The organism is Amycolatopsis sp. NPDC031561 (assembly GCF_055580625.1).
In genome coordinates this window covers 263381-319545 of record NZ_JBVILA010000001.1, presented here as the reverse complement: position 1 = coordinate 319545, position 56165 = coordinate 263381, and the positions used below count along the sequence as shown (strand labels likewise).

Sequence of the window (56165 nt, the reverse complement as noted above, 5' to 3'; positions counted from 1 at the left end):
GAACGATGGGTTAACGTCTTCGGACGGAAGCCTCCGAAAGGGCACGTATGCCGACCGATCCACCTCTCCCGCACCCGCCCGCCACCCGCTACGGCCCGGGGTTCGCCACGCACGGGACCCGGCACCGAAAGCCCAAGAACGGCCTGGTCATCGCCGGTTTCCTGGTCGGACTCGCGGCGCTCGTGGTCGCCTTCGTCCCGGTCGCCGGGGTCGCCACCTGGCCGCTCGCCGTAGTCGGAATGATTCTTTCCGTAATCGGTTTGACCAAAATCAAGAAGGGCGAAGCGGACAAGAAGGGAATGGGCGTCGCGGGGCTCGCGCTTTCCCTCGCCGGTTTGCTGGCCGCGACCGGGTTACTGGTCTACACCAACTTCTTTGCTACTGGTCAGTCGGGACTGCACATCCCGGCGGTCTCCGGGGACAAGAACACCGTGGAGTTCGTCGTCAGCGCGTCCGGCGGCGCGACCGTCCGGTTCGGCGCGCTCAACGACCAGCGGACCGAAACGACCCCGGCGAGTACCGACGAATGGCGCGGCACGGCGTCCTTCAACTCGGGCGACTACATGCTCACGGTCACCGCGGACACCCGGAACTCGACGGTCAGCAACCAGATCGCCTGCACGATCCTCGTGAACGGCAAGAAGGTGGCGGAGAACAAGGGCCAGACCATCGCCCTGTGCACCGCGAGCACCGCCTGATCTCCGCGTTCAGTCCTCTGGATGCGGTACTTGCACGCGCAACTACCGCATCCAGAGGACTGAATGCGGGAAGGCCGCCTGGCGGCCGGCCGGTATCGCCCCCACCTCCACCGGCCGGACCGCCACGAGCCGCTCCTGGCGGCTCTTCAAACGGATCCCGAAGGGTCCGCCCGAGCGCCGATCCCTACCGAATGCCCCTCCCCTAGGGCTCGATCGACGCTGAACCGGACCCTACGCGCGCAAGACGCGAGGCCACTAAGAATCCGCTAAGGATCACTCACGGACCTTCGCCGAGGTCCGTGAGTTCCGCGCGGACCAGTGCGGCGAGCTTCGGATTGGCGTCGGAGAGGATCTTCAGCGCGATCGCGAACTGCTCGCGGGCACCGTCCACATCCGACCCGGCCCGCAGCACCCTGCCCAGGGTCAGCCGCAGCACGCCCTCCTGGAGGACGAACCGCCTGCTGATCGTCAGGTCGACGGCTTCCCAGACGTACCGCTCGGCGGCGGCGAGTTCGCCGATCCTCATGCTCAGTTCGGCCAGGTTGTTCAGCGAGACGACGACGTAGCTTTCGTCGCCGAGGGTCCGGTCGATCTCCAGCGAGGCGATCTGGTGCCCGATCGCCTCGATGAACCGCCCCGCCCGCTTTTCCGCCTCCGCGCAGTTGTTGAGCGCCTGCCCGCGCAGTTCGAGGTCTCCGGTCCGGTCGGTCTCCTCGACCGCCTGCCGCAGCGTCGCGATGGCCTCGTCGTACCGGGCGAGGAGAGTCAGCGCGCAGCCGAGATGGATGTTCGCCGAGACCATCAGCCGGTTGTCGCCGATCGCGCTCGCGAGTTCCAGCGCGCGTTCGGCGTCGGCGAGGCAGCCCTGCGGCAGTTCGAAGGTGAGCGCGATGGCGCAGCGGGAGATCAGCATCCAGCACCGGCCGAGGACGTCACCGGACCGCTCGGCGGCCTCCAGCCCGATCTCGACCAGCCGCTTCCAGTCGTCCAGCAACGGGTACACCGCGCGATAGGTGTGCGCGACCCTGGCCAGCCGCCAGACGTCGTCGTGACGCCCGCCGGCACGGGCGGCTTCGAGGACCTCCAGCAGGTTCGCCCATTCCGCGGTGAACCAGTCCTGCGCTTCGGCGAAGGAATTCAGCGGCGGCATCTGCGCGTCGCTCAGCACATCGGTGAAGTCGAGGGGGTCGACGATCCGCAGCATCTTCCGCCGCGCCCGGTCGGCGACGGCCTGGTAGAACCGCACCGATCGCGACAGCACGTCTTCGCGGTCTTCCTCGTCGAGTTCGTTCTCCGCCAGCTCGCGCAGGAACAGGCGGACGAGGTCGTGCGGGACGAAGGAATCGCGGCCCGTTTCGGCGAGCAGGTTGTGCGCGGCGAGCACCCGCAGATGCCGCCGCGCCTCGCCGACGGTGACGTCCCCGATCGCGGCCGTCAGATGGGAACCGGCCGAGACGACCTGGACCACGCCGAGCCGTAGGAACGTGTTCGCGACGTCGGTGGGAAGCCCGCGGAACGAGACGTCGAACGCCGCGCGGACCCCGTCGTCGGGGCCCTCGACGTCGAGCGCGGCCAGCCGCGTCCGTTCGTTGCCGAGCTCGTCGACCAGGTCCTGCGCGGACCACTGCGCGCTGGCGGCGAGCCGCGCGCCCGCGATCCGCAGCGCGAGCGGGAGATAACCGCAGAGCCGGGCGAGCGCGTGGTTGAGGTCGAATCCGGCGGGCCCGGCGAGTTCCTCGATCAGCCGGACGGCGTCACCGGGCGCGAGCGTGCCGAGGACACGCAGTTTGGCGGCGTTGGACACGGCGAGCCCGTCGAGCCTGGAGCGGCTGGTCACCAGCGTCATCGACCGCGAGCCGGGCGGCAGCAGCGGCCGCACCTGATCGGCCGAACGCGCGTTGTCGAGGATCACCAGCATCCGGCGCCCGGCGATCATCGAGCGGTAGAGGGCGATGCGTTCGTGGACCTGCTCGGGGATGCCGTCGGCGGGGACGCCGAGCCCGAACAGGAACTGCGTGAGCAGATCGGCGGGCTCCAGCGGCGGGTGCTGCGGGTCGAAACCCCGCAGGGAGGCGAAAAGGATGCCGTCGGGGAAGCGGCGGGCGGCGCGATGCGCCCACCACACCACCAGGCTGCTCTTGCCGATCCCCGCGGTCCCGGAGACCACGCCGACGGCGGTCTCGCCCGCTTCGGCCCGCTCGGCGAGATCGTCGAGCCAGGCGAGATCGGCCTCGCGCCCGGCAAGGCTCGGCACCGCGGGCGGCAACTGCTGGACGGGATGCGCTTCGGCTTTCGCGTCCTCGACGACCTTGACCGGCAGGTCGTCGTTCAGGACGCGTTCGTGCAGCCAGCGAAGATCCGCGCCGGGTTCGACGCCGAGCGTGCGCAGCGTCGCCCGGGACACCGTGCGATAGAGCTCGAGCGCGTCACCGCGGCGCCCGGCGTGATAGAGCGCGCGCATCAGCTGACCGGCCGTGCGTTCGGCGAGCGGCTTGGCCCGGACCAGCGGGCTGAGCTCGACGATCAGTTCCGCGTGCCTGCCGAGTTCGAGATCCGCATCGACCCTGGCGCCGTGGACGGCGAGCCGCAGGTCCTCCAGTTCGGGGGCGCGGACGGACCCCGGCACCCCGGCCAGCGCCGGTCCCTGCCAGAGCGCGAGGGCCTCGGCGAGCAGCTCGGACGCCTTGTCCGGGTCTTCGGTGGACGCCCGCTCCAGCAGCGACCGGGCACGGTGGACGTCGATCCGGCCGGGTTCGACGGTGAGTTGGTACCCGGGCGGCGCGGTGAGGATCTGGGCGCCGCGCGGATGGTCGCCCTGGATGTCCCGGAGCACGCGCCGCAGGTGGGAGACGTTGCCGTGGACGATCGTGCGGGCGGTGGCGGGCGGGTCGTGCCCCCAGAGCGCGTCGATGATCTCGTCGAGCCCGACGACTTTGTTGACTTTCAGGGCCAGCAGCGCGAGCAGTCCGCGGACGCCGGGACCGCCGACGGGGACCGGCCGTTCGCCGTCGAGGAGCCGCACGGGACCGAGGAGTTGGAAGCGGGCAGGGGAACCGCTTTCGCCCATGACGAACCCCCTCCCCCGATCTCTCCCCTTACCGGAGTAGCCAACCTACCGCGCGAAGACGCCGCCAACCAGAAAACGCGAGGGAAGCGAGACATAGCGGGCACTATCCCCCGCCCCAATGCCACATTGGGCCACCAAGCGTCTCCAATGGCGCAAAGGACATCGGGGTGGAATCCCGGACGCTCTCGTGAGCTCAGGTGAGGTGACCGGCGGACTCGTCTCCCCGGGAGCGCGCCAGCGCGACGGGGAGACTTCACCCCGCGCGCCCTCTTTCGGGCCGAAGGCCCACGAAGACGTTTTGCAGGGCGCCCTGACCACAAAACCGCAGCTTGACCACAGTCTGGCGCCCTGCGGAACGTCTTCGTCAGCGCGCGGCAACAAGCACAGAAATAAAAGAAAGCTCCGTGCCATCAGTCCCGATCTGATGGCACGGAGCCGGGGGATGTCCGATTTGGGCCGCCTGGGGGCGCGACCCACACCGGACATCGGCGTCCACGTCCGTCCGGGTGGGCTCACCCCGAGCGAAGAACCCGTTCGTCCGTCGACAACACCTACGTGAGCGAGCCCACTGGCCCGCTCACGTAGGCGACAACGTAACAGGGCGCACACCGTCGGCTACAGGCGCCCCGTCATGGCCTTCGCTACCTGCGGTTTCGTCAGCGCGACAGGGGTGTCGAGTCGCGGCCGGCGATGAACGCCGGGCGCGGTTCGATCGCGGCGAACGGCTCCCGCAGCGCGTTCTCGACGCTGTTGAACACGATGAAGATGTTCGACCTCGGGTACGGGGTGATGTTGTTCGACGAACCGTGCATCACATTCGAATCGAACCAGAGCGCCGAACCGGCTTGTCCGGTGAATTGGTCGATTCCGTATTCGGCGGCGAGCTTGGTGATGTCTTCCTCACTGGGGACACCGACTCGCTGCTCTTTCAGCGAACTCTTGTAGTTGTCCTCGGGGGTTTCCCCGGCGCATTGGACGAAGGTCCGCTGTGAACCCGGCATCACCATCAGGCCGCCGTTGAACGGGTAGTTGTCGGTGAGCGCGATGGAGCAGCTGACCGCACGCGGCGCCGGCATGCCGTCCTCGGCGTGCCAGGTCTCGAAGTCCGAGTGCCAGTAGAACCCGGTGCCCTTGAAGCCGGGCATGTAGTTCACGCGGCTCTGGTGGATGTAGACCTCGGAGCCGAGGATCTGCCGGGCCCGGTCGAGCACGCGGGGATCGCGGACGAGCTCCGCGATCAGCTCGCTGGTCTCGTGGACGTCGAAGATGGAGCGGACCTCACCGGTCTTGGCCTCGGTGATGACGCGCTCGTCGTCGCGGTGGTCCCCCGACGACATGCGGACGAGTTCCTGCCAGTAGGTCTGGATCTCGCCAGGCGACAACAGCTGGTCGACGACGGTGTAACCACGGGTTTCGTGGTTGGCGAGCGTGGCCGCGTCGATGGGACCGTCGGCCTCGCTGCCCCAGACGGTGGGGTGCGTCCTGGGCAGGTGTTCGGGCTTACCCGTGACACGGGTCGGGTAGCTGTCGTCGACTCGGGTGTCGGTCAGCGTCAATGCAGTCGCCTCCTCGAGCGATTTTTAGGGTTCGGTTACGAGCGGGTACACGCCGTTTTCGTCGTGGACCTCGCGGCCGGTGATCGGGGGGTTGAACACGCAGACGCACTTGATCTCGGTCTTGGGCCGGACCTGGTGCTTGTCGTGGTCGTTCAGCAGGTACAACGTGCCCGGCTTCAGCTGGAAGACCTCGCCGGTCGCGGTGTTCTCGAGCTCGCCTTCACCGGAGGTGATGAAGACCGCTTCGATGTGGTTCGCGTACCAGAAATCGTTGACCGTCCCGGCGTAAAGCGTGGTCTCGTGCACCGAGAAACCGACGCCCTCCTTGGCGAGCACGATGCGTTTGCTGCGCCAGTTCGGGGTCTTGATGTCGGCGTCGGTGTCGGTGACCTCGTCGAGTGTTCGGACAAGCAACGGAAAACTCCTTCTCGTTCTCGGTTGAGGGCGGTCAGTTCAGGACGGTGGCGATGGACTCGTCGATGATCGACAGGCCCTTCGTGAGTTCTTCGTCGGTGAGCGTCAGCGGCGGCAGCAGCTTCATGACCTCGCCGTCGGGGCCGGAGGTCTCCATCAGCAGCCCGCGCTCGAACGCGGCGGCGCAGACCTTGCCCGCGAGGTCGCCGTTGGCGAACTCGAGGCCCCTGGCGAGGCCGCGGCCCTTCGCGAACAGGTTCGCGTCCGGGTACGCCTCGACGATGCCTTGGAACGCGGCGGCGATGCGCTCGCCCTTGGCCTTGGTCGACTTCTCCAGCTCGTCGTCGCTCCAGTAGACGCGCAGCGCCTCCGTCGCGGTGACGAACGCCGGGCTGATGCCGCGGAAGGTGCCGTTGTGCTCGCCCGGCTCCCAGACGTCGAGGTCCGGGCGGATCAGCGTCAGCGCCATCGGGATGCCGTAGCCGCTGATGGACTTCGAGAGGCAGACGATGTCGGGCTTGATGCCCGCGTCCTCGAAGCTGAAGAACGGGCCGGTGCGGCCGCAGCCCATCTGGACGTCGTCGAGGATCAGCAGGATACCGTGTTTCTTGCACAGATCATCCAGCGCCTTGAGCCACTCGATGCGCGCGGCGTTGATGCCGCCCTCGCCCTGCACACCTTCGACGATAACGGCCGCGGGCTCGTTCAGGCCGCTTCCGGAGTCTTCGAGAAGTTTCTCGAAATAGAGGAAGTCCGGGATCGAGCCGTCGAAGTAGTTGTCGTACGGCATCGGGGTGGCGTGCACCAGCGGGACACCGGCGCCGCCGCGCTTCATCGAGTTGCCGGTCACCGAGAGGGCGCCCAGCGTCATCCCGTGGAAGGCGTTGGTGAAGTTGATCACGGATTCCTTGCCCGTCACCTTGCGCGCGAGCTTCAGCGCGGCCTCGACCGCGTTCGCGCCACCGGGGCCGGGGAAGACGACCTTGTAGTCGAGCTCGCGCGGCGCGAGGATCTTTTCCTTGAAGGTCTCGAGGAAGTCCCGCTTGGCCACGGTGAACATGTCGAGCGCGTGCGTGACGCCGTCACGGGCGATGTAGTCGATCAGGGCCCGCTTGAGCGCCGGGTTGTTGTGCCCGTAGTTGAGCGCGCCGGCACCGGCGAAGAAGTCGAGGTACGCCTTGCCGTCCTCGTCGTACAGGTAGCTCCCCTGGGCCCGGTCGAACACCACGGGCCAGCCACGGCTGTAACTGCGTACTTCGGATTCGAGTTCCTCGAAAATGCTCATCACGTTTTCTTTCTCCCTGGGATCCCCGGATTTATGTTCTATTGACTGCTGAGCGGACCGATTCGGTACAGGTCCTCCTGCTCATGCGTTCCGTCCTCGGCCGGGAAATCCTTGGCGGTGAACAGATCCCGGCGTTCCAAAGTGGCGTTCCACCGCTTGGCGAACGAGGCGAACAACCGGATCGAAGCCTCGTTGTCCGGCGTGATCGTGGTTTCGAGGTACCGCACACCCTGGGCGGTGAGCTGACTGAACAGCTCGTCGAGCAGTGCCCCGGCCAGGCCTTTTCCGCGCTGGGACGCGTCGACCGCGACCTGCCAGACGAAGCCGGTGTCCTGCTTCCGATACCCGATCACGAAGCCGACCGGGGTGCCGTCGACTTTCGCGACGACCGAGGTGTCGGCGAAATCGTGACACCACAGTAAATAGGCGTAAGGCGTGTTGAGATCGAGCTTCTTCGAATCGCGGGCGATTCTCCAGAGCGCGGCACCGTCTGCCTTGGTCGGGTTTTCGATCAAGTGCTTTCCGGACATGTCCAAGAAACGTACCGGAGGATTCGGGCGCGGTCAGATCAGCGCGGCAGCGACAACGCGGCTACCTGCAACAACCCTGAAACACACGTGACAAAGGTAACGGTAACGTTTGAAGCGCAGCACTGGTGGGTAAGGCCGCTTCGTCGCGGTCTCACTGGATGTGACGATACCAACGGTTACCACTCGGTCGCAGGACCAGGCCACAATTCGGCGGTTCAGCGGCGGTGGCGCCGCCGGAATACGGAACCCAGCGGCGTCCAGACGGCGGGCAGCAGAATCAGCAGACAGACCACCAGCCACCAGACCGGTGCCTCGCCGCGCCGCCAGCCCGCCACGACGCCGCCGAGCCAGCCGAACAGCGGATCACGGACCGGTGGCAGGAACGCGGCGAACAACAGACCCGCTCCCACCAGCACGGCGAGCACCGTGAGCACCATCCGCCACGTCTTGCGCAACGTCATCAGGCTGACCACCAGGAACACGATGGCGCCCGCGGCCACCGGGACGCCGACCCACTGCAGGACGGGCCCGCCCTGCCCGCCGATGACGAACCCGGCCAGCACGGTGATCAGCGCGGCGAGCACGTTCCACGGGGACGGCAGGGTGGCCGCGCCGCGCGTGATCCACCACGCGCTGCGGCTCGCGGCCTTGGCGAAGGTCGCGGCAGGCTGGACCGATTTCGGCACCCGGGTCGCCCCCGCGGCCGCGTTGATCCCGGCGGCACCCGCTTTGACCAGCGTTTTCGTCAGCAGCATCGTCCCGCGTTCGTGTTCGAACCGTTCGCCGGAGACCTGGCACGCCTGGAACGCGCGCTGGGTCTGCTCGTCGGTCTCCGGTTCGTTTTCGATCAGGCGCCGGAACCGTTCCGACGGTTTCCCGTTCCCCTTGGCCGTTTTCGCGTCGTGTCCACAGTGGAGTCCGACACAGGGCAGTTCCTCGCGCGCGATCTCCGCTTGGCGGACCCTGGCGAGCACCATCGCCGTCACCGGCATGCTGATCGGGAGCTCGGCTTCCTTCTCCACGTCACCGAGTTCGCCGTCGAGGCCGAGGAAAGCGAGTTCACCGGCCAATTGCGCGCGCAATGACTCCGTCTCTTCCGGCGACAGCCCGTCTTCGGTGCCCGGCCACCGCCATCCGATCTTCTCGAACGTATCCCGGACCTGCTTGCGGAAGGCCTCCCGCCCGATGACGTCGCGCAGCAGCCGCAGGCGTTTCGGGTCGAGCAGGCACTGGATCAGCCAGCCCGCGCCGTCGACCCGGCCCCACATCCAGTCGTTCGCGCGCCACGACGCCTTGTAGAAGGCGCCGAAGTAGTCGGCCTGCATGCCGGTGAGCTTGTCCCACGAACGGCGCCGCTTCATGTCCATCAGCGTCCGGGAATCCGCGCTCACCTGGACGAGGTCGACCCGCTGGTCGACCGACGGCGGTTGCGCGAGCAGCCCCCGGGTCGCGATGTGCAGGCGCACCAGGCGCGAGGTGACGACCGTGTCGCCGGCGCTGTCGTCGCCGGAGGTGAGCCCGGTCCACGCCAGCAGCGTGGTGACCGTGTCGGCGGCTTCGGTGTCGGATTTCGCCTGTGCCAGCGGCAAAAGGATCGGCGTCGCCTGACGGAGCGCGGCGACCACGATCGGCCACGCCTCCATCAGGGTGTCCGACCGGCCCCTTGCGGCCCATTTCTTGGCGAGGCCCTCGATCCAGGCCGCGAGCGTGACCTTGGCGTCCGGCGGATCCTGTTCGGTGACCCAGCCCGCGAGCCGTTCGCCGCGCGCGGCCTTGTGCCGCGCCTCGTGCAGCAGCACGCGGCAGCGGTTGAGCTGCACCGCCTGCTGCGGCGCCGGGTCGAGCCGGAAACCCGCGTTCACCAACTGGAGGCCGGTGGCGACTGAATCGTCCAGCGCGGTGGTGCGGAAGGCGACCAGGTCCTGGAGTTCGCAGGTGTCCTTCGGCGGCGCGGTGGGCAGGCCGTCACGCAGTCCTTCCGCCGCGGCCGCGCGCAGCTGCGCCGCCGTACCGGACGCCCATTGGCGGCCCGGATCCTCCACATCGGACAGTGAGAGCCTGCGGGTCGCCTCGCGGACCAACGCGGTGGCGTCCTCCTGCACCCGCCGATCGCGGTAGTCGTTCATCAGCCGCTGGTCGACCAGCGCGTCCGGACCGCCGCGAACCCCCATCGAGGCAAGGGAAACGCGGGTGCCCCTGGTCCGGACGACGGCGTCGTTGTGCCGGGTCAGATCCTCGAGCTCGGCGCTGATCGTCTGGCTCAGGACGGTTCCGACGACCTTGCTCATCGCGCTGCCCAGCAGCGGCGGCCGGTCCGGATCGACCTCGACCCGCTCGGCTTCGCGTTCCGCCGTCGGCACGACGTACAGCAGCAGCCGCCGGACGTCGGAATGCGACTGCCGTTCGAAGATCTCCCGCAACGCCGGGCGCAGCGGCTTGTTCAGCAGCACGCCGCCGTCGGTCAGCCAATGCGACCGGGTGACGTCGGTGTACCGGGTCATGTCCGGATGCAACGGCCCGGTCTTCTCGCCGATCGGCATCCGGGAGAGCTCGAACGCACCGGGGAACGACGCGGTGGAGCGCGCCGCGAGCGCGAGCGGGCCGACGACGTCATACGTCCACAAAGGACCATCGAAGCGGAAGAGGAGGCGGTGTTCGGTGTCCCGCACCAGGTTTCCGAGCGCGTCGTCGAACCTGGTCGTCTCGCCGTCGATCATCGTGCCGGTGAGCAGCACGGTGATGTCGGGACAGTCCGGTTTGACCGTGGCCTGGTCGGTGATGCGGTGCAGCGCGTCCTTGAGATCCGCCAGGAGCACCTTGTCGCCGTCGAGCAGCGAGCGCGGTTCCTTCTCGCCGGGGTCGCGGATCAGGTTGTCGAGCGATCCCGTGCTGATCCACGTGTCGCGCAGCACCTGCGGGCTCGACCGGAACGCCTCGGCCAGCCCGAGGCACGCCGCGTTGATGCCGCCCGCGCTCGTGCCGGTGAGCACGTCGAGCGAAACCGTGGCGTTGAGCAGATCGAGCAGGGCGCGGTACGGCCCTTCGGATTCCGGCGTTCTCGACGCCTGCAGCAGATGTGAGGTCTCGGTGGCGACCCCGCCCATCCAGACCGCGAGGCTCGCCCCGCCCACCATGGTCATCGCCAGCCGGATCTCCTGCGGCCACGGGCTCCCCGCGTCGGCCATGTGCGCCCTCCCCAAGGCTTAAGTGCACGAGCACTTTAGACCGGACGGACGAACCCGCGTACCGCCGTTGGTGCCGAGATTCGTTCACCCGTAAGGGCAATTTCACGCCCTCGCAATCAGGTGCCCGGTCCCTGCCCCTGGATACGCGACGGGCCCACCCACCGGCGCGTTTCGTCCTCTGGTTGCGGTAGTTGCACGCGCAAGTACCGCAACCAGAGGACGAAACGCGGAAGAGTGCCCGGGCAGTGAAGGGGCCCCTCACGTCCGAGGGAAGGCGTGAAGGTCGCGTTTCCTCGGCTGAGCCGAGGAAAGGGGGCCTTCACGCGCCGTCGTCGTGACTGGTGAGACCACTGAGGCCAAGGAGGCCGTTCTGCCTCGGGTGAAGGGACCTTCGAGGGACCCTGGGTCCCTTAAGGAGTCCTTCACGGCGTCGCCCCCACCCACCGGCGCGTTTAGTCCTCTAGTTGCGGTAGTTGCACGCGCAAGTACCGCAACCAGAGGACGAAACGCGGGAGGGGCGAAAGGGGGTCAGGCGGCGAAGTGTTCCAGGAGGAGGACTTGCGCCTCACCGACGGCGAAGCCGAGGACGGCGCCGGTCGCGATCAGGATCCATTCGTCCTGCTGGAACGCCGGCCGCAGCAGTCCTTCGAACTCGCGCGGCGACAGCTCCTTCATCTTGGTCACCAGCACGTTCCGGATGTCCATCGCGTCGTTCGCGTAGTCCTCGATGTACCGCATGGTCTCCGGCAGCTTGTCCATGATCTTCTCGGCGATGTTCAGCTTCATGTCCTGATACCGCCTGCTGCCGACGGCGAACACGACCAGCGGTTTCCCGACGCCGACGCGGCGGCCGAGCTGTTCGTCGAGCTGACGTTGAATGAGCCCGAGCACCCGGTCCGAAAGCGGGCCGTGCAGCACCGCCTCGATCACGTTGTGCGGGGTGATGATCTCCTTCGCGATCAGCGCGCCGTACGCCTCCGCGACCTCGCCGCGCCGCTTCAGGAACAGGCCTTGCCAGCGCACGCCGAAGTACCGGCGCTCTTCGATCGGGTAGAAGATCATCCGCAGCGCGAGCCAGTCGGTGAACCAGCCGGTGAACAGGCCGAACAGCGGCATGATCAGCGGGAACTTGAACAGCATCCACGCGATCATCTGGATCACGCCGATCAGCCCGCCGAAGAAGATGCCGGAGCGGGCGATGAACTTGAACTCCTTGTCGCCCGCCTCCTGGAAGATCCGGTTCAGCAGCCGTTTGTCCTTGACCAGTGCGGTGACCACCATGCCCTTGAGGTCGAACACACTGTCCACATCGGACTTGATCAACTCCAGCACGGCCGCGACCATCTTCGGCGTCTCGGCCTGGACGCGCTGGATCACCAGCCGCTGCATCCCCACCGGCAGCGATTCCCACAGCCCCGGCTGGTAGTGACCGGCGACGTCGCGCACGATGTCCTCGACCGCGGCCTGGAGCGGTTTTTCGATCTCCCGCGCGATTCTCTGCGGATCGAGCCTGGCGACGACCTCCGCCGGTTTGATCAGCTGCTCGGTCATCGTGTCGCACGCGATGCTCGCCATCCGCGCGGCGCGTTTGGGCACGATGCCCTGCCAGCCGAGGAACGGTTTGATCCCGACGAATTCGACCGGCTGGAACATCATCCGGATCGCGACGAGTTTGGTGGTGTAGCCGATCAGGGCGGCGACGATCGGGATCGAGACGTAGATCGGCCAATGCTCGGCGAAGTCGGCGAGGATCCCGTCGAGGAACGCACCCATGCCGGGGTCAGCCGGCGCTCGGGTCGCAGGCCTGCCAGAACTGGGCGCCGAGCCGGGAAATGTGGACGGTGCGCTTGACGAACTTGGCCCGCTTGACCGACTTCTCCGCCTCGCGGACGGTCTCGTCGGTCAGCAGGATCTCGTACTGCGTCTCCAGCGAGGGCACCTCTTCGTCCAGCTCGACCAGGCCGAGCCCGATCAGCCTGGTGAGGTAGCCGGGCACCTGGTCCGGCAGCGAAACCCCGGCGGCCTTGCCGACGGTGGAGGCGTTGCGGAGCACGAACCGCCCGGCGCCACCGAGGTTGGTCCGCTCGGCGACGTCGACGGCGGGGAACGGCGAGCCGTCGGAAAGTGCGGAGAGGATGCGGGCTTCGTCCGGTGTCAGCTGCCGCAGGATGATCGCGTAGAGGTACTCGCGAGCCCGCTCGCGGCCGAAGCCGATCGAGTGGTTGAGCAGTTCGGCCATCGCCGCGCGGAGCGGTTCGAGGTGGGCACGCGTGTGCACGAGGGTGATGGTCGCTTCGACCGGGCGCGAGCCGTTGGCGTCGGGCCGGTTCATCGCGGACGCGGCGGTGAGCGCGGCGTGGTACGGGTCGTCGACCTCGTCGAGACGGCGGCGCAGCTCCGAAAGCAACTGCCGCTCACCCTGCTTGATGACCTGTTCCGCGAGGTCGACGCCGGGGAGTTTGCGGGTGAATTCCATGCCCGTGCGGGCCGCCCAGCCCGCCAGCTGCCCCGCGCGTTTGGCGAAAGCGGCCAGGTCGTCACCGGCGGGTCGATCGTTGCTCACGGGCACTCCCCTCACGTTCGCGCTGATGCTACCTGCGAGTAGGCCGAACGGCCGAAATTGTGATCGACGCGAGTGTTTGGATGAATACATGAGCTTCACGCGCTGGGGTCCGCCGATCGACGTCCTCCCGCTGTTCGCGCGGGAAGAGCAAGCCTTGCTCGACGTCCTCACTGGTCTCGACGCGGAGCAGTGGGCCGCACCGACGGTCTGCGCGGGCTGGACGGTGCACGATCTCGCCGCCCACATCCTGGGCGGCAAGCTCGGCAGGCTGTCGCGCGATCGCGACGGCTACCGGACGACGGCGCCCCGCGAGAGCGAACGGTTCGCGAAGTTCATCGACCGGATCAACGACGAATGGGTGGTCGCGTGCCGTCGGCTGTCACCTGAAGTGCTGTTCGCGATGCTGGTGGACAGCACCTCGCAGCTCGCCGAAATGTGGGGCCGCGCCGACCTCGACGCGCTCGGTGAGCCGGTGAGCTGGGCCGGGGACGAACCGGCGCCGGTCTGGCTCGACGTCGCCCGCGAGTACACCGAGTTCTGGGTGCACCAGCAGCAGATCCGTGAGGCCGTCGGTGCCCGCACGCTCGACGAGCGGGACTTCCGCGGGCCGGTGGTCGACACCTTCGTCCGGGCGCTGCCGCACACGCTGCGTGACGTCAAGGCGCGGACGGGACGTCAGGTCGTCTACACCGTCACCGGCCAGGGTGGCGGCAAGTGGACGGCGCAGCGGACCGCGGACGGCTGGTCGCTCGATCGCGTCGCGCCGACGTCACGCGCGCCGCTGGCCTCGGTGACGACGGACGCGGACACCTTCTGGCGGCTGTGCGCCCGGAACCCGGCGGACCGGGACCGGGTCACCGCCAAGGGTGACGAAAACGTTTGCGCCACCGTGCTCGGGATGACGTCGATCATCACATCGAGTAACGGCCGACCTTCTCCGAGTGGATGACGAGCCGGACGAGATCCAACTCCTGGATCCCGGCGAGCTCCCCGGAGTGTGCCGGGTCGTCGAGGTCCCAATAGCGGGCGCCGAGGCGGGCGGCCAGCTCATGCGCCCCGTCGGGCTCCACGGTGACGCGGCCGGTGACGGAGACCCAGCGTTCGCGCTCGCCCACCGGCGCGGCCACGATGATCGAGGCACGGGGATCGCCGTCCAGCCGCCGCACCTTGGGTGAGTCCTGGGGCGTGAACAACTGGATCGTGCCCTCGCCGGTGGCTTCGAACCAGACCGGCCGGACCGGCCCGTCGGCCACGGTCAGGAACCCGTGCAGGGGACGGCGGAGGAATTCGAGGTCTTCGGCGGTCAACATGAGCTCGATTCAACACGCCCGTCCTGGACGTGCCCATAGGCGAAAAGCCGGATCGCCTGTGTATTCGTCTAACGTCGGTGGCGTGGACGTGTTCAGTGACCTGATCCGCGGGGTGCGGTCCCACGGCTCGTTGTTCGGCAGTTCGGCCCTGTCACCGCCGTGGTCGCTGCACTTCGTGGACGGCGCACCGCTGACCCTGTGCGCCGTCCTCACCGGGGCGGGCTGGGTCGTGCCCGAAGACGCTCCGCCCGAGCCGCTTCGCGCGGGCGAGACGATCATCGTGCGCGGTCCCGGGACTTTCACCTTCGTCGACGAGGTCGGCACCCCGGCCGAGCCGGTCGCGTGCGGCGAGCACTGCGCGACGCCCGAACAGGGCGGGACCCGGCACCGCCTCGGCTGGGCCGACGAGCCCGGCGGCGAGACGACCTTGATCGTCGGCGCGTATCCGGTCGGCGGCGAGATCGGCCGCCCGCTGCTGGACGCGTTGCCCGTCGTGGTGCGCGTGGACGCCGGGGGCGCGGGCGATCCCGTGCTGGACCATCTCGCCGCCGAAGTCGCCGTCGACGCGCCCGGTCAGCAGGTGGTCCTCGACCGGTTGCTGGACTGGATGCTGGTCTGTTCCCTGCGCGAATGGTTCGACCGGCCCGGCGGCGAACCCCCGGCGTGGTGGGCGGCCCAGCGGGATCCGGTGGTCGGCGACGCGCTGCGCCTGCTGCACGCGGAACCGGCGGCACCATGGACGGTCGGCTCGCTGGCCGGGCGGACCGGGGTCTCACGGTCGACGCTGGCCAAGCGGTTCGCCGACCTGGTCGGTGAGCCGCCGCTGACCTACCTCACCCGCTGGCGGATGACCCTCGCGGCGGATCTCTTGGCGGGCAAGGAATCCACGACCATTTCCGATATCGCCCGCACCGTCGGCTACTCCGACCCGTTCGGCTTCAGCGCGGCGTTCAAACGGGTCCGGGGCGTCAACCCCAGCGAGTTCCGGCGCGGCGCTGTCCTCTGACAGACGTCAGCGGAGCTGATGGCGGGACTTTTTGGCCTGCTTGCGCAACTGCAGGATCCGGGCACCGCCGACGAGCGCGACCACGGCGCCGCCGGCGATCACCGAGAACAGCATCGCGACGGCCAGCGGCATGCTGCCGGACATGCCGAGGAAGTGGACGGTGGCGGTGTCCTGGTTCTGCAAGATGAACACGAGCAGGAACACCAGCAGGATCAGCGCCACGATGACGGCGATCCAGGTGCCGCTCACCCGCGTGCGCTTGAGTTTCGGGCCGGCGTCGAACTTACCGCTGTGGCGCGCGCCGCCAGCGGCTTCGGGCGGTGAGACGGGCTCGACCGGAACCTCGGCGGCACCTTCCTGCGGCTGAGTCATGCAGGACAGTGTCCGCCGAAGTCGTCTTGATCGCGCCCTCAAGCGTCCGAACGGGTGACCTCGTCCGCCGCGCGCAGGACGCGCAAGGTGTTCTTCCCGGCCAGCTTCGCGCAGTCCTCGTCGCTCCAGCCGCGTTCCATCAGCGCGGCGAACAGCACCGGGTACTTCGAAACGTCTTCGAGGCCTTCGGGCAGTGTCGCGACTCCGTCGTAGTCGCCGCCGAGGCCGATGTGGTCGACACCGGCCACTTCACGCGCGTGCTCGATGTGCGCGACGACGTCGTCGATGCCCGCCTTCGGCTTCTCGGGGCCGCCGCGCTCGGCGGTGAACTTCGCGCGCTGGTCGATGTTCCGGTAGTCCTTGCCCGCGGCGTCCATGTCCTGGCGCAGCCGGTCGTCCCATTCGGCGACCTTCGGCGAGATGAAGCCCGGCACGAACGTCACCATCGCGACGCCGTCCTTCGCGGCCAGGGTTTCCAGGACGTCGTCGGGGATGTTGCGGGCGTGGTCGTTGACCGCGACGCACGAGGAGTGGCTGAAGATCACCGGCGCGGAACTGACCTCCAGCGCGGCGCGCATCGTGCTCGGCGCGACGTGCGAGAGGTCGACCAGCATGCCGATCTTGTTCATCTCGCGGACGACGTCACGGCCGAACTCGGTGAGCCCGTCGTGCGCGGGTTCGTCGGTGGCGGAGTCGGCCCAGGTGGTGTTGTAGTTGTGCGTCAACGTCATGTAGCGGACGCCGAGACGGCGCAGGATCCTCAGCACGCCAAGGGATTCGGCGATGCTGTGGCCACCTTCGGCGCCGAGCAGCGACGCGATCTTGCCGTCGCGGAAGGCGGCCTCGGCCTGATCGGCGGTGTCGGCGAAGGCCAGCCTGTCCGGGTACCGCTCGATCATCTGGTGCACGATCTCGATCTGTTCGAGAACCGCGGTGACGGCACTGTGCCCTTCGAACTGGCAGGGCACGTAAACGGACCAGAACTGCATCCCGAGCCTGCCTTCGGCGAGCTTCGGGAAATCGGTGTGCAGATGCGGCTGGCGGACCGTGAGATCCGTGCCCGCCACGGCCTGGACCGGATCCGGCCCGGTCGTGACCCGCAGCTCCCATGGCAGGTCGTTGTGCCCGTCCGCGAGGAGCGCCGTTTCGAGCAGGGCCTGGGCCCGGACGAGGTCACCGTTAGTCATCCGCCGATGTTACGTTCGGCTACTTTGCTCTCACCGCTACGGGTTGAGCCACCCCGCGGCCGCGACCAAACCGTTGCCCGTCACCTGGTGCCCGCCGGGATGGCGGTGGGCGACGACGTCCGCGGAGCGCTCGCGCAGCTCGCGGACGAGCGCCTCCGCCGACGCCAACGGCGCCATCGGATCCTGCTCGCCGTTCGACAGGAAGACCCGCGTACCGGACAGATCGTGGCGTGGTGGCGACGGGAGCGGAGACATCGCCGCGAACAGCGCGGCCTCTCCGACGGCGTCCGGACGCAGCAGGGTCACCGCGGCGGCGATGTTGGCGCCGTTGGAGAACCCGATGGCGACCAAGCGCCGGTCACCCAGGCCGTACCGTTCGCGCGAGGCGACCACGAAGTCGGCCAGCTGGTTCGCGCGGAAGACGACGTCCTCGTGATCGAAAACGCCTTCCGCCAGCCGCCGAAACCACCGTGCCGCACCGTGTTCCGACACCGGCCCGGCCGGCGCGAGCAGCGCCGAGGCAGGGCTGAGCTGACGGGCGAGCGGCACGAGATCGTCCGGTCCGCCGCCGGTGCCGTGCAGGAGCAGCAGCACCGGCTCGTCCGGCGACCCTTCGACGTACTTGTGGTCCAAGGTGCTCATCGCGGGTTGTTCTCGCTCGGGAGGTCCAGCTTCGGCAGCATCGCCTCGATGTCCTCGCGCTTCGGCTCCAGCCACGGCGGCAGCTTCAGCGCGCGGCCGAGTTCGAGCAGCGGCTCGTCGATCGCGAACCCTGGCTCGTCGGTCGCGACTTCGAGCAGGGTGCCGCCCGGCTCGCGGAAGTAGATCGAGCGGAAGTACTGGCGGTCCAAAATGGACGTCACGTTCACGCCGTCGTCGATCAGTTCGTCGCGCCACGCGGCCTGGGTCGCCTCGTCCGGCGCGCGCCACGCGACGTGGTGCACGGTGCCCGCCGCCACCAGCCCGCGCGGGGCGTCCGGCGTCACGAGGACGTCGACGAGTGCCCCGGGGCCGCCTTCACCGGCGGAGAACCGCAGGCGGTTGCCCTCCTGGTGCTCGAAGGCCAGGCCGAGACCGTCGGTCAGCATCCCGGCCGTCGCGTCCTCTTTGGACACCGAAAGCGTGACGGAGTGCAGGCCGCGGATGGCGTGTTCGGCGGGGACGAGCTTCGTGTCCCACGGGTCGCGCGGGTCGCCCTGCGGATGCGCGACGAGCGCGAGCTTCAGTCCGTCCGGGTCGACGAAGGTGAGCGTCTCCTCGCCGTCGGAGTTGCGGATCTGGCTCGTTTCGACGCGGCTCTCGGCGAGGTGCTGCTTCCACCACCCGAGCGACGCCTCCGGCACGGAGAACGACGTCGTGGTCGCCTGTCCGGTGCCGTGACGGCCCTTCGGCGCGTCCTTCCACGGGAAGAACGTCATCAGCGAGCCGGGCTTGCCGGACTGGTCGCCGTAGTAGAGGTGGTACGTGCCGGGGTCGTCGAAGTTCACGGTGGTCTTCACCAGCCGCAGGCCGAGGGCCCGGGTGTAGAAGTCCGCGTTGCGCTGGGGATCGCCACCGATGGCGGTGACGTGGTGCAGGCCCGAAGTCTTGATCGACATGGTGCCCCTCCTCCGAGGTCCGGTGAACTCAAGCTATCCCGAAAACCTCTCGCGCGCAAGATATATTCCTGGAAGAGTTCCTGGTGTACCCTCGCCCGCGTGACAACGGAACCGAACGACGACGAAGTGGTCACGTGGTGGGGCCTGGTGATTGAGGGCTACCTGGCCACGCAGAACAAGCTGATGGGTGAGATCGCCGAAAGATTCGGCCTGGCGCCGGCGTCGTTCGACATCCTGCTGCGGCTCGTGCGATCACCGGAGCACCGGATGCCGATGACGCGGCTGGCCGTCGAGGCGGCGTTGTCCAGCGGCGGGTTCACCAAGGTCGCGGACCGGCTGGTGGCCGCGGACCTGATCTGCCGCGTGCCCAGCCCGGACGATCGCCGCGTCACGTTCGCGGCGCTCACCGAGCACGGTCTCGACGTCGCGCAGCAGGCCCGGGAGGCGTGCGCGGAGATCCTGCGGCGCATCGTCCTGGCTCCGCTGGGTGACGACGCGCAGGGTCTCGCCGAGGCCATGCGCACCTTGCGGTCGGTCAACGGGTCCTGAAACCCCGCTCTAGCCGCGCCCTCGAAGCGTCATGAAAGGGGCTTTCAAGACATATTTCGTCCTGAAAGCCCCTTTCATGACACTTGGCGAGGGGGAGCGGGAAGCGTCAGCCGGGTAGGGGGGAGGCGGGGTCTGGTTGGTAGGCCCGGACCTCGTACATGTCCCGCACGAGTTCGCGGATGACGTTGCGCCGGATCTTCCCGGTCGCCGTCTTCGGCAGTTCGCCCAGCTCGACGATGCCTCGCGGCCGTTTGAACGACGCCAGCCCGGACCGGCAGAAGTCGATCAGCTCGTCCGCGTCCAGCCGCTCGCCGGGAACGCCGACCACGCACGCGACCGGTTTCTCGATGCCGTCGGCGTCGAAGGCGGCCACGACCGCGACCTCGGCGACCGCCGGATGCTGCAGCAGCCTGTCCTCGACCTCGGCGGGAGACACCCAGATCCCGCCGGGTTTCAGCATGTCGTTGAAGCGCCCGAGACAGGTGTAGCTCCCGTCGGCGTTGCGCACGAAACTGTCGCCCGTCCGCAGCCATTCGCCCTGGAAGACCTGCTTCGTCGTCTCGTACCGCGCCCAGTATCCGGTCGCGATCGACGGCCCGGCGACGAACAGTTCACCGGGCTGCCCGTCCGGCACGGGCGCGCCGTGTTCGTCGCGCAGGGCGACCTCGTAGCCGGGCACCGGCACCCCGGTGCTGCCCGCGCGCACCTGACGCGGCCGGTTGGACAGGAAGATGTGCAACGCCTCCGTCGAGCCGATCCCGTCGATGATCTCGACGCCGAACCGATCGCGGAACCGTTCGTACAGCACGGCGGGCAGGGGCTCCCCCGCCGAAACCGCCTGGCGCACCGAGGCGAACGTGTCGTCCGGGATGTCGCTGGCGAGCAGCGCCGCGTAGAAGGTCGGGACGGCGAAGAACAACGTCGGCCGCTCCGCGCGGGCCCTGGCGGCGATCAGCCCCGGGGTCGGTCTCGCCGGTTCGAGCAGCGCGGTGCCGCCCGCCGCGAGCGGGAAGAACGCCGAATTCCCGAGGCCGTACGCGAAGAACAGCTTCGGGACGGAAAGAAACCTGTCGTTCGGGCCGGTGTCCAGCACGTCGCGCGCGTACGTCTCGCAGACCGCGCGGATACCGGCGTGCCGGTGCATCGCGCCCTTGGGCTTCCCCGTCGTCCCCGAGGTGTACAGCCAGAGCGCGGGCGAGTCCTCCCAGGTCGGCGCCGGTTCGAAACCGTGCTCGTCCACTGTGGACAGTTCGCTCCAGTCGTGCGCGCGGACCCCGGACGGCAGCTCGGCGGCCTTGGCCCTGTCCAGCACGACGTCGGTGACCTCCGGCGCCAGCCCGAGCGCGATCGTCGCCTGCGCGGCGAACTCGCCGGAAACGCACAGGACCCTGGCCCGCGAATCGGCCAGCACCTTGCCGAGGTCCAGCCCGGTGACCATGGTCGACACCGGCACCGCGACCGCTCCGGCCAGCATCGCGCCGAGGATCCCGGTGAGCAGCTCGACGTCGTCGACCATGCAGAACAGGACCCGCTCCTCGGGCCGGACGCCGATCGCCTTCAGTCCCGCCGCGACCCGGCGGGTTTCGGCCGCGAGCCCGGCGTAGGTGAGACTCCGCCGCGGGGAAACGACCGCGTCCTTCGCCCCGTGCCCTTCCGCGAGATGCCGGTCGAGCAGGTAGCTCGCCGCGTTGAACCCGGTAGCGGCAGCGGTCACGGGCGCACCTTCAATCGGCTCAGCTCAGGTAAACGTATTCGTAATCGAACGGTTTCCCATTGATGCCCTGACGTGGCGGCGCCACCCAGCTCGCGATCTTTCCTCGCTCGTACACCGGGTGCATCAGCGATCGGACGAAGGTCAGGTCTTCGGGAGTGGGCAGCCACTTGCGTTTGCCGGCCAGCCACGTCCGCTCGTCGACAACGGTGCCGTCGGGCGTCACATGGTGGCCGGAGTTTATGCCGACTTCGCGATTGAATCCAGGGTGCGGGAGGACGAATCGGAAGTCGATTCCGGCCTCGTCCAGAAGCTTGTTCCAGCGGTTGACCCCGGTCTGGCAGTCGGCGCGGTACTCGTCCCGCAGGTCGAGGTTCAGCAGCAGGATGGCCTGCAGTTCGTCGGTCCCCCAGGTGCCGTCGGCCCTCGGCCGGGGCAGCGTTCCGGCGGCGTCGGTGAGCTTGTGGTCGTCCTTGCGGCGGGTCTCCTGCCAGCGGCCTTTCAGCCCGGCGGTGTAGTAGTTCGCCGCGTTGGTCGAGGTCTCGCTGCCGAACAGGTCGAGCGAGACGGTGTAGTGGAAGTTGAGGTAACGCTGGATGACCTCCAGGGGGATCCCGCCGTGCCCGGCGATGTCGAAGGTGTCGTGCTCGCGGATCAGTTCGGCACTGCGGGTGACCACCCGGTCGACCCCGGTGGTGCCGACGAACATGTGGTGCGCCTCTTCCTTGAGCATGAATTCACAAGTGCGGGAAAGCGGGTCGAAGCCGCTTTCCTTGAGGGTGCCGAGCTGGTATTTGCCATCGCGGTCGGTGAAATAGGTGAACATGTAGAAGGCGAGCCAATCCGCGGTCTCTTCGTTGAAGGCGCCGAGGATGCGCGGGGCGTCCGGACTTCCGGAATTCCGGAGCAGGAGACCTTCCGCTTCGTCGCGGCCTTCCCGGCCGAAGTAGGCGTGCAGCAGATACACCATCGCCCACAGGTGACGGCCTTCTTCGACGTTGACCTGGAAGAGGTTCCGCAGATCGTAAAGGCTCGGCGCGGTGAGCCCCAGGAGTTTCTGCTGCTCGACCGACGCGGGTTCGGTGTCGCCCTGGATGACGATGAGCCGCTGCAGGTCGGCGCGGTACTCGCCGGGGACCTGCTGCCAGACCGGTTCGCCCTGGTGCTCGCCGAACGTGATCACCCGGTCCGGATCCCGCTCCGCGAGGAAGATCCCCCACCGGTAGTCGGGCACGTTGACGTGGTCGAAATGCGCCCAGCCGTCCCGGCCGACGCTGACCGCGGTGCGCAGGTACACCCCTTCGGTCCGCAGCGTGGGGCCCATCTCGCCCCACCAGTCCAGGAACTTCGGCTGCCAGCCCTCCAGCGCCCGCTGAAGCCGCCGATCACCGGAAAGATCGACGTTGTTGGGGATCTTGGCGTCGTAATCGATCTTGGTGGACATGGGTTTTCAAACCCGCTTCCTGTCGAAGACGGCCTTCTGACCAGTACCGTAACGACGCAAAGCGCCTTCGGGACCGGATGCGTTCGGACGAGTGAAGATCCAGTTCTGCCAGGCGGCCAGACGGCCGAAGATCTTGCTTTCCAGTGTCTCGGGGCCGACGAACCGGTGGTTCGCCTCCATCCCGCTCAGGGCGTCCGGGCTGAGCGAAGCCCGGCCTTCCAGCGCGATCCGGATCTCGTCCTCCCAGTCGAGGTCGTCCGGGGCGTCGGTGACCAGGCCGAGGTCGTTCGCCTCCGCCGGGCTCAGCGGTTTGCCGCGCTCGTCCTCGAGTCTCGTGACGTGGCCCGGGTCGCCGAAGAACCGGGACTCGAGGCGGGACAGGCCGTTGCCCATCGGGAACCGGCCGAAGTTGGCCTCGGACAACATGATCGACGCGCGTTCTTCACTGTCTTCGTCGTCGATCGGCGGGCCGTCCAGGATGTACTGCCGGTCCGCGGCGAGCGCGAGTTCCAGCAGGAGCCCGGCGAAGCAGCTGCCGGGTTCGATGAGCGCGATGAGACTGCGGCTGGTGACGTCGAGCCGTTTCAGCGTCCGCTTCCAGTAGTGGACGATTTCGTTGCTCAGACAGTCTTTCGCGTCGAACACGGCGCGTTCGTGTTCGAGGACCTTCGCGGGATCGCCCTCGGTGCGGAGCACCCACGTGCCGAGCTCGGGTTCGTTGGCACGCAGGCGAAGGATCGCGTCGTCCAGTTCGCGGGTGACGTCCAGTAACCAGCCGTTGTCGCCTTCGGGCCCCTTGACGGTGATGGTCGCTTCGGCCGGGCTCAGTGAAATGTCGACGTAGCGATGGGTGAGCGGAGTCAGCTCGACGCCTTCGCCGTCGAGCCGCTCGCTCGTCCGCGCGAGTTCCTTGGCCCTGGCCAAGACGGCTTCGCGGAACCCCTGCCGCGGCACGAGTTCGTCGACGAGCCGCCAGTCGACGGCCGTCCGCCCCTTCACCCCGTCAGGACGGGTGGCGAAGACGTCGGCGAGATCCCGCCGGACGCCGCGTTTGTCGACGACCCTGGTGAGCCCGCCGGTGCCGGGAAGGACGCCGAGGAGCGGCACCTCCGGCAGCGCGACGGTCGAGGAGTTGTCGTCGACCAGCAGGATCTTTTCGCAGGCCAGCGCGATCTCGTAGCCGCCGCCGGCACAGGTGCCGTTGACCGCGGCGACGTACAGCTGGCCGCAGTGCGCGGTGGCGTCCTCCATGGCGTTGCGCGTCTCGTTGGTGAACTTGCAGAAGTTCACCTTCCACTCGTGCGACGACGACGCCAGCATGCGGATGTTCGCCCCGGCGCAGAAGACGTTGTCCTTCGCACTGGTCACGATGACCACGCGGACCTCGGGGTGCTCGAACCGCAGGCGTTGCGTCGCGTCGTACAACTCGATGTCGACGCCGAGGTCGTACGAGTTGAGCTTGAGCTCGTAACCCGGTACGAGACCCCCGTCGGCGTCGACATCGAGTTCGAGCCACGCGACGTCGCCGTCGGTGGACAGTTTCCAGTGCCGGTAGCCGCCGGGATGACGTTCGAACGTCACCGTTGTGGTCCGCGTCACTCTTCCGATTGTCTACATTGAATTGATCAACGTCAATGTTGTGTAGAAAGTTGGTCAGGCGCGGTCACCCGGTTGAGCTTCGCCGCCGCCCAGGTCACGAAGCCCCACAGCAGCAGCGCCGACACGGTGTCGGTGTAGATCGTGGCGAACCAGAAGGCCGGGATCTGCGGCACGGCCACGAGGAAGTGACCGAGACTCGCCAGCCCGGACAGCGAGTAGACCATCAGGAACGCGAGTGCCCGCCAGTAGCGTCCGCGCCGGTAGTCGCGGTAACCGAGCAGGCCGATCGCGGTCAGGACGACGTACGCGACGGCGACCAAAGTGGCGGCGACGCCGACCGGGATGCCCTCGATCTGCGGGTAGTCGGCCGCCCTGATCACGTTGTGCGCGTAGTGCAGCGTGGTGGACAACAGCGCGAAGGCGAGGATCAGCCGCAGCGCGGTGAGTCCCCGGTCCCGAAGAGCTTCCATGTTCGCCCCCTTGCGATTTGATAGATCGCTCTAGCGAGAGCGTAGCTCATGGTGGTGGGGAGCTGAAGGGGACTTTCGTCCCGCCCTGTCGCGTGTGGTGGCGGCCCTCCGGCACCCGGTCGGTACAGGTGGTCGTGAGTGGCTCGGTACCTCGCCTTCGGCTCTCGGAAATGTCGGTGGGGGCGCGTAGAGAAGGAGGAGTGCCCGAAGCCACCGTGCCCCTGATCGGGGTCGAGAACCTGAAGATGCCCGAGTGGGCCACGCCCGACGAGGCCGTGGCCGACGCGGGGATGGTCAAGGCCATCCGCGCGCTCCCGTCCGCCGTGGCGATCGTGCTGCGGCTGGCCTGGCGGACGTCGGCGCGGCTGACCCTGCTCGCCGGCGTCGTCCACGTTCTTTCCGGTTGTGTCACGGCGTTCGGCCTGCTGGCGACGGCGAACGTGTTCACCGCCCTGCTGGAGAACGGGCCGACCCCGGACAGGGTGCTGGAATCGCTGCCCGCGCTGGCGATCGTCATCGGCTCGTACGCCTTGCGCGCGCTGCTGGACACGGCGGTGGCCGCGGTCGAGGGCACGCTCCGGCCGCGGGTGGTGACCTCGGCGGGCGACGAGGTCACCGCCGCCATGGTCAGGGTCCGGTTGCTGGCCTTCGAGGACGCCGATTTCCGGGAGCTGGCCAGGCAGGGCGCGCGGGACGGGGTCCGGTCGATCGAGATGAGCCTGCGCTGGATCGCGGATCTGACGTCGGCGCTGATCTCGCTGATCGCCGCGCTGGTGGCGGCGGGCCTGCTGAATCCGTGGCTCGCGCCGGTGCTGCTGCTCGCGGCGGCGGCCGACGGCTGGGCGGCGGCCAAGGTCGCGCGGCTGAACTACCGGCATTATCTCGACACCGTCGGCCGGAACATCCGGAAGAGGATCGTCGAAGAGGTGGCCACCTGGCGCTCCTTCGCCCTCGAACGGCACGCGCTCACGCTGCAGGAGCCGCTGCTCCAGGAGTACCGGCGGATCACCGAAAGCCTGATGCGCGAGGAGGTCCGGCTCGCGCATCGCAGCAACCTGGTCCGGCTGACCGGGCGAGCGGCGGCCGGGGTGGGCACCGCGATCGCGTATCTGGTGCTCGGTCTCCTGCTCTACAGCGGGCAGATGGAACTCGCCCTCGCCGGGACGGCCGCGCTCGCCATGCGGACGGCGTCGAATTCGCTGTCCGTCACGATGCGCGCGGTGAACGCGATGTACGAGGAGTCGTTCTACATCGCCTTCTTCCAGCGGCTGCTTCGGGAATCCGTAAAACGCAGCCCGGTCAAGGACGGGGTCGTCGCACCGCCGGATCCGGCGGAGATCCGGCTGGAGAACGTCAGTTTCACCTACCCCGGCCAGGAAAACCCCGCGCTGCGCGAGGTTTCGCTGACCATCCGGCGCGGCGAGGTGATCGCCCTCGTCGGCGAGAACGGCTCGGGCAAGACCACGCTGGGCAAACTGCTCACCGGGCTGTATCCGCCCTCGGCGGGGAAGGTCTTCTGGGACGACGTCGATCTCGCGGACGCCGATCACGAGTCGGTGCACGCGAACATCGCCGTGATCGCGCAGGACCCCGCCGAATGGCCGATGACCGCGGAACACAACGTGACCGTCGGCAGGCTGGGCCGGGAAGACCCGGAACGCGCCGCCTGGCACGACGCGATCACCTCCTCCGGCGCCGACGAGGTGATCGAATCCCTGCCCGCCAAGGAGAAAACGGTGCTGTCCAAGAAGTTCAACGACGGCCAGGACCTCTCGGGCGGGCAATGGCAGCGGATGGGCATCGCCCGCGGGATCTACCGTGACGCCGCCGTCCTCGTCGCCGACGAGCCGACGGCCGCGCTCGACGCGAAGGCCGAGGCGCGGGTCTTCGCCGGGCTGCGGCACGCGAGCGTGTCCGGGGTGGGCAGGCGCACGACGATCCTGGTGACCCACCGGCTGGCCAACATCCGCTCGGCGGACCGGATCCTGGTACTGGAGAAAGGACGGCTGATCGAACAGGGCACCCACGCCGAACTCATCGGGGAAGGGGGTCTCTATCACGAGCTCTACGAAATCCAGGCTCGCGCGTATCGCGGTGAGTAGTCACACTGTCCTGATGCCGGAAACAATCGCCGAAGTGAACGGCATCGAGCTGTGTCACGAGACGTTCGGTCCGCCGGACGGCAAGCCGTTGCTGATGATCATGGGCCTGGCCTCGCAGATGATCTGGTGGGACGACGAACTCTGCGAGAACCTCGCGGCCGAGGGGTTCTTCGTCATCCGCTACGACAACCGGGACGCCGGCCGCTCCAGCCGGATGGCCGGACGGGTGAGCCTGCCGCTGGCGTACACCCTGCGCACGGCGCCGTACTCGCTGAAGGACATGGCGGACGACGCCGCCGGGCTGCTGGACGAACTCGGCGTCGAGAGCGCGCATGTCGTGGGCGCGTCGATGGGCGGGATGGTCGCGCAGACCCTCGCCATCGAGCGTCCGTCGCGGGTGCGCTCGCTGACGTCGATCATGTCGACCACCGGGAACCGGTTCGTCGGGCGGCCGAGCGCCAAGGCGATGGCGATGCTGCTTTCGGCTCCGCCGCGCAATCGCGAGCAGTACGTCGACTACCTGGTGCGCACGTTCCGCGTCATCGGCTCACCGGGTTATCCCTTCGACGAGGCCCGGATGCGTGAGCGCGCGGAACGGTCCTTCGACCGCGGCGTCAATCCCGGCGGGACCGCCCGGCAGCTGGCCGCGATCCTGTCGAGCCGGGATCGCTTCCGCGCTTTGCGCAAGGTCGAAGTGCCCGCCCTTGTCGTGCACGGCGCGAAGGATCCGCTCGTGCACGTTTCCGGCGGACGGGCGACGGCCCGCGCGCTGCGGGAGTCCGAAGTGGACATCGTCCCCGGCATGGGGCACGACCTCCCGCGCGCGATCTGGCCGCGGCTGGTGCGCGGCCTGGTCCGGACGGCGGCCCGCGCCGACGTCAAGACCCGGCGAGCGTGATCGAACCCAGATGCGAGAAATGCGCCGCCACCCGTGATCCCGGGCGCAGCTCGACGGCGTCGGTCATCCCGCCGGTGAGCACGATCCAGCCCGGTTCCAGCGCGAGCCCGCGCGCGCCGAGGGTGTTGGCCGCGAGCGCCAGTGCTTCCGCCGGATGCCCCTGTACGGCGGCACCGGTGGCGGTGTCGACGATGGCACCGTCGACCTCCAGGAGCGCCGCCTCCAACGAGAGGTCCACTGTGGACGGGTCGACACCGACGGGACCGAGCGTGAAGTACGCGGAGAAACCGTTGTCCGCCACGGCGTCCGGCAGTTTGAAGCGGTAATCGCGATATCGGCTGTCGATGATCTCGACGCCGCCGTAGACCCGGTCCACCGCCGCCATCGCGGTCGCCGCGGTCACACCGGGACCCGCGAGTCGCTTGCCCAGCACGAAAACCAGCTCCGGTTCCGCGCGCGGGTGGATCAGCGACGGCACCGGGACACCAGCGGGCAGGACCATCGCGTCGGTCAGCCACGCGAGCAACGGCGAGTCGACACCCATGCTCTGCCGCATCGCCCGCGAGGTCATGCCCAGCTTGACGCCGACGACCGTCTCGCCCCGCGCCCGCCGGAGCCGCAACGCCTCGTCCTGGATCGCATACGCGGTATCGACGTCCAAAGCGGGCCACTCGTCGGTCAGCGGTTCGCGTTCTTCCCCGGACAGCAGCGCTTCCGCCGCCTCCCGCACACCAAGGCTCACGCCCGCTCCTCCCCGGAGAACTTCGCGGTGACACTGCCGAGCCCCGCCATCGTCGCGACGACGGTGTCGCCGGGGCTCACCGGGATCGCGCGCGTCATCGAGCCCGGCAGCACGACATGCCCTGGCTCGAGCGCGACACCGAGCGGCCCGACCGTGTTCGCGAGCCACACCAGCGCGTTCACCGGCGAACCGAGGACGGCGCCGCCGGCCCCGGTGGCCGCGAGCTCGCCGTTCTGGTGCAGGTTGCACCCCACCAGCCGCAGGTCGAGGTCGCCGATGGCGGTCGGCCTGCTGCCGAGGACGACGCCGCCGGAGGACGCGTTGTCCGCGATGGTGTCGACGATGCTGATCTTCCAGTCCTGGATGCGGGAATCGACGATCTCCAGCGCCGGGACGACGAAGTCCACCGCCCGCAGCGCGTCCGCCACCGTGACGCCGGGGCCGCGCAACCGCGAGCCGAGCACGAACGCGATCTCCGGTTCGATCTTCGGCTGCAGGAAGTCGCCGATCGGGATCGACTGGTGTTCGAGGTGGAACATCGAGCCGGTCAGGTGACCGTAGTCGGGCTGGTCGACGCCCATCTGCCGCTGCATCGCGGCGGACGCGAGACCGACCTTGTGCCCGCGGACGCCGTCGCCGCGTTCGGTCCAGTGGCGGACGAGCCGCTGCTGGATGCGGTACGCGTCCTCGAGGGTCGCGGCCGGATACGTCTCGATCAGGGGCGCGATCGGCTTGCCGGTCTCGTACGCGCTGAGCAGCGCGGCCGCGGCCTCCTGCAGCGTGCTGGCGTCCATGGGCTCCTTCCGACAGCAGAACTCTGCCCCCTCGCCTTGACCCGCACAAGGCGCCCGTTCCACTGGCCGGTACGGCGAGATTAGGCCGAAAGTGTCTTGCGCGGCCGCGATCTTCACCTAGCCTGCTCCCATGTCCGATTGGACGCTCTCGCGGGCGAAGACCAGGATCGACCGCCGTGAGGAGCTCGACGAGCTCACCGCGCGCATCCGGTACGAGGTGCGCGTGCACCTCAACGAACCCACGTCGCACAACGCGTACGACGAGCTGACCGACATCTTCGCGATCGGGCACGCGGAGTGTTCGGCGCTGCTCAGGCACAGCCGTGTGCTCCCGCTGTGGGAGCGGCTGCTGCTCAAGCGCTACACCCGACGCCTCTACGGCAAGGCGATCTCGGCGACCGTCGGCGACCTCCCCGCCGACGCGGGGCCGGCGCCCGCGGCCGCGTTCGGCCCGGAGATCGCGTCCCTGACCCCGGATTCCGGCGACACCGGCGCGAAGTACGACATGCAGGGCCGCGGCCTGGTCAACGTCTTCCGGATCGCCGCCGGGAGGCACGGCGAGAGCTGGCCGGATCGCCACGACGTCGCGACGACGTCCGCGCACAGCGTCCTGACCTGTTCCGCGGTCTTCCTCCGCCGCCGCGCCTGGCACGTCGTCTGGCCGGTGTACCGGGTGCGCGGCCTGCGGCTGTGGAAGCTCTAGGAATTCCCGCGCGCCCGGGGTGGTTGAAGCCGGTATGACCGATCGCGCCACCGAGATCCTCGCCGGATCGAAGACGATCGCCGTCGTGGGGCTGAGCCGCGATCCGGCCAAGGCCTCGCACGGGGTCGCGGCCGCGCTGCAGGCACACGGCTTCCGGATCATCCCCGTCCACCCTTCGGCCGACGAGCTGCTCGGCGAAAAGGTCCACCGCTCGCTGACCGACATCCCGGAGCCCGTCGACCTCGTCGACGTCTTCCGCCCGTCCGCCGACACCCCGCCGATCGCCGAGCAGGCCGTCGCGATCGGCGCGAAGGCGCTCTGGCTCCAGCAGGGCATCGTCTCCGCCGAGTCCCGCCGGATCGCCGAAGAAGGCGGCTTGGACTACGTCGAAGACCGCTGCACGGGTGTCGTCCGAGCGGTCGCGAACCTCTCGGTCCGTTAGAAACACACTCCGGGCCGAACCCCTCGCCGTCTTTTCCGGCGAGGGGTTCTTTCATATCCGTGAATAGAAAAATGGCCCCTGAACTCATACACCCAATCGGAACCGCCGAAGGGATTGGTCCAAACCGGTGATCTTGACCGCAAGGCCCCGAGCTGGGAAAACTTGTCCGGTCGACAGTTTGTTAAGAAACCTTCCCAAGGGTGGACCGAGCTGTTAACGTCCGAATCCGCTTAGCGGCAACCGGTACCGGCCATCGGTACCCCGGTCCAACGGAGGGCGATGTGGGCACACCACGGGGCCTGGATTCCAGTGGCACACTCGAGCGCGGACTCGCGGTTCTCGAGCATGTAGGCCAGAACCAGGAGATTTCCACCAATGCGATCGCCAGGCAACTGGGTCTCTCCCGGAGCGCCGCCTACCGCATCGTCGGCACCCTCAAGAACCTCGAATACCTCGAAGCCGATCGCGCCACCGGCCGCGTGCGGCTCGGCACCCGGCTGGTCGAACTCGGCGCCCGCGCGATGGCGGCGACCGATCTCCACCGCTGCGCGCCGCGCTATCTCGCGTCGCTCGCCGAGCGGAGCGGCGAGACGACGTACCTCGCGGTCCCGGACAACGACACGATGGTCTACGTCGCCACCGAACGCAGCGCCAACGCCGTCACCCTGGCCTGCCGCCTCGGCACGCGACGCCCGCAGCACGCGACTTCGCTGGGCAAGGCGTGGCTGGCGGCACTGCCCGAACAGGACCGCGTCGAACGCATCCGCCGGATGAAACTCGACAGCCTCACGCTCAAGACGATCAACGACCCGGCCCGGCTGCTCGACGACCTGGCCAGGACGAGCCGTCGCGGCTGGGCCGTGGACGAGGTCGAAAACGAGCCGGACGTCGGCTGCGTGGCCGCCGCCGTCCGCGACCACACCGGACGGCCGATCGCCGCGATCAGCATCGCGGGCCCCGCCGGCCGCGTGCTCCGCCGCACCGACGAACTGGGCGCGACAGTGGCCGGAACCGCCGCCGCACTGTCGCTCCGGCTGGGTTACGTGCGGGCGCAAAGGGGCTGAGGTGGGCTGGCTCCAGGACTACCAGCCGGCGGGCGGGCTGTGGCTGTCCGCGGCGCTGGCGGCGTTGCCGATCATCGTGCTGCTGGTGACGCTGGGCGTCCTGCGCCGATCGGCGCACCTCTCGGCGGCGCTGGCGCTGATCACCGCGCTGCTGGTCGCGGTGCTGCTGTACCGCATGCCCGCCGGGCTCGCCTTCGACTCCGCGGCCATGGGCCTCGTGTTCGGGGTGTGGTCGGTGGCCTGGATCGCGTTCCATGCCGTGTACTTCCACAACGTCACCGTCGCGACCGGACGGTTCGACAGCATCAAGGCGGTCCTCGCCGGGTTCAGTGAGGACCGCCGCCTCCAAGCGCTGCTGATCGCGTTCGGGTTCGGCGCGCTGCTGGAAGGGATCGCGGGCGGCGGGTCACCGATCGCGATCACCGCGGCGATGATGGCCGCGCTCGGCTTCCCGCCGGTGAAGGCGGTCGTGCTGGCGTTGCTGGCGAACACCGCGCCGGTCGCGTTCGGCGGTCTCGGCAACCCGCTCATCGTGCTGGGCAGGCTGACCGCGCCGATCCTCGGCCTGCCACCGGAACAGGCGACGGAACTGTTCTCGTCGATGGTCGGGCGCCAGCTTCCGTTGCTGGCCTTGATCGTCCCCGGTTTCCTGATCGTGGTCCTCGCGGGCTGGAAGCGGATGGTCGAAGTCTGGCCAGCGGTGCTGACGGCGGGCCTGTCGTTCGCGGTCATGCAGTTCGTCACCTCGAACTTCATCAGCCCGAGCCTCGTCGACGTCGTCGCCGCGCTCGCCGCGATGGCCTCGCTGTGGATCCTGACGCGGTTCTGGCAGCCGCGGGCGGTTTGGCGTTTCGACGGCGAAGAGCCGGTGAAGGCCGGGGCGAGTCTCGGTGCGGCGAAGGCCGAACGGGGCGCGCTGTACGCGTGGGCCCCGTACATCGTGCTGATCGCGGCGATCTTCCTTTCCCGCGTCGGCACGATCTTCAAGAACCTGCCCGAATGGCTGGACCTGACGAAGTTGCTGCACAGGGCCGACTGGGTGTTCGCGTGGCCGGGGCTGCACAAGGAGGTCGTCCAGCACGCGCCGATCACGCCCAAGGACACCCCGTACGCGGCGACGCTGACCGTCGATTTCCTTTACTCGCCGGGAACCGTCGCCCTGTTGGCGGCGATCGTGGCGGGTTTCGCGATGGGCGCGAAACCGGGACTGCTGCTGGCCACCTACCGGCGGACGCTGTACCAGATGCGGTGGGCGCTGGCGACGATCTTCATGATCCTCGCGATCGCGTTCGTCATGAACTACTCGGGCGCGACGCAGACCCTCGGCCTCGCGCTGGCGACCACCGGGGTGCTGTTCCCGGTGTTCTCCGCCTACATCGGCTGGCTGGGCGTCTTCCTCACCGGCTCGGACGCGTCGACGAACAGTCTCTTCGGGCCGATGCAGGTGATTTCGGCGCAGCAACTGGGTGTCGACCCGATCCTCGCCGGCGCCACGAACACCTCGGGCGGCGTGATGGGCAAGATGATCTCGCCGCAGAACCTGTCCATCGGCGCCACCGCGATCGGGCAGAGCGGGCAGGAAGGCGCGCTGCTGCGGCAGACGTTCCTGTGGTCGGTCTTGCTGACCGCCGTGGTCGGGGTGATCTCACTGCTTCAGGCGACCGTGCTGAGCTTCATGATTCCGGGCCCGTGAGCCGGATCAGGCCCGCCTCGGTCGCCCGGAAACCGCAGGCGTCGAAGTAGAACGAACGCAGTTCCGGCACGAAGTCGACGTGCAGCCATTCACAACCCGCGGCCCGCGAGTGGAGCACGGCGAGCCGGACGACGGCCCTGGCGATCCCCCGCCGCTGATGGGTCCCGCGGGTCTTCGTGTCGAGCAGGAACGCGTGGTCCCCGCCGTCCCAGGCGACGTTCACGAAGCCGACCAGTGTTCCGGCGTGGTCCCGGGCGGTGACCCAGCCGAGGCTGTGCCGTCGGATGCCGTTCCACCAGCCGGGCACGGGCTCGCCGCCGTGCGAACGGACGAGATCGGACATCTCGTCGTCGGTGACCGGGTCACGCCAGCGGTAGGAGAAGTCGGTCATCCCGCCAGCATCCCGGAAATGATCATTTCGCGCCAGCCATTTGAGGATCTCCGAGAATGTCCACAATGGTCATCTGATCTTTACCGGCGACTGGTCTGGATGGATGAACGGAAGGTTCGTTCACCGGAATGAGAACTACCGTTGTGCTCATGCCCATGACGCTGATCAAAGGTACGTTCCAGCTTGTCGGAGCCTCACCGGACGGCGATTCGGTGCGGTTCTATCCCGACGATCCCCAGGCGACCAAGAAGGCGGGCCTGAAGGTCCGGCTGAATTCGCGGGGCGGGATGCAGTTGCGGCTCGACGCGATCGACGCACTCGAAACGCATTACCAGGCCAGGGGAACCGGCGGGATGTGGCATCAGCCCGCGGAATTCGCCGACGCCGCGGCGTCGAACCTGCTGAAGGTCCTCGGCTTCAAAACGGTCGCACGCGATGAACGGGGAAGAGTTACTTCATCGACCCCGATCAAGGTAGCGGGTCACATACTGACGCGATTCGCCGACAAATACGGACGAGCGGTGGCGTTCGCCTTTCCCGGACAACGGCCGGGACGGTCGGCGGACCTTTCCAAGGTCCACCTCGACGTCAAAACGCTGAAGAACTCCGCGAACTACCGGCAGGTCGCGGACGGACTCGTCTACCCGACGTTCTATTCGCTGCTTTTCCCCGATCTCCGCGACGCGCTGGCCGAGGCCGCCGCCAAAGCGCGCCAAGACGGGCTCGGGCTGTGGCCGGACGACGTCACGAACTCCGGGTTCAAGCTCTCGTCACGACGTCAGCTGGCCGACGAACTGGTGATCCTGCCGAAACTGTTCCGCAGGCTCGTCGACTACCTCGCGCTCGACGAAAGCGGCGGGGTCTCGCTGACCGGCTTCTCCGACTTCCTGGACTCCCGCAACGACCGGCTGTTCACCGTCCCGGGCGGACACGCCACCGAGTTCGAGACCCTGGTGAGCGTGAAGCGGCAGACCGTGAACCTGACGGTCGAACCGGAACGGATCGTCTTCATCGAGGCATGAACACCCCGGTGTGGGCAAAAAGACCGTACCTCCGTCCCCTCCCGCTGTGCTCATCTGAAAGGTGGGAGAGGGAGCCGATGCGAGTACACGGTTCGCGGCGGTCCGAGGAGGCCGGCGGGCGGATGGAGACAGCTTCGAAACTGGTCGACGCCATCCGCGTCCTGGTCGTGCGCTACTGCCGGGCGCGGATCGGACGACGGTCGGGCACCTACGAAACCGCCGACGCGGTCGCGAAGGACAGTTGCCTCGCGATCCTCGCCGGAGCCGACGAGGTGCCCACGCTCCTCGCGTTCGCCTACGACGTCACGCGCCGCCTGGTCGACGACTTCCACCGGACCGCCGCCGAACTGCCGAACCCGCTTTCGGGGCTGCCGGGGCAGCAGCGCGAGATCATGGTGCTGCGGTCGCTCGTCGGGCTTTCCGCCGACGACACCGCGCTGGCGCTCGGCTGCTCCGTGCAGGCCGTCCGGCTGGGTCAGCACCGCGCCCTGACCGCCCTGCGCCCCACCCCCGCCTGACGCGTCGGGGTCAGGGGGTGCAGTCGGCCGCGCGGTTCAGCAGCAGGGTGCGTTCCCGGTCGTTCCCGGTCATCTCCGCCGCGCGCTCGAACTCGGCGCGGGCCTCGTCGAGACGGCCGAGCTTCGCCAGGAAGTCGCCGCGCACGCTCGGCAGCAGGTGATACGACTTCAGCGCGGGCTCCGACGTCAGTTTGTCGACGACCTCGAGCCCCGCCTCCGGCCCGACGGCCATCGACAGCGCCACCGCACGGTTCAGCTCGATCACCGGCGACGGATTGAGCTGCCCGAGACCTTCGTAGAGGACCGCGATGCGTCCCCAGTCGGTCTCCTCGCCCGTTCGCGCCCGCGCGTGGCAGGCGGCGATGGCGGCCTGTGCCGCGTAGACGCCGAAAGCGCCGTCCGCGAGCGACTCGGCGAGGTCCAGCGCGGCGAGGCCGCGGCCGATCAGGAGCCGGTTCCATTTGGTCCGATCCTGGTCCAGCAGCAGCACGGGCTCGCCGTTCGGCCCGACACGCGCGGCGGACCGCGAAGCCTGGATCTCCATCAACGAGACGAGCCCGTGCACCTCGGGTTCCTTCGGCATGAGTCCCGCGAGGATCCGGCCGAGCCGCAGCGCCTCCTCGCACAACCCCGGCCGCATCCAGTCCTCGCCCGCCGTCGCCGAATAGCCCTCGTTGAAGATCAGGTAGATGACTTCGAGCACCGACGAAAGCCGGGCGACCCGATCCGGCCCCTCGGGCACCTCGAACGGCACCTTGGCGTCGCCGAGCGTCTTCTTCGCACGGACGATCCGCTGCGCGATGGCGGTTTCCTTGGCGAGGAACGCCCGCGCGATCTCGTGCGTCTGCAACCCGCCGATCATCTTCAGCGTCAGCGCCACCCTGGCCTCGGTCGAGAGCACCGGGTGACAGGCGGTGAACACCAGCCGCAGCAGATCGTCCTCGATGTGGTCGTCGAGGCCCGCGGTGAAGTCGGGTTCCTCCTCGAACTCCTGCTCGCGGCCGATCTCGCCGAGCTTCCGGTCGTACCGCTCGTTGCGCCGGAAAGTGTCGACGGCACGACGTTTCGCCGTGGTCATGAGCCAGGCGCCCGGATTCCTCGGGACGCCCGACTCAGGCCACTGTTCGAGCGCGGCGACCAGCGCGTCCTGTGCCAGTTCCTCCGCGAGGCCGACGTCGCGCGTCATCCGCGCGAGACCGGCGATGAGGCGGGCCGATTCGATCCGCCACACCGCGTCGATCGCCGACCGTGGGTCTGCTGTTGCCGTCACGCCGACCAATCAACATCGTCAACGCGACGACCGCAACCACTAGTTCGCCTCGGCCTGCTCCCGCAGCTTCTTCTCGGTCTCGATGATCTCCGGGGTCGCGTTGTCGAACTCCTCGAGCTCGAACACCCGGCGGATCTCGATCTCGCCCTCGCGGAACGGCGCGCGCTTCATCCACTCGACGACCTCGGCCCGGTCCTTGACCTGCAGGATCCAGAAACCCGCGATGAGCTCCTTGCTCTCGGCGAAGGGCCCGTCGACGACCCTGGCCTCGGTGGTGCCGGAGTACTGGATGCGGAAACCCTCGGAGCTGGGGTGCAGTCCTTCACCCGCGAGCATGACGCCGGCCTTCACCAGCTCCTCGTTGAACTTCCCCATCTCCTGAAGGTCCTCGGCACTCGGCTGGGTGCCGGCCGCGTCGGTCTTCTCGTCGCTCTTGACAATCACCATGAACCGCATCTCGCGTCTCCGTTCCCGGCGGGGCTCGTCCCTGCCACATCTACGCGTCGAACGGGCATCCCCGGTTTCGACACGGTCCCCAAAACTTTTTCCGCGAGTATTCGAGCAGCCGGAAAACCCCAGGTCAACCGCACATGGTGCCACCTCATCCCCACCACCCACCCTTGAAGGGCGCGCTCCGCGCGGCTGGGCCTATCCTGACCCGTCGTGGCCGCCCTCCCCTCAGATCTCCGCTCCGCCCTAGACGCAGAGCTGGGCCGATACCCCCAGACCAGGCTGACGCAGTCCGTCGAGCGGCTCAGCGCGCGCTACCGGGAGAACAACCCGGCGACGGCTCCGATCCTGTCGACCGACGCGGACATAGCCGCGTACGCGGGCTACCGGATGCCGGCCACCTACGCGGCCGTACACGCTGTTCTCGCCGAAGCCGCCCTCCGCGCTCCCGGGTTCGCTCCGCGCACGCAGATCGACGTCGGCGGCGGTACCGGTGCCGCGATCTGGGCGGCGGCCGACGTCTGGCCGTCGTTGGAGGAGAGCACCGTCGTCGAGCAGGTCCCCGGCGCGATCGCGCTGGGGCAGCGGATGGCGGGGAAAGCCGGGGACAAAGCCGTCCGGGGCTCGACGTGGCAACGCGGGCTGATCGACCCGGCCGCGCCCGCGCCGGACGCCGACCTGGTGACCCTGTCCTACGTCCTCGGCGAACTGCCCGAGGCCCGCCGGGCCGAGGTCGTCCGCTGGCTGTCGGCGAAGGCCGGGATGCTGGTGCTGATCGAACCCGGCACCCCCGGGGGCTACGAACGGATCGTCGAGGCGCGGGATCAGCTCGTCGGGCTCGGGCTCTCCCTGGTCGCGCCCTGCCCACACGAAGGCGACTGCCCGATCCCGCGCGGCAAGGACTGGTGCCATTTCTCCGCCCGCCTCCCGCGCACCGGCCTGCACCGCCAGCTCAAGTCCGGGACGCTGGGCTTCGAGGACGAGAAGTTCTCCTACGTCGTCGCCTCGCGAACGGAACCGGAGCGGGCCGAGGGCCGGATCCTGCGGCATCCGGTCAAACGCAAGGGCATGGTGAGCCTCGCCCTCTGCGCCGAAACCGGGCTCACCGAAACGATCGTCACCAAACGGCACGGCACGGTCTACCGCGCGGCCCGCGACGCCGAATGGGGAGATCCCTGGCCGCCTCAGTCCACAAGGGACTGACGGCCGCGTCGCGCCAGGTTGCCGATGACGGCGAGCAGCGCGCCGAGCGCCGGATTGTCGTTGCCCCGACGCCACATCAGTTCGAGTTCCACCGGACGGCCCTCGATCCCGTCCACCGGACGGAGCACGACACCCTCGAACCGCAGCGCGGCGGCCGCGGCGGGCACCAGCGCGAGGCCTAGATCCGCTTTGACCAGCGCGAGCGCCGTGTGCACCTGACTGGGGTACTGCGTGTACACCGGCTGCACCCGCGCCGTGCGGAACACCGCCACGAGCAGGTCGTGGAAGTACCGGCCCTCCGACGGCGAATACATGATGAACGGCTCGCCGCCGAAGTCGCGGACGTCGGGATTCCTCTCGCGCCGCGCCAAAGGATGCCCCGACGGCAGGGCGGCCAGCAGCGGCTCCCGCCACAGCGGCAGGGTCACGATGTCGCCGCCGGTGACCGGCGGCCGGACCATGCCGAGATCGATCCCGCTCGCCAGCAACTCCTCCACCTGTGTCGACGTCGCCATTTCCCGCAACACCAGATCGACACCGGGAACCTCCGCGTTGGCCGCGGCGAGAACGCGTTCGAGATACGAATACGCCGCGGTGGCGGTGAAACCGAGCGTGACGACTCCGACTTCGCCTTTTTTCGCCCGGCGGACGTACAGCGTCGCCTCGTGCGACGAACGCAGTATTTTCCTTGCCTCGGCGAGAAAAACCCGTCCGGCGGGTGTCAGCCGGACCGTGCGGTGCGTACGGTCGAAAAGTTCGACCCCGAGTTCGCGCTCCAGCAACTGGATCCGCCTGCTCAACGGCGGCTGGGTCATCGAGAGCCGCTCCGCCGCCCGGCCGTAGTGCAGTTCCTCGGCCACCGCGACGAAACTCACGAGCTGCTCCAGGGAAAACACCCATTTATTTTAGGTATCGCCAGAGGGCGGACAAGCGCCGAACCGGTATCATCCGGCGCCGGTTTTCCCCTGTGCGATCGACGATTCCGGCCGTCACGACCGGATTCTCGCTTCGGCACCAATGTGATGAGCCGAAGAGTTGAGCGGTGCTCGTCGGAATGGCTCAGGCGGGACCCAATCGTCCGTTCAGCCGGTTCCGGCTCCCCGGTCCGCGCCTAGGGTGGCAGTACGACCGCTTGTCCCGGCCCTCGGCAACGGCGCTCGTCGGCGAACTCTGGAGGGGCCATGTGCGTTCGTATTCTCGAAACCCGGACCAAGCGGGAAAACCCGCTCATCCGGCTGTTGATCCGTATTCAGCTCAAGGCGTCCTGGCGCTGAGCGCAGGCCCGCAGCCTGCTGATCGCCCGGTGTTTGGTCACCCGCACGCGCGACGACGTCGTGCCGAGCGCCGCCGCCGTCTCGTTCGACGTCAGCTGGCCGATCACCCGCATTCCCAGTACTTCCCGGTGCGAGACCGGCAGCATCCGCATCAGCTTGCCGAGCCGGACCCCGAGGTCGTCCCGCAGTGCTCGCTCTTCCGGTTCCTCCGTGGCGACGGCCGGGCGATCCGGGAGTTCACCGGTCAGGACCTGTTTGCTCCGCGCCGCCTTCCGGAAGACGTCGGCGACCTTGTTCGCCGCGATGGCGCGCATGAGGAACAGGAAAGAACCGCCGCGCAGCCCGTGACCGGGAACCGCGATGAAGACCGCGAGGCAGATCTCCTGCGCGACGTCGGCGGGTTCGAGATAGGTCAGCTCACGACCACCCAGACGGGTTTCCGTGTAGTGCCGCGCCCACGGCATGAGCGCGGCCATGAGAACGTCCATGCCGTGCGGCTCGCCGCCCACCGCGGCCTTGGCCAGATCGTCCCAGCAGGCAGGGGAAATCCAGGTCTCACCGCCGCCGGTTCTCCGCACCGGAAACTCGTCGCCGTCCATGCCCGCTCCCCACGGATGAGAAAACCCTGCCGCCGGGGTCCAGGACGGAACGCGGACCACGGTAGTCGAGAAATCCGGCCACCTCAATCGACGAAGGTCCGAGACGAATTGTCCGCCCCGGCGTGAAACCGGACAGGTTCCCACTGCTGGTCTAGACATGTTGCGGACCGGGACGTAACTTTCCGTGCTGAGACCCCTCGCCAAGGTCACACCCAGGCCGGGAACGCGCCCCCGGCCGACATCCGCAAGCACCGCCGCGGCGCGTTCGCGCTCCCGCGGCGGGATTCAGCCGAGGAGTGCACTGTGCGCATCCGTCAGAAGATCCGGCGCGTCTTGACCGCGCTGGCGGTCGTTCTCCCCCTGGTCACCGGAGTCACCGGAATCACCGCCCTCGCGGCACCCGCCGCGGTCGCCGCCGGTCCCGATCCGCTGCCGCTCACCGTCACCAACAATTCGAACCGCTCCGACGCGGTCTACCTCTACGTGCTCGGCACGAACCTCAACACCGGCAGGCTCGGCTACGTCAACTCCGGCGGCGCCTTCACCCCGTGGCCGCCGGGTGCCAACCCACCGAGCCCCGCGCCGGACGTCGCGATCGCGGGCCCCGGCAACGGCGGCTCGACCACTTTGCGGATCCCGCGGATGCTCTCGGGCCGCGTCTACCTGTCGTTCGGGCAGAAGATCAAGTTCTTCCTGACCCCGGACGGCCTGGTGCAGCCCGCGCCGTGGGCCGGTGGCGACCCGAACCGGGACATCCTGTTCGACTGGAGCGAGTTCACCTACGACAACGGCGGGCTGTTCATCAACAGCTCGCAGGTGGACATGTTCAGCGTCCCGCACGCCGTCGGGCTGACCAACGGCGCCGGCGCGAACAAGGAGGCCGGTCGCCTCAAGCCGGGCGGTCGCGAGAACATCTTCAACGCCATCCAAGGGCAGTCCGGTTTCTCGAACCTGGCGTACAACCGGCTGCGGGTCCTCGCGCCGGGCAAGGGCCTCGACTCCGGCAAGTTCAGCGGGAACTATCTCGACGGCTACGTCACGAGCGCCTGGAACACCTACAAGTCGACACCGCTGACCGTGGTCCCGTTCGAGGCCGAACCCGGCAAGAAGTTCACCGGCCGCACCGGCGGGGACGACGTCATGCGGTTCACGAACACCTCGGGCGCGACGGTGGCGTCGTTCGGCAAGCCGAGCACCCGCGACGTCTTCAACTGCGACGGTCGGCTGCAGGCACCGAACGACCAGGTCGTCGGCCCGATCGCGCGGACGCTGTGCGCGGCGCTGCACCGGTCGACCCTCGGTTCCCTGCACACGCAGCCGACGTACGACGCGGGCCAGTTCTACAAGCAGTCCGTGACCGACCACTACTCGCGGATCGTCCACGAGCAGATGGTCGACGGCAAGGCCTACGGGTTCGCGTTCGACGACGTCGGGCACTTCGAGTCGCTGGTGCACGACGGTGACCCGCGTACCGCGCGGATCATCCTGACGGCGTTCTAGGAGTTCAGCGCGCCGCACTCCCGATCCGCCAGGCCGACATGCCGATCCCGCTCGGCTTGAGCGAGAACACCGGCGGCTCGGGGGTGCGGGTGCGCTCCAGTTCACCCGGCATGTACCGCACGCATTTCCGGTGCCATTCCAGGATTCCGGACATCCATTCCTTCATGTTGTCCGCGTACCGGGTGAGCACGGCGCGGACCTCGTCGTCGAGCCCGAGGTCGTCGCACATCCGCGGCAGGTCCTCGTCCGCGAGCTGCTCGAACTGTTCCATCCGCGCGTTCATCAGGCGGGCGGCGATGTCCCTGGCCTGAAACCGGTCCACCTCCATGAAGCGCTCGATGACGTGGACGAGGTTGTGTACCTCTCCCTCGTATTCGATCTCCTTCTGATACGAGAACAGGTCGTTGCAGAAAGCGGCGTAGTCCTGGGCGGCGGTGTCGAGTTCGTACAGGACCCGGTTCTGGTAGATCTCCGGCGGGACGACGTCACCGAGTTCGAGCCGGGCGAGGCTCTTCGTCAGGTCGGACCCGAACGTGCGGCGCCGCATCTCCACGTAGTCGACCGGGTCGGGGACGCGGTTCTGCGCCTGGTTCGCCACCTCCCAGACCCAGCTCGCGGTCATGCTCTCGATCGCCCGCCGGAAATCCGCGCGCGCGGGCGGGCTCAGCGGCCCCGCGGTGCGGTTCCACAGATCGACGAGCCCGAGTTCGACCGGGTTCGAGGGCTCCGGCATCGGCTCGCCGTCGAGCGGCATGAACAGGGAGAGCCGGTCGCTGCAGAGCTTCGCCGCGACGGGGTCCCGCCGCATCCCGAAGATCAGCGGGAAGTAGTCGTCGCCGTAGGTGCCCCAAGCGAGCCAGTCCGACGACAGCTTCAGCTGTTCGAGGTCCGAGTCCGCGTGGATCATCGCCGCGCAGTGCGGGAAATCGAAGCCGCGGAACCGGCGTTCGTCCCAGACCCCGCCCTGTTCGACGCCCGGCACGAGGTCGAACATGCCCATCGCCCGGGCCCAGGTCGGGGCGTACTCCCGCGCCGCGGCGAGATGCGGGCTGGTGCGGATCGGGTACGGCATGCGGAATTCGGGCAGCGGCAGGTGCCCGACCGGCGCGAACGGCGCGGGCGCCTGCTGCCGCGTCCGCTGGACGAGGCCCAGCCGGTTCGGCGAGAGCCGCAACGAGTCCGTGCCGAGTCCCGTCGGCCCGTTCAGGCCGGAGACCGGCCCCTCGTTCATGTACCGGCTCGACTTCGCGTGCCATTCGTGGCCGCCGGACTGCCAGTCCTGCAGGCCCTTGACGTACAGGCCGACCCCGATCTGTTCGGGCAGCGAGACGTCGTGTTCGGCCAGCAACGCGGGCACCTCGACGAGCGCGGTGTTCTCGAACTGTTGCAGCCGCGAGGTCAGCAGGTCGTTGGTGAGCTCGGCGGCCTCCTGCGTCGAGCAGTCGAGGAACTTCTCGAAGACGAGGACGGCGTTGGAGTTCTCGCCCTCCTCGCGCACCTCGCGTTGATAGGAAAAGAGGTCGTTACGAAGGTGGACGGCGTCGGCGAAGGTGTCGCGCAGGACCTCCATCGGCCTGGTCGCTGCGATCTTGTCCGGCACTTCGGCGCCGACGGCGTACTCGATCAGGTTCGCCGACCACGGCGCCCCGCCGACACGACGGCGCATCTGGACGTACTCGATGGGGTTCGCGATCCGGCCGCGGTCGATGTTGTCCAGTTCCCAGAGCGATTCGACCATCAGATTGTGCGTGCTGGTGACGAAACGCCGCCGCCACGCTTCCGACATCGAGGGAATGGTGCGCGCCCAAAGGTCCTGGAGGCCGGCTTCGGCGGGGTTCTCCGGTTCCGGAGACGTTTCCCCCGGCCCGGTCATGAACAGTTCCAGCCGGTCCAAATAGGCCTTCGCGCCCTCGGTGTTCCGAGTGTACTTGAATTGGGCGAGGAAATCGTCGTCGAAGAAGAACACCCATACGTACCAGTCCGTGACCAGATCGAGGGACGGCCCGTCACAGTCCGGATGAGTGTGCGCGCAGAGCAGCGCGTAGTCCATCTTCGCCAGCGCTTCCTCGGTCCAGACGACGTCGCCGGACGGAGACGGCGAATCGAGCATTCCCTTCTGCCTGGCCCAGGCCATACTGTGCGCCCGCGCCGCTTCCAAGTGCGGGTTTATCCGCGCCGGATGCGGCACGTAGAACTCGGGCAAGGTGAATGCCTGCATCTGCGACTGCCTTCCGGACGGACGTCGAATACTTCTCGACAGTTCCAGCCGCCAGCCACGCCGGGCAACGGCCACCCGAGCGATTCGGCGTACTACGGAGTGAATCAGTTCCGTCCGCCTGAGACGTCGGTCGTTCTCGGGACGCGGGTAGGCGTCGCTTGGGGTGAGGGGTGTGTGGAAATAGGGACGTCGAGTGTCCCTATTTCCACACCCCTCCGTCTCCTGGCTGCCCGGCGGCCACGACCAGGCCCGACCACGCCCTCAGTTCCAGAGCGACTTCGAGTCGACATACGGCGCGAGCAACCCGGTCAAGACCGCGTCCCCGTTCCCGTTCAGTTCGTCCTCGGCGATCCGCCGGGCGACACCGACCAGGAAGTCGGCGACCTGCACCCGCGGATCGGTCCGCGAGTCCACGAACTTCAGCCCGGCGAGCCCCGGGCTCGCCTCGATTTCGGCGAGCCGTTCCCCCTTGAGCGACGGCTGTTCGTCGTGGACGAGAAAGACCGGCTCGCCGTCCTCGCTCCAGCGTCCGACCGCGCGGAGGACCGCGGGCACCAGCGGATCGAGGACCTTGGCGTCACGCAACTCGGCGACCTTCGCCCGCAGCTCCCCGGAGTCCCCGGCCAGCGCGAAGAACGATCCCGCCGCCGGATCGCGGCGGTTCCGGGTCCGCAGCACGTCGTTGAACGCGGCCAGCAGCCCCTCGTCCGGTGAGACGTCCAGGCCGAGGAGCCCGCGGAGTTCGTTCGTCAGCAGCAGCTTCTTGTCCACGAGGTACACGTGCGCGCGCCCGCGGACCGGGCCCAGCGACCCGAGGAACCATTCGAGGACCCGCCGGTGCTTCGTGCGGAGCAGGTGGTTGGCCTTGTACTCGACCGCCGGCGAGCGGATCCGGCGCCGCAGCTCGGCCAGGCAATCCGCGGCTTCTTCACCGCTCAGCCGGACCCCCGCGTGCGCGAAAACGTCGGTCTGCCCGCCGATCAGTTTCTCGCCCTCGGACCCGGACTCGTCGCAAGCGATCTCCAGGGGCACGCTGCGGATACTGCCCGACAAGACCGGCGACGTCGACCTGCTTACGCGGGTTCAGGCAGCGGCGCACCGGTCTCGAGCAGCGTCTTGAGGCTCGACAGGATCGACGGCCAGCCGCCCTTGACCATCTCCAGCGCGGTGCTGCCCTGGTCGAAACCGTCGTGGACCACGGTCAGTTTCACCGTGTCGCCGACCGGTTCGAGGTCGAACGTCACCTTCGACCGCGACTCGGCCTGCAGCTTCGCCGACACGTCGTCGTCGAGCCCCACCGACTTGGCGAACTCCGGGGTGAAGGTGTGCCAGGTGTAGGACAGCCGCCGGTACGGATCGGACTCCAGCACGATCTGTTCGGAATCCTCCAGCTTCACACCGAGCTGCTCCCAGGCCATCGTCGACCCGGGCTTCCAGTCCGAAGTGAACTCGCAGCCCCAGTACTGCCTGGTGAAGACCGGATCGGTCAGCGCCTTCCAGAGGCGCTCCGGCGTCGTCCTGATGTAGCTGGTGTAGACGAATTCGTTGGTGCTCATGGGTTCTTGCTCCAATGCCAGCTTGAGGTCGGCGAGCGCGTCGACCCGGCCCTGGTGGTACCGGTCGATCCAGCGTTCGGCGATCGCGTTGATCGGCTCCGCGTTCACGTAGTGCAACTTCTCGCGGCCACGCCACACCGTGGTCACCAGATTGGCCGCCTCCAGCACGGCCAGATGCTTGCTGACCGACTGACGCGCCATGTCCAGCCCCGCGCACAACTCGCGAAGGGTCTGTCCGTTGCGGGCGTTCAGGTCGTCGAGCAACCGGCGACGACTGGCGTCGGCCAGCGCCTTGAACACGTCGTCCATGTCGGTCTCCCCTGATATGCAGCCTCGCGGCTGCATTTATAGATTAGGCAGCTGAAAGGCTGCATGTCAAGGAGCGACCTCACGACAACGAAGGAGCCGGGACTGGGAAGTCCCGGCTCCTTCATCGGGCAAGTTCTCGCCGTCGACGCTCAGACCGGGATGTCTCCCGGCGTACCCCACTGGGTGGTGAACAGGTTGAGGCCGTACCAGGTGCCGTTCGACGGACGCCACACCACGAAGTCCGCCCGCGGGTCACCGCCGAAATTGCCCGACACCGGAACGTCGCCCGCGGTGCCCCACTGCTGGGTCGCGATACCGAGCACGTACCAAACGCCGTTACTCGGCCGCCACACGGCGAAGTCGGCACGTCCGTCCGCGTTGAAATCACCCGCCACCGGAATATCGCCCGCGGCACCCCACTGCTGGGTCGCGATTCCCCGCGCGTACCAAACGCCGTCACTGGGGCGCCAGACGGTGAAATCGGCCTTGCCGTCCGCGTTGAAATCGCCGGACACCGGGACGTCACCGGACACACCCCACTGCACCGTGGCGATACCGAGCACGTACCAGACGCCGTTACTCGGGCGCCAGACGGTGAAGTCCGAGCGGCCGTCACCATTGAAATCGCCGGTCAGCGGAATGTCGCCGGGCGTTCCCCATTGCTGGGTCACCACGGCACCGGTGCTGCTCTGGATGATGTACCAAATACCGTTGCTCGGCCGCCACACGGCGAAGTCGGCCCGGTGGTCGCCGTCGTAGTCCGCGGCCACCGGCACGTCGCCGGAGACACCCCATTGCTGAGTCGCCACACTGCCGTTGCTGCTGCGGATCACATACCAGACACCGGTTCCGGGGCGCCAAACCGCCTTGTCGGCGAATCCGTCGCCGTCGAAATCCGCGGCGGGTTTCTGCGACGCGGGCGAGGCGGTGACGGTGACATCGGCACCGGCGACCGTCGGCGCCACGAGCAGACCCGCGAGCAGACCCACCAGCGCCACCGCCGGCCGAATAATTCTTCGCATTTTCCGGAAACCTTTCCGTTCGATGAATTCACTCTTCCCAGTTCGCTCCGCTTGGCCGAAGATAAGCACCGGGGCAGTTGCAGTCTGACACCGGCGGCACCGCATTGTCAGTCAGGGTTCCACCTGACGGACCGAGGGAGGGGATTTCAATGGAGACAAAGAAAAGACCCAGAAGTGTCCTTGTCGGCGCTTTCACCCTATTGGATGCACTGATACGACATCAAGGTGAAGCGGGATTGACCCAGCTGGCCAATTCCTGCTCGCTCCCGAAAGCGACCGTACACCGATTACTCGAGCAATTGACCGAACTGGAGGTTGTCCAACGCAGCGAGAACCGCTATCGCGTCGGCGTGCAGGCATTCCGGCTCGGCCAGTCGTGGCAGCCGTATCCACGACTGCTGGAGCTCGCCCGCGGACAGCTCCGAGGGCTGGCCGCGGCCACCCGGGCCAGTTCGGTACTCGCCGTCCCCTGTGACGGGCGCATCCTGATCGCCGCCGCCAGCCTCATCCGGCCGGAGCACGATCTCCTGCTACGGCCGGGATCGACCGTGCCGCAACGTACCGGCCACTTCTCCCCGGACTGGCAATCCGAGCACGGCCTCGTTGTCACCGAAGCGTCGGTCAGGTTGCCGACGGGTGAAACGGTCGGTTCGATCGCGGCCGTGATCGCCGTGCCGCGGCCGCCAGGCGGCGTGTCCGACGCCGTCGCCCGCACCGCCCGCACCCTCAGTGCGGCGCTCGTGAACCAGCCCACGCCGGATGAGCAAGACCGGCGGAATCCGCTCTTGAGCCGTCAAGGGAGCGCCAGGTCGTAGACGTCGTCATATTCCGGCGACGTCACCATGCCCGCCCTCGGATTCCCAGCGGGCGAGGGCGTTTTCCGGAGCGGGCCGCGCGCCGAACTCGTCGAGGAGTGCCTCCGGGCCTGCCACACTGTTCTGCCCGGAGGCCGCCACCAGCACTCCCTCGGCGGCGGCGGGGTCCGCCTCCGGCGGGACGACCAGGAGAGTGACCCGGCGCATGTTCCCACCGGTCACGTGCACGACGTGGACGTTCTGCGAGTCGATTCCCTCCAGTTTGACCAGCCTCCCCTGGCAGATCAGCTCGCGGACCGTGACCGCCCAGCCCGACGGCGGGAACGCCACCCGCCACACCGGACCGATCCGGCCGTTGAGCGCGGTGGTGAGTTCGGGCACCTCTGTCGTCAGGTCACGCGACCGCGGCCACCAGGCGCCGTCGACGAAACCGCTCTCCGAGTTGCGGGGCTTGAGCCTCAGCCGTTCGGCGGTTTCCGGGGTGCGGGCGTCGGCACGCATATTCGGCTCCGGTCTCCGGCCAGGAGGGCCGGCGTCGGTGAAGAACAGAAAGTGACATCGGTCGTTCTCCGACGCGCGGAATACTCTCGGCGTTTCCATTGTACAGAGGAAATCGCGTGGCAGCGCGGCAATAATTCACCTGCTCCGGATTCCGCCACGGAAATCGGCGTACAGTGGGCTGTATCCGGCCACCCGCGTGAGAAAGAACGAGACTCAGTCCACTGAGGACTGTTTATTTTCGACCAACGGGAAGAAGACGACATGACCGCCGACCGGCAGGACCAGAGCCTGATCGTCGAACGGCTCCGTCTCGGCACCGGATTCTCCGCCTCCGAACACGATTGGGTCGCCGAAAGGCTGGCCGCGCTCGGTTCCAGGCTGCGCTCCTTCCACGAAGGCCAGGTCGATCTCGAAATCAGCGTCAAAGACCGGCACGGCACAGGGCAGCAGCTCACCCTCGAATGCCGGATCCACCGCCTGCCCGGCGTGCACTTGGTGGCCGGTTCGTCCGCACCGGACCTGCCGGTTGCCCTCAACGAGGTCCGCACCGACATGATCCGCCAGGTCGACCACGCGAAAACCCGCACCGAACCACGCCACAACCGCGCGCTGCGGCAAACCCCGGCCCCGCCCGCCTCAGGAGCGTGACAGCGGGTCACGGCAAAGCGAGACGGAAGATCTTGCGAACGACCGAGCCGAGTTGCTTCGACAGGGAGCCGGTGTTGTAGGGCAGATCGTGCTTCTCGCAGACCGCGCGGACCTCCGCGGCGATCCGCGGATAGCGGCGGGACGGGATGTCCGGGAACAGGTGATGTTCGATCTGGTGGCTGAGGTTCCCGGACAGCAGGTGGAAAAGCGGGCTTCCGGTGATGTTCGCGGAGCCGAGCATCTGGCGCAGGTACCACTGCCCCTTGCTCTCGTTCTCGCTCTCCTCCTCGGTGAAAACCTCGGCACCGTCGGGAAAATGACCGCAGAAGATGATCGAGAAGGCCCAGAGGTTGCGGATCAGGTTCGCGCTGACGTTCGCCGCCAGGGTCACCGGGAACAGCGGACCGGTCAGCGCGGGGAAGAGCACGTAGTCCTTGCCCGCCTGCCGCGCCACCTTGCGCAGCATCGGGCCGAGCAACGGGCGGACGTCCGCCCAGGACCGGCGACCTTGCACGATCCGGTCCGCTTCGAGGTCGTGCAGCATGATCCCGTACTCGAAGAACAGTGCCTGCGCGGCCGCGTAGAGCGGATTGCCGAGGTAGTAAGGATTCCACTTCTGGTCTTCGGTGATCCGGATGATGCCGTAACCGACGTCGCGATCCTTGTCGAGGATGTTGGTGTAGGTGTGGTGCATGAAGTTGTGCGAGCTGCGCCACTGTTCGCTGGGGCAGACCATGTCCCATTCGAAGGTCCGCGAGTTCAGCGTCGGGTCCTTCATCCAGTCGTACTGACCGTGCAGGACGTTGTGCCCGATCTCCATGTTGTCCAAGATCTTCGACAACGCCAGCGCGCCCACACCGGCGAACCACGCGGGCGGGAACCAGCCCGCGAACAGGAGCACCCGGCCCGAAACCTCGCTGAGCCGTTGCACCGCGACGACCCGGCGGATGTAGTCGGCGTCCTCCGCGCCGAGATCCGCCACCACCCGCTGGCGCAGCGAATCCAGTTCCTTGCCGATGAGCTCCACCTGGGCTCGATCGAGTTCTCGGGTCGTCGTGGTCACGGGGGATCTCCTTGCCGTAGTTCGGGTTCCCGGTCGAGGCCGGGTTCGGGCGGGCCGGACTCCGCGGGCCTGCTCGCGTGGACGTCGGCCGGATCGACGTGTTCGTCGGCCTCGCTGCGCAAAGACCGGATGGCGGAGTTGAGCACCGCCAAGAGGGGAACGGCCAGCAGCGCCCCGGCGATACCGCCGACGAGCAGCCCGGTCGCGATGGCGAGCACCACCGCGAGCGGGTGGAGCCTCACCGCCCGGCCGAGCAGAATCGGTTGCAGCAGATGGCTTTCCAGTTGCTGGACGACGAGAACGACGCCGAGCAGGATCAGCGCCGGGACGAGCCCGTTGGAGACCAGCGCGATCAGGACCGCGACCGTGCCCACCACGACCGAGCCGATGATCGGCACGAACGCGCCGAGGAACACCAGCGCCGACAAGGGAATGGCCAGCGGGACACCCAGTACGGCCATGCCGATACCGATGCCGACCGCGTCCACCGTGGCCACCGCGATCGTCGCGCGTACGTAACTGACGAGCGCGGCCAGGCTTCGCCGCCCGGCGACGTCGGCCCGGGTCCGCGTTCCGGCGGGCACCGCACGCAACAGGAACGTCCAGATCCCCGGCCCGTCCGCGAGCAGGAAGATCAAGACGAACAACACGAGCAACGCCTGCGCCAGCACGCCGCCGACGGTGGCGGCCGTGGTCAGCGCGCCGGCGGTGAACCCGGTCTGGGAGTTGGTCAGCGTGGTCACCAGCTCGTTGACCGAATCGCGCAGCTGCGCGGCGCTGAGGTGGAGCGGACCGGTGGTGAGCCAGTTCGCCACGGCGTCGACACTCTTCGTCAGCTGGACCCGCAAGGCGGGAAGCCCGTTGACGAAGGTGAGCACCACGAAGGTCAGCAGGCCGCCCAGCACCGCGAGCCCGCCGATCAGGACCATCACGACGGCGAGGCCGCGAGGGATCCGGTGACGGACGAGGAAGGTCACCGCCGGGGCCAGCATCGCGGCCAGCAGGAGGGCGATCGACACCGGCACGACCACCGCGGCGAGGTAGCCGAGGGCCAGCCCCAGCAGGTAAAGGGTCGCGCCGACGACGAGCAGCCGCCACCCCAGCTCCGCGGCCACCCGCAACAGGCGCGGCACCACCGGCCGGGCGTCATCGGGAACTTCCGGCTCGTGCCGGGGATCGGCCATGAGCGGGCCTCTCGTGCGCTGCGGACGGCTTGCCGGCCCTGTCAGCGGAACTCGTCCGCACACCTCGCGGAGAGTCCACAAAGGACTTCGAGAATCACCATGTGTACCGACGATCAGCGAGAATGCCCATGACGACTCCTTGGCAGAGCAAGCGATTCGAGCCTGCGACGCCAGGGTCCCGGGCGAAACCGGACACGCCACGATCCGTTCCGCGGATTCCGGGCGGCCGATCGGATGACACTGGCCAGCGTAGACCCTGAGCCCGGTGCCGGGCCCGCCGATGCGAGACCGGTACCTCCGACCCGAAAACGGTCCGGGAACAGGTTCTTTGGCCTGGTCGGCGCGTAGACTGGCCGACGACAGCGCCGGAGTGCCCAGACACCGCCCTCGCGACGATCGACCGTCACACTGGCCGCATCTGTCCCTCTGCCGTGCGCCCGATCTTCCGCACGCCGAGCTTCAGCGATGACGGCCTGGTCTGGAGCCTGGATCGTGAAACTCATAACGCTCGATCTTCGCCGGTCGCATCGCCTGAAGGCGGGCCGCGCGCCGCTTGACGCAACCTCGGCAGACAGGACGAACCTCGGTGCCGTTCGCGCGGCCATCGAGGAACCCGACGACGTCCACGAGGCTCGGGCGCACCGTTCTCCCCCTTTGGCCGTGACGGTGGAACGTCTCGGCCGGGCGGTGGTGCTCGTCGTCGACGGCGACCTGGACCTGCACACCGCCCCCGCGGCACGCCAAGCGATCGAGGCGGCGTTGAGCCACCGGCCGCGACGGTTGATCGTGGACCTGAGCCTCGTCCGGTTCTTGAACTCCACCGGGTTGGAGGTCCTCCTCGCCGCCCAGCGGCAAGCCGCCCCGCACACCGACCTCCGGCTGGTCGCCACCACGCGCGCGGTCTGGCGGCCACTGCAGATCACCCGGCTGCACGAACGACTGATCATCCACAGCTCACGCTCGGCGGCCGTCGCCTCGCCTGCCAGAACCGGCGACGAAGACCGCTCACCATCCGGGAAGACCCAGCGGCCCCGCACACCGACCGGACTGGGGGTTCAGGCGCCGAGGCGACTGTAGAGGCGTGCGGCGAGGGTGGCGGCGAGCTGGTTGAGATGCCCGGCGGGGTCGTGGAGGGCGTACTGGCCCAGCAGTTCCGCCACGACATGGGCCTCGGTCTCCGACAGCAACGCGACGCAGCGTTCGCGGCGCCCCTGATCTAGCAGGCGTTTGAGCGCGTCGGCGTACTCCTGGTGGTCGCGCACCCCGGTCAGGCCGAACGGATCCTGCCGCGCGGTCGAGTCGGTCATTCCGGTCTGCCCTTTCGAGTGATGTCACCCATCGCCACCCCGCGTTGACCTGCGGATCCGCCGCGCAGACATTCTTCCACGCCGCGGCAAGAGCAAATCTATGGTGGCGGGGGTAGACATTCAACCTCGGGTGTGTGTACTGTTCTCCTTGTACCGAGAGAGACAACGTCAAGCAGGCGCGGGAGATGACGGAACTACCCGCGAAGTGAGACAAGGCGGTCAGGCAGGACGAAGCCAATCAGTGAACAGGTTTCGGCTGGTGACCGGAGAAGTACCGGGATCGAGGAGTGAAGACGTAAGCAGCAAGGCCGATCCCGGCGAAGTAGTGCAGTAAGCAGTGGCAAGTGCAGTAAGTAGCAAGTGCAGTAATGCAGTGGCAAGTCAGTAGGTGCAGTACCGGTCAGGTGGCCGGAGCCGATCACCGACGGGGCTCCGGGCAGTGACCAGCGGCGTGACGCGTGCTGGGACCGATCAGTGGAAGGGTTCCAGCCGGTGACGCCCCAGGAAATCGCAGTACAGGCAGTACCCGGCAAGAGAGAAACACAGGAAAGAAGGGACAGGGAACATCATTGGATCGCCCGCAGCGGCTGGGCAGTAGTGCCGCGCGGGTACCGCAGGGTCATCGGATTGGAAGGTGGTTCTCGGTTACGAATCAGCGATCTCCGCGTCGTCCGCCTCTCGGACGGACACCGCGGATGCAGGACACCGGCCTCACGGCCGGTAGACAATGGTGAAACCCAACCCCTGGGACCCCGGACGCCGCACTGGCGCCCGGGGTCCCTTGTGATGTGGAGGTGGAATGATTCCTGACCAACGCGAGACCCCCGCCACCGTTTCCGACGGGGCCGACAAGTTCGACGACGACCACTACCCCGCCTACACGATGGGCCGAGCCGCGGACATGCTGGGCGCCACCCAGAACTTCCTGCGCAGCATCGACGAAGCCGGGCTGATCACACCGCAGCGCTCGGCGGGCGGGCACCGCCGCTACTCCCGCCACCAGTTGCGCATCGCCGCACGCGTGCGGGAACTGGTCGACCAGGGCACCGCCGTGGACGCCGCCTGCCGCATCGTCTCCCTCGAAGACCAGCTCCACGAATCCCAACGCCAGAACACCGAACTCCGCGCCAACGAATAACCCCGCCGGGCCAGGTGTGCCGCCACGACGTCGCGGCACACCCTGATCCGCGGGTTCTCCGCTTCACTGTTCGGTGGCCTAGAAGTTGTGGTCGTCCAGTCGCAGGCGATGGGTGAGCGCTTCACGGGCCATGTCGGTCAGGGAGCGGTCGTGACAGAAGGCGCGTGCGCGTAATCGGGCGAGTGCCTGCTCAGGCGGGATGGCGAGGCCGGCGGCGAGGAAGGCGGCGGCTTGCTGGACTTCTTCGCGGTAGCGGCGGAGGCCGGAGTCACCAGTGGCCGAGTTCTGCGCGCTCCGCAAGAGAAGGGGCAGCAGCCCTTGCCGGACACGATGGAAATCCCGAGCTTGCGATGAGGTCATGGCGCCGGAGGTGGCGCGGTAACCGGTAAGAGCTCCGATGGTCCTGCCGCGGGCTCGGAGCGGGGCGGCGATGACGGCTCGGGCGGGGCTCTGCATCGCGGCGGGCAGGAACAACGGCCAGCGGGCCTGGTCGGTGGCGACCAGATCGGGTTCGGTCACCGTGTAGCCGTGCTGGACGGCTTCCAGAGTGGGACCGTCACCGAGGGTGAATTGCAGGTCGTCCAGCTCGGGCCCTGGCCCTTCGGCGGGGTCGCACCACACCAATTCCAGGGTTCCGGTGACGTTGATCAGGTCGATGGTCAGCACATCCAGACCGAGAAGCACGGCGATGCGCAGGGAGGCGATGGCGCCGAGGTGCTGCCCGTCAGCGGCCGCGCGGTGCAGGTGAGCCAGAACGGTCTCGAGGTCATCGGGTGGTGTCACACCCCCACCACGAGGTCTGCCAGATGAGGCACCGTCGCGGCGGCGGAGCTGGTTTTGGTGTCACGCATCGGAGTCGCCTGTCGAGTGGATTCCTCAACCGCGGTGACGAGGACCCAATCACCGGCGAGCTCAGGAGCAATTCACCCCGCGGAGGGGCACGTCATGCCCGCTGGCAGGTGCTCGGCTCGCCTCATTTTCGGTGGCCCGCCCAAGGCCACATTCCGACAGGTTCCATACAGTCTGAACGGCCTCACGATACGTGACTCATTGTAGCGCCACCGCCGAAGAGAGCTGACGCGACTACTGCCTCAGGCCCTCGACGGACAGGTCGACGATCATTCGAAAGGGAGCCGCCAAGGGGGCTCGAACCCCTGACCTTCTGTTTACAAGACAGATGCTCTACCAGCTGAGCTATAGCGGCCTTGCCCGGAGTCACCCCCAGGCACACCCAGTATATCGGCGCCCGCTCAGCCGTTCGCAGGGCGCACCCAGGGTTCCCCGGCCACCGTCCGGAAGGCGTGCGCGAACGTCACCGCGGTCGCCGGGTCGCGGCGGTCGGCGACGTAGCACCAGGTCATCCGGACGGCGTCCGGCGTCACTTCGAGGACGCCGGGGCCGTGCGAGTCGAGTTCCACGAAACGCACGTGCGGGTTCAGCGCGCGGATCGCGGCCTCGACCTTCAGGGAGCCGGTCCGCGGCGGGACGCCGAGTTGCTCGTCGATGTTGTCCGAGGTGACCGACGGGCAGACGAACTCGACCGCGACGCTCGTCCCGTCCCGCGGCACGTCGTTCGCCCACGACGAGTGGACGTCGCCGGTCAGGAACACCGTGTTGCCGCGGCCTTGCGCGGCGATGGCGTCCAGCACCCGGCGGCGGTCGGCGGTGTAGCCGTCCCATTGGTCGGTGTTCACCGTCGTCGGCTGGCCGTCGAGGAGGTCGCCGAGCGCGAGTTGTTCGCGGGTGGGCAGCGCGGGGACCTTGATCGGCGTGACCATCACCGAATTCCCGATCACGTTCCACGACGCCGTCCCGCGCGCCAGGCCCTCCAGGAACCACTGCCGCTGCTCGGCGCCGAGGATCGTGCCGTCCGGCTCCGCCGCCGGACCGGGTTGCTCGGTCCGGTAGGACCGCAAGTCCAGCATGGTGAGGTCTGCCAGCTTCCCGAACTTCAGCCGCCGGTACAGCCGGTCACCGCGATGCCGCACCGGCATCCATTCGAAGTACGCCTGGTGCGCCGCCCGCATCCGGTCGCGCCAACTGCCTTCCGTCGCCGGATCGTGTGACGGCGACCCGCCGGACCAAGCGTTGTCCGCGGCCTCGTGATCGTCCCAGGTCGCGACCATCGGATGGCGGGCGTGCAGCCGCCGGAGGTGTTCGTCGGTCTTGTACATCGCGTGGCGTTGCCGGTAGTCCGCGAGGGTGATCAACTCGTTGGGCGGTACCGAGGGCCGGAGATCGTTCGCAGGATTGGGATTCCCTTCGTAGAGGTAGTCACCCAGGTGAAGGAAGGCGTCAAGATCGTCGCGGCCGGCCAGATAGCCGTAGGGGGCGAAGTGACCGACAGCCCAGTTCGCACACGAGACCACGCCGAACCGCAGCCTCGCGACGTCGTCTTCGTGCGCGGGAGCGGTGCGCGTCCGCCCGATCTGCGAGACCTTCCCGCGCGACGTGAACCGGTAGTAGTACGCCGTCGACGCGCAGAGCCCGCCCGCCGTCACTTTCACCGTGTGGTCGCGTTCGGGTCCGGTCCGGGCGTGACCGCGAGCCACGACGTGCGCGAATCCGGCGTCCTCGGCCACCTCCCACCGGACGTCCGCCGACGGCCCTTTTCCGGATCCCGGAACGGCCTCGGCCGAGGGCGTGACCCGGGTCCAGAGGAGCACCGAATCGGGCATCGGGTCGCCCGAGGCCACGCCGTGCGCGAAAACCGGGCTCTCCGCCCCGTTAGATGCACCCGAAAGGGTGAACGTGGCCGCTGTTCCGGCCGCTGTCACACCGGCCGCGCGAAGGACGGAACGCCTGCTCACAGAGGACGCCATGGCATGAAGTGTGCCGTAAACCGGCGGGGCCGCGATGATCTTCATCGGACGTGGTGGACGCCACTTCGGGTTACCTGCAACGGTCAGGCCGCCGGGCCCGATGGTCCTCGGGAAAGTCCTTTGAAACAACGGACCGCACAACCCTACGAACCGAGTGAGGAGGTGGATCGATCATGAAGATCAACGAGCACACCAAGGGGGCCCAGAGCGGCAGACGCGGTGACGACAGGAACCAGGACGAAACACCCGAACGTGGCGAATGGTTACTGGAAGCCCCGCGTCAGCGTGACGGTGAGCGATCGATCCACCAGGCTCGTTCGCACCGGCCGAACCTGTTGCGGCGTCGCGCCTGGCAGATCCTCGAAGCCCCGAC

The 56165-nt window shown here is 68.1% G+C and carries 53 protein-coding genes and 1 tRNA gene (1 of these 54 cut by a window edge); 19 read left to right on the top strand and 35 right to left on the bottom strand.

Translation table 11 applies throughout. The features are described from left to right. Positions 1–47 precede the first annotated feature (47 nt). Positions 48–698 carry a DUF4190 domain-containing protein gene (locus ACZ5IK_RS01535; RefSeq protein ID WP_465486087.1) on the top strand — a complete coding sequence of 217 codons (651 nt, stop codon included), beginning with the start codon at positions 48–50 and terminating at the stop codon, positions 696–698. 277 nt (positions 699–975) lie between these two features. On the opposite strand, the gene ACZ5IK_RS01530 is transcribed toward ACZ5IK_RS01535, so the two are convergent. From ACZ5IK_RS01530 to ACZ5IK_RS01495, 8 genes are all read right to left on the bottom strand, one after another. Next, the gene (locus ACZ5IK_RS01530) at positions 976–3765 is read right to left on the bottom strand and encodes an AfsR/SARP family transcriptional regulator (protein ID WP_465486086.1); all 2790 of its coding nucleotides are present in this window, start codon (positions 3763–3765) and stop codon (positions 976–978) included. Positions 3766–4421: 656 nt separating this feature from the next. Beyond that, on the bottom strand, positions 4422–5321 hold the full coding sequence (thpD, locus tag ACZ5IK_RS01525) for an ectoine hydroxylase (protein ID WP_465486085.1): 900 nt from the start codon (positions 5319–5321) through the stop codon (positions 4422–4424). Between the two features lie 24 nt (positions 5322–5345). Next, positions 5346–5735 carry an ectoine synthase gene (locus ACZ5IK_RS01520; RefSeq protein WP_007033454.1) on the bottom strand — a complete coding sequence of 130 codons (390 nt, stop codon included), beginning with the start codon at positions 5733–5735 and terminating at the stop codon, positions 5346–5348. Between the two features lie 34 nt (positions 5736–5769). Then, positions 5770–7020, bottom strand: coding sequence for a diaminobutyrate--2-oxoglutarate transaminase (gene ectB / locus ACZ5IK_RS01515; RefSeq protein WP_465486084.1), 1251 nt, complete (start codon positions 7018–7020; stop codon positions 5770–5772). 38 nt (positions 7021–7058) lie between these two features. Then, positions 7059–7550 (bottom strand): diaminobutyrate acetyltransferase, encoded by a 492-nt coding sequence (gene ectA / locus ACZ5IK_RS01510; protein ID WP_465486083.1) that lies wholly within the window; start codon positions 7548–7550, stop codon positions 7059–7061. A gap of 215 nt (positions 7551–7765) precedes the next feature. Next, the gene (locus ACZ5IK_RS01505; protein ID WP_465486082.1) at positions 7766–10735 is read right to left on the bottom strand and encodes a patatin-like protein; all 2970 of its coding nucleotides are present in this window, start codon (positions 10733–10735) and stop codon (positions 7766–7768) included. Between the two features lie 528 nt (positions 10736–11263). Continuing rightward, entirely contained in the window at positions 11264–12508 is a 1245-nt protein-coding gene (locus ACZ5IK_RS01500; RefSeq protein ID WP_465486081.1) for a DUF445 domain-containing protein, read from the bottom strand. Between the two features lie 7 nt (positions 12509–12515). Next, on the bottom strand, positions 12516–13298 hold the full coding sequence (locus ACZ5IK_RS01495; protein WP_465486080.1) for an Abi-alpha family protein: 783 nt from the start codon (positions 13296–13298) through the stop codon (positions 12516–12518). Positions 13299–13386: 88 nt separating this feature from the next. Here ACZ5IK_RS01495 and ACZ5IK_RS01490 point away from each other — a divergent pair, with 88 nt between their 5' ends. Further along, positions 13387–14247, top strand: a complete 861-nt coding sequence (locus ACZ5IK_RS01490) for a maleylpyruvate isomerase family mycothiol-dependent enzyme (RefSeq protein ID WP_465486079.1) — start codon at positions 13387–13389, stop codon at positions 14245–14247. Here the strand turns inward: ACZ5IK_RS01490 and ACZ5IK_RS01485 are convergent. Beyond that, entirely contained in the window at positions 14210–14608 is a 399-nt protein-coding gene (locus ACZ5IK_RS01485; protein WP_465486078.1) for a pyridoxamine 5'-phosphate oxidase family protein, read from the bottom strand. The two genes, ACZ5IK_RS01490 and ACZ5IK_RS01485, sit on opposite strands and share 38 nt — an antisense overlap. An 82-nt stretch (positions 14609–14690) precedes the next feature. Here ACZ5IK_RS01485 and ACZ5IK_RS01480 point away from each other — a divergent pair, with 82 nt between their 5' ends. After that, entirely contained in the window at positions 14691–15614 is a 924-nt protein-coding gene (locus ACZ5IK_RS01480; RefSeq protein WP_465486077.1) for an AraC family transcriptional regulator, read from the top strand. Between the two features lie 6 nt (positions 15615–15620). Here ACZ5IK_RS01480 and ACZ5IK_RS01475 read toward each other — a convergent pair whose 3' ends face one another. From ACZ5IK_RS01475 to ACZ5IK_RS01460, 4 genes are read right to left on the bottom strand one after another with little or no spacing between them, the layout of a single operon-like run. Next, a complete protein-coding gene (locus tag ACZ5IK_RS01475; protein ID WP_101610972.1) occupies positions 15621–15986 on the bottom strand; it encodes a LapA family protein in 366 nt (121 codons plus the stop codon). 38 nt (positions 15987–16024) lie between these two features. Continuing rightward, positions 16025–17173: a dipeptidase gene (locus tag ACZ5IK_RS01470; protein ID WP_465486076.1), complete on the bottom strand. Its 1149-nt coding sequence runs from the start codon at positions 17171–17173 to the stop codon at positions 16025–16027. A 36-nt stretch (positions 17174–17209) separates the two neighbouring features. Continuing rightward, positions 17210–17815 (bottom strand): alpha/beta hydrolase, encoded by a 606-nt coding sequence (locus tag ACZ5IK_RS01465; RefSeq protein ID WP_465486075.1) that lies wholly within the window; start codon positions 17813–17815, stop codon positions 17210–17212. Then, positions 17812–18771, bottom strand: coding sequence for a ring-cleaving dioxygenase (locus ACZ5IK_RS01460; RefSeq protein ID WP_465486074.1), 960 nt, complete (start codon positions 18769–18771; stop codon positions 17812–17814). The genes ACZ5IK_RS01465 and ACZ5IK_RS01460 overlap by 4 nt, the downstream gene beginning before the upstream one ends. Positions 18772–18870: 99 nt before the next feature. On the opposite strand from ACZ5IK_RS01460, the gene ACZ5IK_RS01455 reads away from it, so the two are divergent. Continuing rightward, positions 18871–19320, top strand: coding sequence for a MarR family winged helix-turn-helix transcriptional regulator (locus ACZ5IK_RS01455; RefSeq protein WP_465486073.1), 450 nt, complete (start codon positions 18871–18873; stop codon positions 19318–19320). A 106-nt stretch (positions 19321–19426) separates the two neighbouring features. Here ACZ5IK_RS01455 and ACZ5IK_RS01450 read toward each other — a convergent pair whose 3' ends face one another. The 4 genes from ACZ5IK_RS01450 to ACZ5IK_RS01435 are packed head-to-tail and all read right to left on the bottom strand — an operon-like array spanning position 19427 to position 24544. Further along, positions 19427–21034, bottom strand: a complete 1608-nt coding sequence (locus tag ACZ5IK_RS01450; RefSeq protein WP_465486072.1) for a benzoate-CoA ligase family protein — start codon at positions 21032–21034, stop codon at positions 19427–19429. A gap of 19 nt (positions 21035–21053) precedes the next feature. Next, positions 21054–22475, bottom strand: coding sequence for a benzoyl-CoA 2,3-epoxidase subunit BoxB (boxB, locus tag ACZ5IK_RS01445; protein ID WP_465486071.1), 1422 nt, complete (start codon positions 22473–22475; stop codon positions 21054–21056). 6 nt (positions 22476–22481) lie between these two features. Then, positions 22482–24074, bottom strand: a complete 1593-nt coding sequence (boxC, locus tag ACZ5IK_RS01440; protein WP_465486070.1) for a 2,3-epoxybenzoyl-CoA dihydrolase — start codon at positions 24072–24074, stop codon at positions 22482–22484. A 32-nt stretch (positions 24075–24106) separates the two neighbouring features. Next, a complete protein-coding gene (locus tag ACZ5IK_RS01435) occupies positions 24107–24544 on the bottom strand; it encodes a hypothetical protein (RefSeq protein WP_465486069.1) in 438 nt (145 codons plus the stop codon). Between the two features lie 200 nt (positions 24545–24744). On the opposite strand from ACZ5IK_RS01435, the gene ACZ5IK_RS01430 reads away from it, so the two are divergent. Together ACZ5IK_RS01430 and ACZ5IK_RS01425 are read left to right on the top strand one after the other, a co-directional pair. Beyond that, on the top strand, positions 24745–26646 hold the full coding sequence (locus ACZ5IK_RS01430; RefSeq protein ID WP_465486068.1) for an ABC transporter ATP-binding protein: 1902 nt from the start codon (positions 24745–24747) through the stop codon (positions 26644–26646). A 13-nt stretch (positions 26647–26659) separates the two neighbouring features. Beyond that, on the top strand, positions 26660–27544 hold the full coding sequence (locus ACZ5IK_RS01425) for an alpha/beta fold hydrolase (RefSeq protein ID WP_465486067.1): 885 nt from the start codon (positions 26660–26662) through the stop codon (positions 27542–27544). Here the strand turns inward: ACZ5IK_RS01425 and ACZ5IK_RS01420 are convergent. Both ACZ5IK_RS01420 and ACZ5IK_RS01415 read right to left on the bottom strand, forming a co-directional pair. After that, positions 27525–28286, bottom strand: coding sequence for a 2-keto-4-pentenoate hydratase (locus ACZ5IK_RS01420; protein ID WP_168214424.1), 762 nt, complete (start codon positions 28284–28286; stop codon positions 27525–27527). The genes ACZ5IK_RS01425 and ACZ5IK_RS01420 overlap by 20 nt on opposite strands. Continuing rightward, complete coding sequence (locus ACZ5IK_RS01415; protein ID WP_465486066.1) at positions 28283–29080, bottom strand: 2-keto-4-pentenoate hydratase; 798 nt, start codon at positions 29078–29080, stop codon at positions 28283–28285. The genes ACZ5IK_RS01420 and ACZ5IK_RS01415 overlap by 4 nt, the downstream gene beginning before the upstream one ends. Before the next feature lie 130 nt (positions 29081–29210). Here ACZ5IK_RS01415 and ACZ5IK_RS01410 point away from each other — a divergent pair, with 130 nt between their 5' ends. The 4 genes from ACZ5IK_RS01410 to ACZ5IK_RS01395 all read left to right on the top strand — a co-directional run bounded on the left by ACZ5IK_RS01410 (position 29211) and on the right by ACZ5IK_RS01395 (position 32982). Continuing rightward, positions 29211–29783: a hypothetical protein gene (locus ACZ5IK_RS01410; RefSeq protein WP_465486065.1), complete on the top strand. Its 573-nt coding sequence runs from the start codon at positions 29211–29213 to the stop codon at positions 29781–29783. 34 nt (positions 29784–29817) lie between these two features. Continuing rightward, a complete protein-coding gene (locus ACZ5IK_RS01405; RefSeq protein ID WP_465486064.1) occupies positions 29818–30225 on the top strand; it encodes a CoA-binding protein in 408 nt (135 codons plus the stop codon). A gap of 281 nt (positions 30226–30506) precedes the next feature. Then, entirely contained in the window at positions 30507–31289 is a 783-nt protein-coding gene (locus ACZ5IK_RS01400; RefSeq protein ID WP_101610986.1) for an IclR family transcriptional regulator, read from the top strand. A 1-nt stretch (position 31290) separates the two neighbouring features. Beyond that, complete coding sequence (locus ACZ5IK_RS01395; protein WP_465486063.1) at positions 31291–32982, top strand: L-lactate permease; 1692 nt, start codon at positions 31291–31293, stop codon at positions 32980–32982. Here the strand turns inward: ACZ5IK_RS01395 and ACZ5IK_RS01390 are convergent. Beyond that, positions 32963–33373: a GNAT family N-acetyltransferase gene (locus ACZ5IK_RS01390; RefSeq protein ID WP_465486062.1), complete on the bottom strand. Its 411-nt coding sequence runs from the start codon at positions 33371–33373 to the stop codon at positions 32963–32965. The genes ACZ5IK_RS01395 and ACZ5IK_RS01390 overlap by 20 nt on opposite strands. Before the next feature lie 149 nt (positions 33374–33522). Between ACZ5IK_RS01390 and ACZ5IK_RS01385 the strand changes: the two genes are divergently transcribed. Then, on the top strand, positions 33523–34395 hold the full coding sequence (locus tag ACZ5IK_RS01385) for a nuclease (RefSeq protein WP_465486061.1): 873 nt from the start codon (positions 33523–33525) through the stop codon (positions 34393–34395). Between the two features lie 122 nt (positions 34396–34517). Beyond that, on the top strand, positions 34518–34913 hold the full coding sequence (locus tag ACZ5IK_RS01380) for a sigma factor-like helix-turn-helix DNA-binding protein (protein WP_465486060.1): 396 nt from the start codon (positions 34518–34520) through the stop codon (positions 34911–34913). A gap of 10 nt (positions 34914–34923) precedes the next feature. On the opposite strand, the gene ACZ5IK_RS01375 is transcribed toward ACZ5IK_RS01380, so the two are convergent. Beyond that, positions 34924–36192, bottom strand: coding sequence for an RNA polymerase sigma factor (locus ACZ5IK_RS01375; RefSeq protein WP_465486059.1), 1269 nt, complete (start codon positions 36190–36192; stop codon positions 34924–34926). A 30-nt stretch (positions 36193–36222) separates the two neighbouring features. After that, positions 36223–36639 (bottom strand): YciI family protein, encoded by a 417-nt coding sequence (locus ACZ5IK_RS01370; RefSeq protein WP_465486058.1) that lies wholly within the window; start codon positions 36637–36639, stop codon positions 36223–36225. A 207-nt stretch (positions 36640–36846) separates the two neighbouring features. Between ACZ5IK_RS01370 and ACZ5IK_RS01365 the strand changes: the two genes are divergently transcribed. Further along, positions 36847–37836, top strand: coding sequence for a small ribosomal subunit Rsm22 family protein (locus ACZ5IK_RS01365; protein ID WP_465486057.1), 990 nt, complete (start codon positions 36847–36849; stop codon positions 37834–37836). Here ACZ5IK_RS01365 and ACZ5IK_RS01360 read toward each other — a convergent pair. Then, entirely contained in the window at positions 37818–38732 is a 915-nt protein-coding gene (locus tag ACZ5IK_RS01360; protein WP_465486056.1) for a LysR family transcriptional regulator, read from the bottom strand. The two genes, ACZ5IK_RS01365 and ACZ5IK_RS01360, sit on opposite strands and share 19 nt — an antisense overlap. Positions 38733–39085: 353 nt before the next feature. Next, the gene (locus ACZ5IK_RS01355; protein WP_465486055.1) at positions 39086–39709 is read right to left on the bottom strand and encodes a sigma-70 family RNA polymerase sigma factor; all 624 of its coding nucleotides are present in this window, start codon (positions 39707–39709) and stop codon (positions 39086–39088) included. Between the two features lie 303 nt (positions 39710–40012). On the opposite strand from ACZ5IK_RS01355, the gene ACZ5IK_RS01350 reads away from it, so the two are divergent. Beyond that, positions 40013–41209 carry a beta-1,3-glucanase family protein gene (locus ACZ5IK_RS01350; protein WP_465486054.1) on the top strand — a complete coding sequence of 399 codons (1197 nt, stop codon included), beginning with the start codon at positions 40013–40015 and terminating at the stop codon, positions 41207–41209. Between the two features lie 4 nt (positions 41210–41213). Here the strand turns inward: ACZ5IK_RS01350 and ACZ5IK_RS01345 are convergent, their stop codons facing one another. From ACZ5IK_RS01345 to ACZ5IK_RS01330, 4 genes are all read right to left on the bottom strand, one after another. Next, entirely contained in the window at positions 41214–43427 is a 2214-nt protein-coding gene (locus ACZ5IK_RS01345) for a terpene synthase family protein (RefSeq protein WP_465486053.1), read from the bottom strand. Positions 43428–43688: 261 nt separating this feature from the next. Beyond that, positions 43689–44459, bottom strand: coding sequence for a DUF3800 domain-containing protein (locus ACZ5IK_RS01340; protein WP_465486052.1), 771 nt, complete (start codon positions 44457–44459; stop codon positions 43689–43691). 41 nt (positions 44460–44500) lie between these two features. Continuing rightward, on the bottom strand, positions 44501–45292 hold the full coding sequence (locus ACZ5IK_RS01335; RefSeq protein WP_465486051.1) for an ArsR/SmtB family transcription factor: 792 nt from the start codon (positions 45290–45292) through the stop codon (positions 44501–44503). Positions 45293–45441: 149 nt separating this feature from the next. Next, a complete protein-coding gene (locus ACZ5IK_RS01330; RefSeq protein ID WP_465486050.1) occupies positions 45442–46314 on the bottom strand; it encodes an FG-GAP repeat domain-containing protein in 873 nt (290 codons plus the stop codon). A gap of 149 nt (positions 46315–46463) precedes the next feature. On the opposite strand from ACZ5IK_RS01330, the gene ACZ5IK_RS01325 reads away from it, so the two are divergent. After that, positions 46464–47129, top strand: coding sequence for a helix-turn-helix domain-containing protein (locus ACZ5IK_RS01325; protein ID WP_465486049.1), 666 nt, complete (start codon positions 46464–46466; stop codon positions 47127–47129). Positions 47130–47135: 6 nt separating this feature from the next. On the opposite strand, the gene ACZ5IK_RS01320 is transcribed toward ACZ5IK_RS01325, so the two are convergent. Further along, positions 47136–47630, bottom strand: coding sequence for a DUF5994 family protein (locus tag ACZ5IK_RS01320; protein ID WP_465486048.1), 495 nt, complete (start codon positions 47628–47630; stop codon positions 47136–47138). Between the two features lie 261 nt (positions 47631–47891). Between ACZ5IK_RS01320 and ACZ5IK_RS01315 the strand changes: the two genes are divergently transcribed. Further along, complete coding sequence (locus tag ACZ5IK_RS01315; protein ID WP_465486047.1) at positions 47892–48278, top strand: HPF/RaiA family ribosome-associated protein; 387 nt, start codon at positions 47892–47894, stop codon at positions 48276–48278. Between the two features lie 7 nt (positions 48279–48285). Here the strand turns inward: ACZ5IK_RS01315 and ACZ5IK_RS01310 are convergent, their stop codons facing one another. After that, complete coding sequence (locus ACZ5IK_RS01310) at positions 48286–49341, bottom strand: fatty acid desaturase family protein (protein WP_465486046.1); 1056 nt, start codon at positions 49339–49341, stop codon at positions 48286–48288. Then, a complete protein-coding gene (locus tag ACZ5IK_RS01305; RefSeq protein WP_465486045.1) occupies positions 49338–50525 on the bottom strand; it encodes an AI-2E family transporter in 1188 nt (395 codons plus the stop codon). The genes ACZ5IK_RS01310 and ACZ5IK_RS01305 overlap by 4 nt, the downstream gene beginning before the upstream one ends. Positions 50526–51185: 660 nt before the next feature. Between ACZ5IK_RS01305 and ACZ5IK_RS01300 the strand changes: the two genes are divergently transcribed. Then, positions 51186–51602, top strand: a complete 417-nt coding sequence (locus ACZ5IK_RS01300; protein WP_465486044.1) for an STAS domain-containing protein — start codon at positions 51186–51188, stop codon at positions 51600–51602. On the opposite strand, the gene ACZ5IK_RS01295 is transcribed toward ACZ5IK_RS01300, so the two are convergent. Next, the gene (locus ACZ5IK_RS01295; RefSeq protein WP_465486043.1) at positions 51581–51832 is read right to left on the bottom strand and encodes a hypothetical protein; all 252 of its coding nucleotides are present in this window, start codon (positions 51830–51832) and stop codon (positions 51581–51583) included. The two genes, ACZ5IK_RS01300 and ACZ5IK_RS01295, sit on opposite strands and share 22 nt — an antisense overlap. A gap of 799 nt (positions 51833–52631) precedes the next feature. On the opposite strand from ACZ5IK_RS01295, the gene ACZ5IK_RS01290 reads away from it, so the two are divergent. Next, a complete protein-coding gene (locus tag ACZ5IK_RS01290) occupies positions 52632–52970 on the top strand; it encodes a MerR family transcriptional regulator (RefSeq protein WP_465486042.1) in 339 nt (112 codons plus the stop codon). Between the two features lie 78 nt (positions 52971–53048). On the opposite strand, the gene ACZ5IK_RS01285 is transcribed toward ACZ5IK_RS01290, so the two are convergent. From ACZ5IK_RS01285 to ACZ5IK_RS01275, 3 genes are all read right to left on the bottom strand, one after another. Beyond that, positions 53049–53753: a GAF domain-containing protein gene (locus ACZ5IK_RS01285; protein WP_465486041.1), complete on the bottom strand. Its 705-nt coding sequence runs from the start codon at positions 53751–53753 to the stop codon at positions 53049–53051. Between the two features lie 348 nt (positions 53754–54101). Next, positions 54102–54174, bottom strand: a tRNA-Thr gene (locus tag ACZ5IK_RS01280). Positions 54175–54220: 46 nt separating this feature from the next. Further along, positions 54221–55792, bottom strand: coding sequence for an alkaline phosphatase D family protein (locus ACZ5IK_RS01275; RefSeq protein WP_465486040.1), 1572 nt, complete (start codon positions 55790–55792; stop codon positions 54221–54223). Between the two features lie 173 nt (positions 55793–55965). Here ACZ5IK_RS01275 and ACZ5IK_RS01270 point away from each other — a divergent pair, with 173 nt between their 5' ends. Further along, on the top strand, positions 55966–56165 hold the start of the coding sequence (locus tag ACZ5IK_RS01270; protein WP_465486039.1) for a threonine/serine exporter family protein. 1366 nt of this gene lie beyond the right edge of the window; the window shows 200 of its 1566 coding nt (coding positions 1–200); the start codon lies at positions 55966–55968; the stop codon falls past the right edge of the window.

Bases quoted from the DNA above. Each gene is read 5' to 3' on its own strand.
- ACZ5IK_RS01535 (WP_465486087.1), top strand. From the start codon at position 48: ATGCCGACCGATCCACCTCTCCCGCACCCGCCCGCCACCCGCTACGGC.
- ACZ5IK_RS01530 (WP_465486086.1), bottom strand. From the start codon at position 3,765: ATGGGCGAAAGCGGTTCCCCTGCCCGCTTCCAACTCCTCGGTCCCGTG.
- ectB (WP_465486084.1), bottom strand. From the start codon at position 7,020: ATGAGCATTTTCGAGGAACTCGAATCCGAAGTACGCAGTTACAGCCGT.
- ectA (WP_465486083.1), bottom strand. From the start codon at position 7,550: ATGTCCGGAAAGCACTTGATCGAAAACCCGACCAAGGCAGACGGTGCC.
- ACZ5IK_RS01505 (WP_465486082.1), bottom strand. From the start codon at position 10,735: ATGGCCGACGCGGGGAGCCCGTGGCCGCAGGAGATCCGGCTGGCGATG.
- ACZ5IK_RS01500 (WP_465486081.1), bottom strand. From the start codon at position 12,508: ATGGGTGCGTTCCTCGACGGGATCCTCGCCGACTTCGCCGAGCATTGG.
- ACZ5IK_RS01490 (WP_465486079.1), top strand. From the start codon at position 13,387: ATGAGCTTCACGCGCTGGGGTCCGCCGATCGACGTCCTCCCGCTGTTC.
- ACZ5IK_RS01485 (WP_465486078.1), bottom strand. From the start codon at position 14,608: ATGTTGACCGCCGAAGACCTCGAATTCCTCCGCCGTCCCCTGCACGGG.
- ACZ5IK_RS01475 (WP_101610972.1), bottom strand. From the start codon at position 15,986: ATGACTCAGCCGCAGGAAGGTGCCGCCGAGGTTCCGGTCGAGCCCGTC.
- ACZ5IK_RS01470 (WP_465486076.1), bottom strand. From the start codon at position 17,173: ATGACTAACGGTGACCTCGTCCGGGCCCAGGCCCTGCTCGAAACGGCG.
- ACZ5IK_RS01465 (WP_465486075.1), bottom strand. From the start codon at position 17,815: ATGAGCACCTTGGACCACAAGTACGTCGAAGGGTCGCCGGACGAGCCG.
- ACZ5IK_RS01460 (WP_465486074.1), bottom strand. From the start codon at position 18,771: ATGTCGATCAAGACTTCGGGCCTGCACCACGTCACCGCCATCGGTGGC.
- boxB (WP_465486071.1), bottom strand. From the start codon at position 22,475: ATGTCCACCAAGATCGATTACGACGCCAAGATCCCCAACAACGTCGAT.
- ACZ5IK_RS01435 (WP_465486069.1), bottom strand. From the start codon at position 24,544: ATGGAAGCTCTTCGGGACCGGGGACTCACCGCGCTGCGGCTGATCCTC.
- ACZ5IK_RS01425 (WP_465486067.1), top strand. From the start codon at position 26,660: ATGCCGGAAACAATCGCCGAAGTGAACGGCATCGAGCTGTGTCACGAG.
- ACZ5IK_RS01415 (WP_465486066.1), bottom strand. From the start codon at position 29,080: ATGGACGCCAGCACGCTGCAGGAGGCCGCGGCCGCGCTGCTCAGCGCG.
- ACZ5IK_RS01410 (WP_465486065.1), top strand. From the start codon at position 29,211: ATGTCCGATTGGACGCTCTCGCGGGCGAAGACCAGGATCGACCGCCGT.
- ACZ5IK_RS01405 (WP_465486064.1), top strand. From the start codon at position 29,818: ATGACCGATCGCGCCACCGAGATCCTCGCCGGATCGAAGACGATCGCC.
- ACZ5IK_RS01390 (WP_465486062.1), bottom strand. From the start codon at position 33,373: ATGACCGACTTCTCCTACCGCTGGCGTGACCCGGTCACCGACGACGAG.
- ACZ5IK_RS01385 (WP_465486061.1), top strand. From the start codon at position 33,523: ATGCCCATGACGCTGATCAAAGGTACGTTCCAGCTTGTCGGAGCCTCA.
- ACZ5IK_RS01380 (WP_465486060.1), top strand. From the start codon at position 34,518: ATGGAGACAGCTTCGAAACTGGTCGACGCCATCCGCGTCCTGGTCGTG.
- ACZ5IK_RS01370 (WP_465486058.1), bottom strand. From the start codon at position 36,639: ATGCGGTTCATGGTGATTGTCAAGAGCGACGAGAAGACCGACGCGGCC.
- ACZ5IK_RS01355 (WP_465486055.1), bottom strand. From the start codon at position 39,709: ATGGACGGCGACGAGTTTCCGGTGCGGAGAACCGGCGGCGGTGAGACC.
- ACZ5IK_RS01345 (WP_465486053.1), bottom strand. From the start codon at position 43,427: ATGCAGGCATTCACCTTGCCCGAGTTCTACGTGCCGCATCCGGCGCGG.
- ACZ5IK_RS01335 (WP_465486051.1), bottom strand. From the start codon at position 45,292: ATGGACGACGTGTTCAAGGCGCTGGCCGACGCCAGTCGTCGCCGGTTG.
- ACZ5IK_RS01330 (WP_465486050.1), bottom strand. From the start codon at position 46,314: ATGCGAAGAATTATTCGGCCGGCGGTGGCGCTGGTGGGTCTGCTCGCG.
- ACZ5IK_RS01325 (WP_465486049.1), top strand. From the start codon at position 46,464: ATGGAGACAAAGAAAAGACCCAGAAGTGTCCTTGTCGGCGCTTTCACC.
- ACZ5IK_RS01320 (WP_465486048.1), bottom strand. From the start codon at position 47,630: ATGCGTGCCGACGCCCGCACCCCGGAAACCGCCGAACGGCTGAGGCTC.
- ACZ5IK_RS01315 (WP_465486047.1), top strand. From the start codon at position 47,892: ATGACCGCCGACCGGCAGGACCAGAGCCTGATCGTCGAACGGCTCCGT.
- ACZ5IK_RS01305 (WP_465486045.1), bottom strand. From the start codon at position 50,525: ATGGCCGATCCCCGGCACGAGCCGGAAGTTCCCGATGACGCCCGGCCG.
- ACZ5IK_RS01295 (WP_465486043.1), bottom strand. From the start codon at position 51,832: ATGACCGACTCGACCGCGCGGCAGGATCCGTTCGGCCTGACCGGGGTG.
- ACZ5IK_RS01290 (WP_465486042.1), top strand. From the start codon at position 52,632: ATGATTCCTGACCAACGCGAGACCCCCGCCACCGTTTCCGACGGGGCC.
- ACZ5IK_RS01275 (WP_465486040.1), bottom strand. From the start codon at position 55,792: ATGGCGTCCTCTGTGAGCAGGCGTTCCGTCCTTCGCGCGGCCGGTGTG.